General features: G+C 57.9%; 58 protein-coding genes and 1 pseudogene (1 of these 59 cut by a window edge). 25 read left to right on the top strand and 34 right to left on the bottom strand.

Annotated features, from left to right (window positions below):
- Together AC13CY_RS09670 and AC13CY_RS09665 are read left to right on the top strand one after the other, a co-directional pair.
- Positions 1-83 carry the final stretch of a nucleotidyltransferase family protein gene (locus tag AC13CY_RS09670; RefSeq protein WP_137093984.1) on the top strand. It extends 580 nt beyond the left edge of the window, so the window shows 83 of its 663 coding nt (coding positions 581-663); its start codon lies off the left edge, out of view; its stop codon occupies positions 81-83.
- A 41-nt stretch (positions 84-124) separates the two neighbouring features.
- Positions 125-535, top strand: a pseudogene (locus tag AC13CY_RS09665) (EAL domain-containing protein); the annotation flags it as partial.
- Here the strand turns inward: AC13CY_RS09665 and AC13CY_RS09660 are convergent.
- Positions 522-962 (bottom strand): DUF411 domain-containing protein, encoded by a 441-nt coding sequence (locus AC13CY_RS09660; RefSeq protein ID WP_044629873.1) that lies wholly within the window; start codon positions 960-962, stop codon positions 522-524. The pseudogene AC13CY_RS09665 and the gene AC13CY_RS09660 overlap by 14 nt on opposite strands.
- Positions 963-1,127: 165 nt before the next feature.
- Between AC13CY_RS09660 and AC13CY_RS09655 the strand changes: the two genes are divergently transcribed.
- The gene (locus tag AC13CY_RS09655; protein ID WP_074211279.1) at positions 1,128-1,883 is read left to right on the top strand and encodes a glutaredoxin; all 756 of its coding nucleotides are present in this window, start codon (positions 1,128-1,130) and stop codon (positions 1,881-1,883) included.
- 6 nt (positions 1,884-1,889) lie between these two features.
- Here the strand turns inward: AC13CY_RS09655 and AC13CY_RS09650 are convergent, their stop codons facing one another.
- Positions 1,890-2,270: a DUF423 domain-containing protein gene (locus AC13CY_RS09650; protein ID WP_054640754.1), complete on the bottom strand. Its 381-nt coding sequence runs from the start codon at positions 2,268-2,270 to the stop codon at positions 1,890-1,892.
- Positions 2,271-2,411: 141 nt separating this feature from the next.
- Here AC13CY_RS09650 and thiS point away from each other — a divergent pair, with 141 nt between their 5' ends.
- The 3 genes from thiS to trmB are packed head-to-tail and all read left to right on the top strand — an operon-like array spanning position 2,412 to position 4,217.
- Positions 2,412-2,633 carry a sulfur carrier protein ThiS gene (gene thiS / locus AC13CY_RS09645; RefSeq protein WP_044629870.1) on the top strand — a complete coding sequence of 74 codons (222 nt, stop codon included), beginning with the start codon at positions 2,412-2,414 and terminating at the stop codon, positions 2,631-2,633.
- A gap of 27 nt (positions 2,634-2,660) precedes the next feature.
- Positions 2,661-3,455 (top strand): thiazole synthase, encoded by a 795-nt coding sequence (locus tag AC13CY_RS09640; RefSeq protein WP_062359228.1) that lies wholly within the window; start codon positions 2,661-2,663, stop codon positions 3,453-3,455.
- 12 nt (positions 3,456-3,467) lie between these two features.
- A complete protein-coding gene (gene trmB / locus AC13CY_RS09635) occupies positions 3,468-4,217 on the top strand; it encodes a tRNA (guanosine(46)-N7)-methyltransferase TrmB (RefSeq protein WP_054640753.1) in 750 nt (249 codons plus the stop codon).
- Positions 4,218-4,220: 3 nt separating this feature from the next.
- On the opposite strand, the gene AC13CY_RS09630 is transcribed toward trmB, so the two are convergent.
- Both AC13CY_RS09630 and AC13CY_RS09625 read right to left on the bottom strand, forming a co-directional pair.
- Positions 4,221-4,823, bottom strand: coding sequence for a glutathione S-transferase family protein (locus AC13CY_RS09630; protein ID WP_054640752.1), 603 nt, complete (start codon positions 4,821-4,823; stop codon positions 4,221-4,223).
- Positions 4,824-5,189: 366 nt separating this feature from the next.
- Positions 5,190-6,104, bottom strand: a complete 915-nt coding sequence (locus AC13CY_RS09625; protein WP_172515095.1) for an AEC family transporter — start codon at positions 6,102-6,104, stop codon at positions 5,190-5,192.
- A 122-nt stretch (positions 6,105-6,226) separates the two neighbouring features.
- Between AC13CY_RS09625 and AC13CY_RS09620 the strand changes: the two genes are divergently transcribed.
- Both AC13CY_RS09620 and AC13CY_RS09615 read left to right on the top strand, forming a co-directional pair.
- Complete coding sequence (locus tag AC13CY_RS09620) at positions 6,227-6,730, top strand: hypothetical protein (RefSeq protein WP_062373046.1); 504 nt, start codon at positions 6,227-6,229, stop codon at positions 6,728-6,730.
- A 4-nt stretch (positions 6,731-6,734) separates the two neighbouring features.
- Entirely contained in the window at positions 6,735-7,340 is a 606-nt protein-coding gene (locus AC13CY_RS09615) for an SCO family protein (RefSeq protein WP_172515096.1), read from the top strand.
- A gap of 39 nt (positions 7,341-7,379) precedes the next feature.
- On the opposite strand, the gene AC13CY_RS09610 is transcribed toward AC13CY_RS09615, so the two are convergent.
- From AC13CY_RS09610 to AC13CY_RS09580, 7 genes are all read right to left on the bottom strand, one after another.
- On the bottom strand, positions 7,380-8,447 hold the full coding sequence (locus AC13CY_RS09610) for an alpha/beta hydrolase family protein (RefSeq protein ID WP_172515097.1): 1,068 nt from the start codon (positions 8,445-8,447) through the stop codon (positions 7,380-7,382).
- Between the two features lie 3 nt (positions 8,448-8,450).
- A complete protein-coding gene (gene bamJ, locus AC13CY_RS09605; protein WP_054640749.1) occupies positions 8,451-9,131 on the bottom strand; it encodes a BamJ family beta-barrel-assembly machinery protein in 681 nt (226 codons plus the stop codon).
- Positions 9,132-9,282: 151 nt separating this feature from the next.
- The gene (locus AC13CY_RS09600; RefSeq protein WP_054640748.1) at positions 9,283-9,726 is read right to left on the bottom strand and encodes a universal stress protein; all 444 of its coding nucleotides are present in this window, start codon (positions 9,724-9,726) and stop codon (positions 9,283-9,285) included.
- A gap of 21 nt (positions 9,727-9,747) precedes the next feature.
- A complete protein-coding gene (locus AC13CY_RS09595) occupies positions 9,748-11,031 on the bottom strand; it encodes a TRAP transporter large permease (protein WP_044629862.1) in 1,284 nt (427 codons plus the stop codon).
- Positions 11,032-11,059: 28 nt separating this feature from the next.
- Positions 11,060-11,638, bottom strand: a complete 579-nt coding sequence (locus AC13CY_RS09590; protein ID WP_044629861.1) for a TRAP transporter small permease — start codon at positions 11,636-11,638, stop codon at positions 11,060-11,062.
- Between the two features lie 309 nt (positions 11,639-11,947).
- On the bottom strand, positions 11,948-12,997 hold the full coding sequence (locus AC13CY_RS09585) for a TRAP transporter substrate-binding protein (protein WP_474791259.1): 1,050 nt from the start codon (positions 12,995-12,997) through the stop codon (positions 11,948-11,950).
- A gap of 199 nt (positions 12,998-13,196) precedes the next feature.
- Entirely contained in the window at positions 13,197-13,769 is a 573-nt protein-coding gene (locus tag AC13CY_RS09580; RefSeq protein WP_044629859.1) for a TIGR02444 family protein, read from the bottom strand.
- Positions 13,770-13,798: 29 nt separating this feature from the next.
- Between AC13CY_RS09580 and AC13CY_RS09575 the strand changes: the two genes are divergently transcribed.
- Positions 13,799-15,745, top strand: a complete 1,947-nt coding sequence (locus AC13CY_RS09575) for an ABC-F family ATP-binding cassette domain-containing protein (protein WP_058577705.1) — start codon at positions 13,799-13,801, stop codon at positions 15,743-15,745.
- A gap of 6 nt (positions 15,746-15,751) precedes the next feature.
- On the opposite strand, the gene dtd is transcribed toward AC13CY_RS09575, so the two are convergent.
- From dtd to AC13CY_RS09530, 9 genes are all read right to left on the bottom strand, one after another.
- On the bottom strand, positions 15,752-16,189 hold the full coding sequence (dtd, locus tag AC13CY_RS09570; RefSeq protein WP_137093783.1) for a D-aminoacyl-tRNA deacylase: 438 nt from the start codon (positions 16,187-16,189) through the stop codon (positions 15,752-15,754).
- A 349-nt stretch (positions 16,190-16,538) separates the two neighbouring features.
- Positions 16,539-17,384 carry a universal stress protein gene (locus tag AC13CY_RS09565; protein ID WP_474354296.1) on the bottom strand — a complete coding sequence of 282 codons (846 nt, stop codon included), beginning with the start codon at positions 17,382-17,384 and terminating at the stop codon, positions 16,539-16,541.
- 120 nt (positions 17,385-17,504) lie between these two features.
- Positions 17,505-18,335: a bifunctional hydroxymethylpyrimidine kinase/phosphomethylpyrimidine kinase gene (gene thiD / locus AC13CY_RS09560; protein ID WP_089675430.1), complete on the bottom strand. Its 831-nt coding sequence runs from the start codon at positions 18,333-18,335 to the stop codon at positions 17,505-17,507.
- Positions 18,336-18,477: 142 nt separating this feature from the next.
- Entirely contained in the window at positions 18,478-19,587 is a 1,110-nt protein-coding gene (locus AC13CY_RS09555; RefSeq protein WP_044629854.1) for a TRAP transporter substrate-binding protein, read from the bottom strand.
- A 171-nt stretch (positions 19,588-19,758) separates the two neighbouring features.
- Positions 19,759-21,162 (bottom strand): TRAP transporter large permease, encoded by a 1,404-nt coding sequence (locus AC13CY_RS09550; RefSeq protein WP_044629853.1) that lies wholly within the window; start codon positions 21,160-21,162, stop codon positions 19,759-19,761.
- Positions 21,162-21,722 carry a TRAP transporter small permease subunit gene (locus AC13CY_RS09545; protein WP_044629852.1) on the bottom strand — a complete coding sequence of 187 codons (561 nt, stop codon included), beginning with the start codon at positions 21,720-21,722 and terminating at the stop codon, positions 21,162-21,164. The genes AC13CY_RS09550 and AC13CY_RS09545 overlap by 1 nt, the downstream gene beginning before the upstream one ends.
- A 103-nt stretch (positions 21,723-21,825) precedes the next feature.
- On the bottom strand, positions 21,826-22,668 hold the full coding sequence (locus AC13CY_RS09540) for an endonuclease/exonuclease/phosphatase family protein (RefSeq protein WP_044629851.1): 843 nt from the start codon (positions 22,666-22,668) through the stop codon (positions 21,826-21,828).
- 2 nt (positions 22,669-22,670) lie between these two features.
- The gene (locus AC13CY_RS09535; protein ID WP_044629850.1) at positions 22,671-23,303 is read right to left on the bottom strand and encodes a thiol:disulfide interchange protein DsbA/DsbL; all 633 of its coding nucleotides are present in this window, start codon (positions 23,301-23,303) and stop codon (positions 22,671-22,673) included.
- Positions 23,304-23,419: 116 nt separating this feature from the next.
- A complete protein-coding gene (locus AC13CY_RS09530; protein WP_172515104.1) occupies positions 23,420-24,049 on the bottom strand; it encodes a c-type cytochrome in 630 nt (209 codons plus the stop codon).
- Between the two features lie 310 nt (positions 24,050-24,359).
- On the opposite strand from AC13CY_RS09530, the gene yihA reads away from it, so the two are divergent.
- Positions 24,360-25,004, top strand: a complete 645-nt coding sequence (gene yihA, locus AC13CY_RS09525) for a ribosome biogenesis GTP-binding protein YihA/YsxC (RefSeq protein ID WP_044629848.1) — start codon at positions 24,360-24,362, stop codon at positions 25,002-25,004.
- Between the two features lie 10 nt (positions 25,005-25,014).
- Here the strand turns inward: yihA and AC13CY_RS09520 are convergent, their stop codons facing one another.
- The 8 genes from AC13CY_RS09520 to AC13CY_RS09485 all read right to left on the bottom strand — a co-directional run bounded on the left by AC13CY_RS09520 (position 25,015) and on the right by AC13CY_RS09485 (position 33,566).
- Positions 25,015-25,752 carry an HAD family hydrolase gene (locus tag AC13CY_RS09520; protein WP_054644908.1) on the bottom strand — a complete coding sequence of 246 codons (738 nt, stop codon included), beginning with the start codon at positions 25,750-25,752 and terminating at the stop codon, positions 25,015-25,017.
- Positions 25,753-25,754: 2 nt separating this feature from the next.
- Positions 25,755-26,663, bottom strand: a complete 909-nt coding sequence (locus AC13CY_RS09515; protein WP_483052487.1) for a tyrosine recombinase XerC — start codon at positions 26,661-26,663, stop codon at positions 25,755-25,757.
- Entirely contained in the window at positions 26,650-27,372 is a 723-nt protein-coding gene (locus AC13CY_RS09510) for a DUF484 family protein (protein WP_044629845.1), read from the bottom strand. The genes AC13CY_RS09515 and AC13CY_RS09510 overlap by 14 nt, the downstream gene beginning before the upstream one ends.
- A 16-nt stretch (positions 27,373-27,388) precedes the next feature.
- Entirely contained in the window at positions 27,389-28,222 is an 834-nt protein-coding gene (dapF, locus tag AC13CY_RS09505; RefSeq protein WP_044629844.1) for a diaminopimelate epimerase, read from the bottom strand.
- Positions 28,222-29,493, bottom strand: a complete 1,272-nt coding sequence (gene lysA, locus AC13CY_RS09500) for a diaminopimelate decarboxylase (RefSeq protein WP_288102301.1) — start codon at positions 29,491-29,493, stop codon at positions 28,222-28,224. The genes dapF and lysA overlap by 1 nt, the downstream gene beginning before the upstream one ends.
- The gene (gene lptM / locus AC13CY_RS09495) at positions 29,493-29,621 is read right to left on the bottom strand and encodes an LPS translocon maturation chaperone LptM (protein ID WP_082051459.1); all 129 of its coding nucleotides are present in this window, start codon (positions 29,619-29,621) and stop codon (positions 29,493-29,495) included. The genes lysA and lptM overlap by 1 nt, the downstream gene beginning before the upstream one ends.
- On the bottom strand, positions 29,618-31,021 hold the full coding sequence (argH, locus tag AC13CY_RS09490) for an argininosuccinate lyase (RefSeq protein WP_273423693.1): 1,404 nt from the start codon (positions 31,019-31,021) through the stop codon (positions 29,618-29,620). Before argH ends, lptM begins: the two co-directional genes overlap by 4 nt.
- Positions 31,022-31,115: 94 nt before the next feature.
- Positions 31,116-33,566 carry a sensor domain-containing protein gene (locus AC13CY_RS09485; protein ID WP_483052486.1) on the bottom strand — a complete coding sequence of 817 codons (2,451 nt, stop codon included), beginning with the start codon at positions 33,564-33,566 and terminating at the stop codon, positions 31,116-31,118.
- Positions 33,567-33,703: 137 nt separating this feature from the next.
- On the opposite strand from AC13CY_RS09485, the gene hemC reads away from it, so the two are divergent.
- From hemC to AC13CY_RS09465, 4 genes are read left to right on the top strand one after another with little or no spacing between them, the layout of a single operon-like run.
- Entirely contained in the window at positions 33,704-34,648 is a 945-nt protein-coding gene (gene hemC / locus AC13CY_RS09480) for a hydroxymethylbilane synthase (RefSeq protein WP_172515109.1), read from the top strand.
- Positions 34,645-35,397, top strand: coding sequence for a uroporphyrinogen-III synthase (locus AC13CY_RS09475; protein ID WP_137093802.1), 753 nt, complete (start codon positions 34,645-34,647; stop codon positions 35,395-35,397). Before hemC ends, AC13CY_RS09475 begins: the two co-directional genes overlap by 4 nt.
- A gap of 43 nt (positions 35,398-35,440) precedes the next feature.
- Complete coding sequence (locus AC13CY_RS09470) at positions 35,441-36,880, top strand: uroporphyrinogen-III C-methyltransferase (protein WP_170968103.1); 1,440 nt, start codon at positions 35,441-35,443, stop codon at positions 36,878-36,880.
- On the top strand, positions 36,877-38,139 hold the full coding sequence (locus AC13CY_RS09465; RefSeq protein WP_062359244.1) for a heme biosynthesis HemY N-terminal domain-containing protein: 1,263 nt from the start codon (positions 36,877-36,879) through the stop codon (positions 38,137-38,139). The genes AC13CY_RS09470 and AC13CY_RS09465 overlap by 4 nt, the downstream gene beginning before the upstream one ends.
- A gap of 57 nt (positions 38,140-38,196) precedes the next feature.
- Here AC13CY_RS09465 and mscL read toward each other — a convergent pair whose 3' ends face one another.
- The 3 genes from mscL to hglS all read right to left on the bottom strand — a co-directional run bounded on the left by mscL (position 38,197) and on the right by hglS (position 40,618).
- Positions 38,197-38,688: a large conductance mechanosensitive channel protein MscL gene (mscL, locus tag AC13CY_RS09460; RefSeq protein WP_062359245.1), complete on the bottom strand. Its 492-nt coding sequence runs from the start codon at positions 38,686-38,688 to the stop codon at positions 38,197-38,199.
- A 61-nt stretch (positions 38,689-38,749) separates the two neighbouring features.
- Positions 38,750-39,196 carry a type II 3-dehydroquinate dehydratase gene (gene aroQ / locus AC13CY_RS09455; RefSeq protein WP_054644913.1) on the bottom strand — a complete coding sequence of 149 codons (447 nt, stop codon included), beginning with the start codon at positions 39,194-39,196 and terminating at the stop codon, positions 38,750-38,752.
- Between the two features lie 51 nt (positions 39,197-39,247).
- Positions 39,248-40,618, bottom strand: a complete 1,371-nt coding sequence (gene hglS / locus AC13CY_RS09450) for a 2-oxoadipate dioxygenase/decarboxylase HglS (RefSeq protein ID WP_074211270.1) — start codon at positions 40,616-40,618, stop codon at positions 39,248-39,250.
- Between the two features lie 195 nt (positions 40,619-40,813).
- On the opposite strand from hglS, the gene AC13CY_RS09445 reads away from it, so the two are divergent.
- Together AC13CY_RS09445 and AC13CY_RS09440 are read left to right on the top strand one after the other, a co-directional pair.
- Positions 40,814-41,683 carry a DUF72 domain-containing protein gene (locus AC13CY_RS09445; RefSeq protein WP_483052485.1) on the top strand — a complete coding sequence of 290 codons (870 nt, stop codon included), beginning with the start codon at positions 40,814-40,816 and terminating at the stop codon, positions 41,681-41,683.
- Between the two features lie 155 nt (positions 41,684-41,838).
- Positions 41,839-43,182 carry a sodium-dependent transporter gene (locus tag AC13CY_RS09440; RefSeq protein ID WP_062359251.1) on the top strand — a complete coding sequence of 448 codons (1,344 nt, stop codon included), beginning with the start codon at positions 41,839-41,841 and terminating at the stop codon, positions 43,180-43,182.
- A gap of 49 nt (positions 43,183-43,231) precedes the next feature.
- Here AC13CY_RS09440 and AC13CY_RS09435 read toward each other — a convergent pair whose 3' ends face one another.
- Positions 43,232-43,450, bottom strand: coding sequence for a PA3496 family putative envelope integrity protein (locus AC13CY_RS09435; RefSeq protein WP_044629316.1), 219 nt, complete (start codon positions 43,448-43,450; stop codon positions 43,232-43,234).
- A 254-nt stretch (positions 43,451-43,704) separates the two neighbouring features.
- Here AC13CY_RS09435 and hexR point away from each other — a divergent pair, with 254 nt between their 5' ends.
- From hexR to AC13CY_RS09420, 3 genes are all read left to right on the top strand, one after another.
- Positions 43,705-44,559, top strand: a complete 855-nt coding sequence (gene hexR / locus AC13CY_RS09430) for a transcriptional regulator HexR (protein WP_483052484.1) — start codon at positions 43,705-43,707, stop codon at positions 44,557-44,559.
- Between the two features lie 91 nt (positions 44,560-44,650).
- Positions 44,651-46,849, top strand: coding sequence for a DNA helicase II (gene uvrD / locus AC13CY_RS09425; protein WP_483052483.1), 2,199 nt, complete (start codon positions 44,651-44,653; stop codon positions 46,847-46,849).
- 144 nt (positions 46,850-46,993) lie between these two features.
- Positions 46,994-48,082, top strand: a complete 1,089-nt coding sequence (locus tag AC13CY_RS09420; RefSeq protein ID WP_062374504.1) for a TRAP transporter substrate-binding protein — start codon at positions 46,994-46,996, stop codon at positions 48,080-48,082.
- A gap of 91 nt (positions 48,083-48,173) precedes the next feature.
- Here the strand turns inward: AC13CY_RS09420 and AC13CY_RS09415 are convergent, their stop codons facing one another.
- On the bottom strand, positions 48,174-48,587 hold the full coding sequence (locus tag AC13CY_RS09415) for an acyl-CoA thioesterase (protein WP_058577681.1): 414 nt from the start codon (positions 48,585-48,587) through the stop codon (positions 48,174-48,176).
- Positions 48,588-48,729: 142 nt separating this feature from the next.
- Here AC13CY_RS09415 and AC13CY_RS09410 point away from each other — a divergent pair, with 142 nt between their 5' ends.
- The 6 genes from AC13CY_RS09410 (at position 48,730) to cysZ (ending at position 54,654) form a co-directional block, all read left to right on the top strand.
- Positions 48,730-49,662 carry a PstS family phosphate ABC transporter substrate-binding protein gene (locus AC13CY_RS09410; protein ID WP_390624432.1) on the top strand — a complete coding sequence of 311 codons (933 nt, stop codon included), beginning with the start codon at positions 48,730-48,732 and terminating at the stop codon, positions 49,660-49,662.
- Between the two features lie 95 nt (positions 49,663-49,757).
- On the top strand, positions 49,758-50,876 hold the full coding sequence (locus tag AC13CY_RS09405; protein WP_044629311.1) for an ABC transporter permease subunit: 1,119 nt from the start codon (positions 49,758-49,760) through the stop codon (positions 50,874-50,876).
- On the top strand, positions 50,876-52,288 hold the full coding sequence (pstA, locus tag AC13CY_RS09400; RefSeq protein ID WP_062374500.1) for a phosphate ABC transporter permease PstA: 1,413 nt from the start codon (positions 50,876-50,878) through the stop codon (positions 52,286-52,288). Before AC13CY_RS09405 ends, pstA begins: the two co-directional genes overlap by 1 nt.
- Positions 52,282-53,094 (top strand): phosphate ABC transporter ATP-binding protein PstB, encoded by an 813-nt coding sequence (gene pstB / locus AC13CY_RS09395; protein ID WP_172515111.1) that lies wholly within the window; start codon positions 52,282-52,284, stop codon positions 53,092-53,094. Before pstA ends, pstB begins: the two co-directional genes overlap by 7 nt.
- 30 nt (positions 53,095-53,124) lie before the next feature.
- Positions 53,125-53,850 carry a phosphate signaling complex protein PhoU gene (gene phoU, locus AC13CY_RS09390; protein WP_044629308.1) on the top strand — a complete coding sequence of 242 codons (726 nt, stop codon included), beginning with the start codon at positions 53,125-53,127 and terminating at the stop codon, positions 53,848-53,850.
- Between the two features lie 69 nt (positions 53,851-53,919).
- Complete coding sequence (cysZ, locus tag AC13CY_RS09385) at positions 53,920-54,654, top strand: sulfate transporter CysZ (RefSeq protein ID WP_062374498.1); 735 nt, start codon at positions 53,920-53,922, stop codon at positions 54,652-54,654.
- Positions 54,655-54,718: 64 nt separating this feature from the next.
- Here the strand turns inward: cysZ and AC13CY_RS09380 are convergent, their stop codons facing one another.
- Positions 54,719-55,045: a hypothetical protein gene (locus tag AC13CY_RS09380; protein ID WP_044629306.1), complete on the bottom strand. Its 327-nt coding sequence runs from the start codon at positions 55,043-55,045 to the stop codon at positions 54,719-54,721.
- Between the last annotated feature and the right edge of the window lie 471 nt (positions 55,046-55,516).

Raw genomic sequence — 55,516 nt, 5'->3', positions numbered from 1 at the left:
GTACCCATGACGTGGACGATGCCGGGGTGGTATTCGATGTTGATACGCCAGACACACTCTCCAACCTCAAGGACGCCCTGTAGGATGGCGTGGTGCTATTTGATGATGGAGCGCGCATCAGCGCTTAACCTTGGAGCTCACTGAATCGCTGCTAATGAGCGACCCAGAAGGCACCATCGATAAGATGCTGCGCCTGCGGCAACTGGACATCCGCTTTGCGCTGGATGATTTTGGCACCGGCTACTCATCGCTGGCGTATCTCAAATCACTGCCGCTGGACACGCTCAAAATCGACATTGCCTTCGTCAAGGATTTAACCTTGGATATGCAGGCAACGCCGATAGCCGCCACCATTATCGCCCTAGCAGAGAGCCTGGGATTAGACGTGATTGCTGAAGGCACGGAAACTGCCGACCAGTGCACGGTGCTGGCTCGCTTAGGATGCCATGTGTATCAAGGCTACTATTTTGGCAAGCCAGCACCCGCAGCAGAGTTTGCGCGACGCAACGGCGCTTCTTCGCCTACAGCGTCATAAACGGCTGGGCGTCTTGATCGCTGAATAGGTAAACGTTGTAAGGCTCGCTTTGGGGCCCTGGCATGCCCGGTGTGCCAATCGGCATACCGGCTAAGCCGATGCCATCGACATCCGGTTGCTGTTCAAACAGTGCCTCAACCGCTTCCATCGGCACGTGCCCTTCAATCCAATAGTTGCCTATCTCAATGGTGTGGCAAGAGCCCATGCCGTAAGGCACGCCCGCCTGCTGTTTGATATCACCCAGCTCGACGTCATCAATAATGGTGACGTCTACGCCCAGCGCTTCAAGATGACGCGCGTACTCATCGCAGCAGCCGCATTGCGGGTTTTTATACAGCGTCGCCTCATCGGGCAGCGCCGCTTGGGCTGTTGCGGCACCAAACATCAGTGCACCGGATACCAAGAGCGCCGTGGCGTTACGTTTCATATGTATCTCCTGTTAAATGGTCTCTGTTATAAAGCTTACAACCTAGGGGTTACCCATAGGTCAAGCCCGCTGCAGCAGCATCAGCCCGGTTATTTGACCTATGGGCGGCACCAGGTTCTACGCTAAAGGTTGGACGTTGATCGCAAGACGACAAGGAGGCTAACCATGGCAGCAACGACCCACCACACTGCCCAGGTGTATCGGATGAAAACCGCCGAGCACATGTGCCCGTTCGGCTTGAAGGCCGTCGACCTGCTCAAACGCAAAGGCTACGCGGTGGATGACCACACCCTCACCTCTCGTGAGGAGATCGACGCGTTCAAGGCGCGAGAAGATGTCGATACCACGCCGCAGGTGTATATCGATGGGGAGCGTATCGGCGGCTACGAAGAGCTGCGTGAGCATCTAGGGATGAGCGTTCCCAATGCCAAAGAGACTACCTACCGCCCGGTGCTGGCCATTTTTGCCATCGCGCTATTGATAGGCCTGGCGATGAGCTGGACGACCCAGGGCACGCTGCTCACGGCGCGCATGCCAGAGTTTGCCGTAGCGACCGCGATGGTGCTGCTGGGCCTGCAGAAGCTGCAGGATATCGAAAGCTTCAGCACCATGTTTCTCAACTACGACCTGCTCGCCCAGCGCTACGTGCCCTATAGCTACGTTTACCCCTACGCCGAAACCGCCGCCGGGCTGTTGATGCTGGCTGGTACACTGATTTGGGTAGCCGCGCCGCTGGCGCTATTCGTCGGCACCGTGGGCGCGGTATCAGTCTTCAAAGCGGTTTACATCGATAAGCGCGAACTCAAGTGCGCCTGCGTGGGTGGCAACAGCAACGTACCGCTCGGCTTTGTGTCGCTCACCGAAAACCTGGTGATGATCGGCATGGGCCTGTGGATGCCGCTGCGCATGCTACTGGGCTAGCATCGATTAAGAGCGGCTTAGCAGCGCCGTGACGCCCAGGGCCAGCCAACCGGCCATCAGCAGCAGCCCGCCGATCGGCGTCACGATACCTACGCTCAACCCGGCCAGCGCCATCAGGTAGAGCGAACCAGCAAAGGCCAGCACACCTAACGCCCATAAGGCGAGTACGACCTGCTGACCGGGGAGCGGACGTTGGCTGCGCCAAGCAAGCACCGCCAGCATGGCCAGCGTGTGCCACGCTTGGTAGCGCACGCCGGTTTCTACGATATCTACCATGGCAGCGCTGGTGCGTGCCGAGAGCCCATGGGCCGCGTAAGCCCCCAGCATCACCATGGTTGCCCCTAAAAGCGCCACCACACACCACCACAGCTTGTCGATTCGCTGCACGCCTGACTCCTTTTCACCTATGTTGGCGGCGCATCGCCACCCCGTTAATCATGAGATATTCACCCCGCTGCATACCTTGCACGGGTCGAAACCGCTACAATAGAGGCCGTTTTGCCTCATCCACCAGGGTGCTTACTGTTTATGCCTACCCCCAATGAGTCGATACAGCTTACGCTCAACGGCGAACCCTACGCCATGACCGCAGGCCTCACCGCTGCCGACTTGGTCGAGCAGCTTGGCCTGGGCGGGCGTCGTATCGCTGTCGAAATCAACGAACAGATTGTGCCTAAGAGCCAACTGGCCGCGACCCCGCTGGCCGCAGGCGACCAGATCGAAGTGGTCCACGCCATTGGCGGCGGCTAGCTGCCGGTGCTTTTTCAAGGAATCGCTATGACGCAACTGACTGATACACCGTTCACCATTGCCGGACGTGATTTTAGCTCCCGCCTGTTAGTGGGTACCGGCAAGTACAAAGACTTTACCGAAACCGGTGCTGCCATTGCCCAGAGCGGTGCCGAAATCGTCACCTTTGCCGTGCGCCGTACCAACCTTGGCCAGGATGCCGATGCGCCGAACCTGCTCGACGTCATCTCGCCCAAGCAGTACACCCTGCTGCCCAATACCGCTGGCTGCTACAACGCCAAAGATGCCGTGCGCACCTGCCGCTTGGCCCGCGAACTGCTGGACGGCCACAACCTCGTCAAGCTGGAAGTGCTCGGCGACGATCACACGCTCTACCCCAACGTGGTCGAGACGCTCAAAGCGGCCGAGACCCTGCTGGCCGACGGTTTCGACGTGATGGTATACACCAGCGATGACCCGATTGTGGCACGCGAGCTGGAAGCCATGGGCTGCTGCGCCATCATGCCGCTGGGCTCGCTGATTGGCTCGGGCCACGGCATTCAAAACCCGCATAATGTCCGCCTGATCGTGGAGCAGAGCAGCGTGCCGGTCCTGGTGGATGCAGGCATTGGTACGGCCTCCGATGCCGCTATGGCCATGGAGCTTGGCTGCGACGGCGTGCTGCTCAACAGCGCCATTGCCCACGCCCGCGATCCGCTGCGCATGGCCAACGCCATGAAGCTCGCCGTCGAGGCTGGCCGCGATGCGTTCTTGGCAGGCCGCATGCCGCGCCGCCAAAATGCCGATCCCTCTTCGCCTTTTGCAGGCCGAATCAACGGCTGATACAGAGACACCATGACCGATACGAACGACACCGCGCCCGAGAGCAACACCACTGGCCCCGAAAGTGCCGATGCGCCGCTGCACCGCCGCGGCATTAAAAGCTATGTGATTCGCGCCGGGCGCATGACCCAAGCCCAACAACGCGGCCTGGAAGACGTATGGCCGCGCCTGGGGCTGACCATTGCCGATGGCCGCCAGGATTTAGACGCCCTGTTCGGTCGCCAAGCCCCCCGCGTGGTGGAAATTGGCTTTGGTATGGGCAACTCGCTGATCGAGCAGGCCGAAACTCATCCCGATACCGACTTTATCGGCATCGAAGTGCACGCCCCCGGCGTTGGCAAACTGCTCGATGAAGTGGATAAACGCGGCCTGACCAACCTGCGCGTTTACCGGGAAGACGCCCTGGCAGTACTGGAGCAGTGTCTGCCCGAAGGCTCGCTGACTACGCTGCAGCTATTCTTCCCCGACCCGTGGCCGAAAAAGAAGCACCATAAGCGGCGCATCGTGCAGCCTGCGTTCGTGGAGCTGATTCGCACACGCCTCAAGCCCGGCGGCACGTTCCACATGGCCACCGACTGGGAAGCCTACGCCGAGTGGATGGCGGAAGTGATGGACGCCGCCCCCGGCTACGCTAACACCGCCACCGCCGAGACGTCGCCCTACGTGCCCCGCCCGGCCTTCCGCCCGCTCACCAAGTTTGAGGCCCGCGGCGAAAAGCTCGGCCACGGCGTCTGGGATCTGATTTACCGGCGGGAAGCGTAACGCTTACTCAAACGCCGTTAGCGCAAAGCTGTCGCACTCGGTCACCTTGGCAAACCACGCCTGCAGCCGTGGAAAGCGGTTCGGCCAATCAAAGGCCGGTAAGCGAAAGCTGAGGTAAGCCAGGGCAACAGCGACCACAATCGCCCCTAGCGTGCACTGGGTATGGCCAGCCAGCACGCTAGGGTGCGCTTCCAGCGTCACCAGTGTGCGCTCAATCGCTTTTAACCGCCGGTTTCCTAACAGCGTCTCATCCACGTCTGGCCCACCATGCTTGCGGCCAATCACCACGTTAAACGCCGCCTCCATCAAGCCCTGCCCCAGCCCCGCCAACGCCAGGGTTTCCGCTAAACCATCCGCTGGTAGCAGCTTCGCGCCTTCGCCCACGGCATCCAGATAGTGGGCAATCAGTAGCGACTCTGTCAGCACCTCGCCGCCTTCCGTCACCAGCGTCGGAATACGACTCAGCGGGGTAATCTTTAAAAGCTCGCTATCCGCCGCCCAGGGGTCGCACCAGCAGAGCTCTGTGCGCTCCATTAGCTCTTTTTCATACAGGCATACCCGCACGACACGGGCGTAAGGTGAAGAAGTATTGAGATAAAGCTGCATGGTGGACTCCCCTCAGGTGACGAAAACGTATCGTAAACCACTCGATGCGGCCTGCCGCTACCACTTTTGAGGTAGGCCACCGACGTCAACGCACAACCCATGGGAAAAAGTTTGCCCTGCAGCCCATCAACAGGGCATGAAGGGCTGAGTGGTATTTATAGGAAGGCATAAAAAAAGAAAGCCGCTCCAAAGGAGCGGCAAAAGACCGTGACTAGCAATGAGAGGGAGAAACCATGACAGGGTACCGGCGCTGAACTGCCTAGTCGCTGTCGTGGTTGCCAGCGGCTCATCAAACGCTGACAAACACAATATAATCATTCTCATTTACCCCGTCAACACAAATGCGAATACTTTTTATTTATTTTTTCACCCGACCAGCTTGAGCCAAAACGGCAGCGTCAGCATGGCAAGCAGTGTTTGCCCGGTGATAATGGCCGCCATTAATTCCGCATCGCCGCCCAGCTGGCGGGCAAGGATGTATGCCGAGGTGGCCGTGGGTAGCGCAGCAAACAGCAGCGCGACGTCCCGGCTGACGGGGTCGAGCCCCAGTAGCCACACTAACAGCAGTACACATGCTGGCATGCACAGTAGCTTAATGGCGTTAGTAGCAATCACCCCTCGGTCAATACGCAGCAGCGCCATAGGCTTAAGCGCGACCCCCACGGCCACCAGTCCCAGCGGTAGTGCTGCGCGTCCCAGTAACGTGACGGTATCTTCGCTCCAGCCGGGCAGGCCAACGCCGCTAAGATTCAGCCCAATCCCTGCCAAGCAAGCCAAAATCAGCGGATTTTTCGCCAGCGCTAGCGCGCTTTTACCTAGGCTTGCGCGACCCAGCGTGCCCGCCGCCACAAAGCTGGCCACGCACATAACGTTCACCACGGGCACCATCAGCGCCACGGCGACCGCAGCCGTTGTGGCCCCCAACGGGCCGTGCAGCGCGGCGGCCCCCGCTACGCCCACATAGGTATTAAAGCGCACGGCACCTTGAAACACCGAGGTGAATGCCGCCGGGCTGAGCTGTAACCAGGCTCGAAAATGCCACAGCACAAGGCCAAACAGCGCCATTGCCCCCAGCAATGCCAGCGCCAACCGGCCAACGGGCACTTGGCTCACATCGGCTGTCGCCAGCGTGCCCACCAGCATGGCAGGGAACAGCACAAAATAGATAAACCGCTCCATTTGCGCCCAAAAATCGAGATGAGGCCAGCGCCCATACCCCATGGCGGCACCCAATAAAATCAATAAAAACAGCGGTCCTAGTGCTCCGGTAATGCTCTCCATTGTTCTTCCTTATTAAGTGCGACATCCCAGCACAGCGACATCTGCGGGATAGCTGTTACCATGAAACGCATACCATGTAATAAATTTCCCCGCCTTATGGCCTGCGTAGCGACTATTCTGCCATGAAGAATTTGCCTAAACCTGTCGATGTTACGGGTTTTCCAGCGCTAAAAGTGCTTATCCTGGTGACTGGCCTCGCGCTGGCCGCGTGCACATGGTACGTGTTCGCTAACTGGCTTCGTGCCGATAGCGATATCGTGTGGTTCTCTCCTAGCGGCGAATGCAACTTGCATATGACCCCCTGTTCGACAACGCTGGGGGACAGAGGCCGTCTTACGTTAGCCATTGATGCCGATGGCCGTATCGAGGCGCTTGAAGTGCTGCCCTTGGATGTCGAGGTGGAGGGCATCACCCCCAGCCAAGTGACGGTGGATTTTGTTGGCCGCGATATGGATATGGGGTTAAACCGCTTTGCGCTTACCACCACTGCGCCCGGACACTTTCATGGCCAGGGCCAAGTGGGCGTTTGCACGCAAGAGGTGATGCCGTGGCGCGCTAGGGTTATTCTGGAGACGCCTGACGGTAAGCTGGGTAGCTGGTTCGATTTCGATGTTAAAAGGAGTTAAGCGCATGGCAGCCTCCATAAAATGCAAGCCGCTTTGGCTTGGCCTAGCCCTGTTAGGCGTGCTAGTGGTGGCGGCCACCCTGGGCCTTTACCAGCTAGGCGTCGGCCAGGAGAGCGACGAACCACAGGGCGGCCCTATCGCAATGCCCTCTACCCAGGGTGACTTCTCCCTTACCCAGCTAGGCGATAATGAAATTGCCATTATCTCCTTTGGCTACACTTACTGCCCCGATGTCTGCCCCATGAATCAGGCGGTCAAACGCCAAGCCCTGGCTCAATTGAGCGATGCTCAACGTGAGCGGGTTGTGCCTGTCATGATTACGGTCGACCCCGAGCGCGATACGCTCGACCGGATGAGCGAATATATGCAATTCTTCGGCAGTGAGTTTATCGGCTTAGCGGGAAGCCAAGAGCAGCTTACCGATGTGGCTGAGCGTTACGGGGTGATTTGGCGGCGGGTAGAAGCGCCGGAATCGGCCATGGCGTATACCATCGACCACAGCGCTTCGCTGTTTTTGGTCAACCGTGAAGGGGAAATATTGCAGCGGGTGCTCTACTCTCCAACGCCCCACGGGTTAGTATCGGCGCTGGAAAGCGAACTTGGCAGCTAACGCTAAAAGGGGAACCTCAATAAGTTAGCTGCCATGTAGTTACTCAGCCGTTGCGGCTTGGTTAGCAGTTGCCGATTGTAGATGATCCAACATCGCCATCAGCGCCTGTGTCTGGGTGCCATCGCGGGTATCGTGCAGCGGATTGATCTGCCACGTACTCTCGGCAAAGCCCCACCAGTCCCAGCACGCTTGCGGGTTGGCCATGCTGCTCTCTGCCTGTGGGTAAAGTACCACCTGACCATGCTCCGCCGCCCAGCGGTTTAAGCCGCTGTAGCGAACAAAGGTGTCGTCGATGGCCTCCGCGTTCATCTGGCAGCCGTGCAGCGCCACCGTTACCGGGCAGCCGCCCGCCTCACATGCCTCTGGTACGAACACATAACCGGTATCGGCAAAGCCCTTCGCTGCAAAGTCGGACTGGTCAAAAGCTAACAGCTCGCCTTCGCTGGCGTTCGTCTCACGCTCGGGATAGAGCCAAGCCATCATCTCACCGGCCACGTCTTCTCCACACGCCAGCACATGACTGCCGCCGCCGTTGCGACAATCGCCCAAAGACTGCGGGTCAATAGGGGCGTCTTTTGGCATCGCTACCGGCCAGCCGTGCCCGGTGTTTGCCCGTTGAACGTAGCGCAGTTGCTGCTCAGGGCTTTCCAGCCAGCCTTGCCACTGCTGAGCCAGCAGATCTCCTAACGCAGGCGACACCGTCTCGTCCGCATCGCCATGCCACACAAAAGCGCGTAGCTGGCTTAGCGCGTCTTGGCTGCCTACTTGGTCTAATGAAAGATAGCGCTCACGCCGCTGTTCCAGTTCATCCAGCGATGGGAGCCCGCGGCGTGTCATCATGCACTGGTTCAGGGCTAGGCTTAATGCCCCTTGAGCGCACCCCCATGGGCCTGCGGCTAGCATGCCCACACCGCTAAAGCGCTCAGGCCAAGCAACTGCCAACTGAGAGGCCATATAGCCGCCAGAAGAGACTCCTACCACGCTGGCTTGGTCGTTAGCAGCACCCAGCACAGGTAGGCCGGGTGCCTCTTCCTCGGCGTGGGCAACGGCGCTGCCCAACAGAATAAGCGCAGCCATGAGACGGCGCTGACGAACGGCTATGCCCATGGCTTATTCAATGCCTAGCAGTTCAACGCGGAACGTGAGCATTTCATTCGGGCCAATGGGGCCTTGGCCGCGTTCGCCATACGCAAGATCAGCAGGAATATAGAGCATCCAGCTATCGCCAACGCTCATCAGTTGCAGGGCTTCTTGCCAGCCTTCGATCACTTGGTTGACCTGGAAGCTAACCGACTCACCGCGCTCGAAGGAACTATCAAATACGGTACCGTCGAGCAGCATGCCTTCGTAGTTCACCTCTACGGTGTCTTCTGCGCCGGGCGTTGCGCCGTCGCCAGACTCAAGCACTTCGTACTGCAAGCCAGACTCGGTTACTTCGACTTCATCCCGCTCAGCGTTTTCTGCCAGGAAGTCTTGTCCTTCTTCAAGATTCGTCTGCGCCAGCTCGGCGGCTTGCTGTTCACGCGCCTCCATTGAACTCTCTTGGAAAGCCATTAGCGCTTCCATCATCTCTTCTTCGTTCATCGCCAGCTCGTTGCCATCGAAGACATCGCGCATACCGTCGGTGAACGCATCAATATCGAGGTCTTCAATATCTGCCTGCATGCTTTCGCCCAGCGTAACACCCAGGCTGTAAGCCAAGCGCTGCTCGTCGGTTTCCGGGGCGGCGGCGGCAAACGGCGCTACCAGCAGAAGGCCAGTCAGCGCGGTAGAAGAGAGTAGTGCTTTCATGGAAAAAACCTTATCCAGCGGCGCAGTGCGCCATATGTTTTTGGGTGCCTCAAAGACTAACACCCGCCGCTTCAGGCTGCATTACCTGAAACGGCGGGTGTTAGTCAGACCACAATGATGCGTAGAGGTTTAGCCAGTGCTACCGCGTACGTTACACCACCAGCGTTGGGCAGTGGGCGGCACCGGCAACACGCTGGGACACACTGCCCAGCAGCAGATTTTTCTCACCGTTCGTACCTTGAGCGCCAATCACAATCAGGTCGCACTCCCGTTTACGGGCAAAGCGTACAATTGTGCGGGAGGGTCGTCCTCCTTTCACAAAGGCACGTACTCGCATGCTATCCGCCCCTAACTCAATGGCGTGGGACTTAGCGTGCACAGCAATTTCCGTGGCGTACTCTTTGAGCGCATCATCGGGGATATCCAGCCTATTGGGGCGCACCATAGAGAGCGACGCTTCCAATAGGCTGTGGTGCTTAAATACGCACAGCAGGTACAGCTCTGCACCAGTGAGCATATGCAGGCCAACGGCTTTCTCTAGCGCTTTGATGGCCCCCTTGGAGCCATCGACTGGAACCAAAATGCGATTAAACATCCGCGTTCTCCTTGTGACTGCTTAACGGAAGGCAACATCACGCAGGAACAGCGCAATTTGCGGGAACATAATCAGCAGCGCCGCCGCCAAAATCAGCATAAAGATAAACGGTGGCGTGCCTTTGATCACCTCCCAGTAGGGACGCTTAAAGATTGCAATAGCGGTAAAGATATCGCAGCCAAACGGTGGCGTTGCCGAACCTATCGCCACCTGCAAGGTAATCAGAATACCCACCAACACGGGGTCTAGCCCGGTGGCCGCAATCGCCGGTGCAAAGATAGGCGTCAGCACCAGAATAACCACGATAGGGTCAACGAACATACAGGCCACAAAGAACGAAATACAGATAGCGATCAGTACGCCCGTTGGCCCGGCGTCATTCACGCCCACGGCCTCCAGGATAGCCTGGGGTATCTGCGCAAAAGAGATAATCCAGGAGAACCCATTGCCTACGGCCACCAGGATAAATACCACGGCGGTAATCAGGCCAGTGGATTTGGCGATGGCGTAGATATCGCGCATTTTCAGCGAGCGGAACACCACAAACTCTAACAGCACCGCGTACAGCACACAGGCTGCCGCCGCTTCGGTGGGGCTAAAGATACCGCCGTAAATACCACCCACGATAATCACCGGGAAACCCAGCGGCCAGAGCGCTTTTTGCACGGCGGTGGCCCGCTCTTTCCAACTGGCACGCTCTTCGGTAGGAACATCTTTTACGATGGCATAAACGATGCAGTAGGCAGAGAACATAAACAGTATTAACAGGCCCGGCCCAATCCCAGCGATAAACAGCTCGCCAATCGAGGTACCGGAAATCACCCCATAAATAATCATGCCGATGCTGGGTGGGATCAAAAAGGCAATGTCACTGGCATTAATAATCAGCGCCAGCGTAAAGGGATCAGAGTAGCCCGCTTTTAACATCTTCGGACGCAGCGGAGACCCCACAGCCACCACGGTGGCCTGGGTCGAACCCGATACCGCCCCAAACAGCGTACAAGAAGCGGCAGTACTCACCGCCAGCCCACCTTTAATATGGCCAATAAACGACATCACCATATCAATCAGGCGGTTCGCGGATTGCCCACGAGTCATAATATCGGCGGCCAGAATAAACATCGGTACGGCGATCAGCGAGGCAGGGCGAATGCCCGCCATCATCTGCTGAATCAGCGTATCCATTTGGCCAAAGCCGTTAAACATCATATAGAAGCCAATCACCGCGGCGGTTATCAGCGGGATCATCATTGGAAAGCCCAGCAGCAGCAGGGCAATCATGGTGACTACCATTATCGTCGTCATAGCGTTCCCCTAGGGTGCAATCCCTGCTTTACACTTCTGTTTCGGTATCTTTGTAGCCGTCCACAACCCCAGTCGAGAGATACACGTCTCGGGTGGTCAGGTTTTTAATCGCGGTCAGCATGTACTGAATCCCGGTAATCAAAAAGCCCATGGGCACCCAGATATAAATAATCCATACCGGCAAACCTAGCGACGGCAGCACGCGCCCTTTGCTATACAGGTCGAGGATGTACACCACCGAGTAATAAAGTAGGAAAAACATCACCAGCGAGGTGAGGAACGCAATGCCGATCATCAATACTTTACGGCCACCCACCGGCAGCGCATCGTAAATCGCCGACATCCGAATATGACGACCGTGGCGGGCAGCGTAACCAATGCCCGCAAAGGTAATCATGATAATCAAGATACGGTTCAGCTCACCTGAGAACATAATGCTATTGCCGAATACAAAGCGGGCAATCACGTTGGTGACCGTATTCAGCGCCATTAGCAAAACCCCCATCGCCAGTATCACTGACTCGATTTTGCTAATTGCAGTGTCGATCACTCCCAAAAACCCGGGCAAACCGGACCGGTAGCTCTTTTCGGACTCTTCTTCCGTCATGGCCGTTCTCCTTTAAACGCAGCGTGGTCGCTTGCTATCTCAGCGTAGCGACTCTCCCGTCACTGACCACCGAACGGAGTATGTTCGGCCTTGCTTCATTTTGTAGCGTAACGGGTAATGACTCTTTTCGCTTCAACGCTGGATGTACGTAGATTTTTCTGTGTTACGCCGCCGAGGTACACATTTTTTCGTGGTGGGGCGAGCTGCGCCGATGAACCCACTCACCTGCAGGGCGCTTTGGCAACAAAAAAGGGGCAGCGCTGGCTGCCCCTTATGACGTTACTTGATTAACGTAAAAGCGCTAACCCATTAGGAGTCGCTGTTAACGGCTTCAAGGTCCGCCTTGAACTGCTGCAACAGCTCTTCACCGCGATCGCCCGTCATTTCGAGGAACGCTTCCTCAACCTGCGGCGCACGCTCACGGAACGCTTGGATCTGCTCTTCGTTCAGGCGCGTGACGGTGACTTCATCAGATGCTTCCTGAATCTTGGCGAGTGCATCGTCGGCCAGACCTTTGATGTGCTCAATGGTGTGGTCGTAAGCCGCGTTGGAGGCTTCCTGTACCAGCTCTTTATCTTCGTCAGACAGGCCTTCGTAGAAGTCCTGGTTGGCCATCATGGCAGTGGTAAACCAGCCATGGCCGGTAAAGGTCAGGTGCGGAGATACTTCATACAGACCGCCGGATTCGATCCAGAAAATCGGGTTTTCCTGACCATCGATAATGCCGGTCTGCAAGCCACCGTAAACTTCACCCCACGGCAGCGGTGTCGGCGTCGCGCCAAAGGCGTCGTAGGTTTCCGACAGCAGCGGGTTGGTCATGGTGCGGATTTTCTTGTTATTCATGTCTTCCGGCGAGCTAATCGGCTCGTCGGTGGTGACCACCATTTCACCCTCGGGGTACATTTTTAGAAGCTCGAGACCCTGCTCGGCGTAAAGCTCCGGGAACATTTCATTGATGGCTTTACTCTCGTCGAAGAACGTTAGAACGGTCTCTTCGTCGGTCGGCAGCAGATACGGAATGAAGAAGATTTGCGCTTCTGGAATCAGCGCACCGGTAAAGCCAGGTGACTGATTGACGAACTGGAGGATGCCATTTTGCGTCTGCTCCATGATGTCGTCGGATTCGCCAAGCTCACCAAAGCGATAAACTTGGACGGTGTGATCGGAGTTCTCTTCGACGTACTCCTTGAATGCGTAAGCGAAGACATCCTGCACGTCGCCTTCGTACTCTTCGTGTGCGTAACGCCAGTTATCTGCCTGAGCGGTCGCGCTCAAACCCAGCAGCAGTGCACCCACGCTTGCCGTGGTGAGCAACTTGGTGGTGACGGAACGAGTCGAAACTAATTTGCTTGCCTTCATGCAGAGTTCCCCTAGCAGTGGTAAGCGCGCCGTACGAGAGCGCCAGAATCTAATTTTTGTCTATCCCTAGCAGCGTTGCGTTTATGCTCAGCCGCTAACACGCAGAAACGTCATTCGTAACTTTGTATGCATTGCTGTGGGTTAGCGGGCGAAATAAGCGCTGCCAACGCGGGTTGATCAAAAACAGCTTAAATTCAGGCTAGCGTGGTGGATCACAGCGGTCAAGCTGGCTTGTCAGGGCCATTAGTGCCGTTTGTGTGTTTTCGCGTACGCGTGACGCTTGCGGCGAACGGTTGTCAAGCGGTGCCGAAAACAGCGTATCTTGCAGCCACTGTGCAACATTGTGCTGGCTTATGTCGCTTTTTGTTAACCGGACTTCCTCCACCGAAGAGCGCAGTGCCCACTGCTGCCAACGTTGAAGGTTTTCACGCTCAGACTGCAGTTCCGCCTTTTGTAAGGTGGCACGCAGCGCCTTAATGTCATCGTTATGAGCAGCTTGAGGCTTTAATGTTCGGCGCAATTCGCGCAACGTTGCGGTGACCTGCTGCTGCCAACGGTAGCGCTCTTCCCGTATGGCCTTTAGCGGGCCAGATTCGGCGGCTAATCCGTGCTGATACAGCCAGCAGTGAAACAGTAACTCACACACATCCACGCCAGCCTCATCTTGCAAGGTGAGACAGGCTTGCTCTACGCCAGGCTTTGCATAAAGCGCTAAGGCAAAATCCCATAGCGGCCTCTGCTGCAAGCGCTGCAATCGGTTAGAATCGCGCATTGGTTTACCCACTTTTTTCGGGAGAAAACATGATCGCACTGCGCCAAGTCGCCCTGCAACGGGGCACGCAAACGCTCCTAGAAAGCGCCGACCTTACGCTACATAACGGCGTGAAGGCCGGCATTATTGGGGCCAACGGTGCCGGTAAGTCGAGCCTGTTTAAACTCCTATTGGGCGAGCTGGGGCCCGATCAGGGGGATGTAGAGATGAGCGGCGGCCAGCGAATTGCCCACATGGCCCAGGAAGTGGAGGCGCTGGATCGCCCCATTGTGGAGTATGTATTAGACGGCGATTACGCCTTGCGCCAAGCCGAAGCCGACCTGCTTGCCGCCCGCGAAGCCGATAACGCGCATCGAGAAGCCGAACTCCACGGGCTAATCGAAACCCTAGATGGTTACACGGCAGAATCACGGGCATCACAGCTGCTGGTCGGGCTCGGCTTTGTGCAAGCGGATCTTAAGCGACCTCTATCGGACTTTTCCGGCGGTTGGCGAATGCGGGTAAATCTTGCCCGGACGCTGTTTATGCCTTCCGACTTGTTGCTGCTGGATGAGCCGACCAACCACCTGGACCTAGACGCCCTGCTTTGGCTGGAGCAGTGGCTCACTCGCTACCCCGGCACGCTGCTGCTGATTTCTCACGACCGCGACTTTCTTGATGCTGTGTGCGATCACATTGTGCATATGCATCACCAAACGCTAGAGCTTTACCGGGGCAACTACTCTCGCTTTGAGCGCACGCGGGCCGAAAAGCTCGCGCTGCAACAGGCTGAAGCGGCCAAGCAGCAGGCCCGCCGTGAAGAGATTGAACGTTTTATTGCCCGCTTTCGCGCTCAGGCAACAAAAGCCAAGCAGGCGCAAAGCCGGGTAAAAATGCTAGAACGCATGGGGGATATCGCCGTCGCCCACACGGACTCCCCTTTCCACTTCACCTTGCCTGCCGCTGATAAAACGTCGCACCCGCTGCTGGTGCTGGACCAAGCCACCCTTGGCTATCGCGGCGAAGCGGGCGATATCGCTCAGTTAGAGAAGGTCAACATTACGCTACTCCCCGGGAGCCGTATCGGCTTATTAGGTCCGAACGGTGCGGGTAAATCGACCCTGATCAAGTCACTCACGGGCGAGCTTGAGCTGTTAGAAGGCAAACGCGTACCCGGTGAACATTTAGCCATTGGTTATTTTGCTCAGCATCAGTTAGAAAGCCTGGACGTGACCACCACGCCCTTTGTGCATGTACAACGCCTCTCTCCCACAGCAAGTGATCAAGAAATTCGCAACTTCCTAGGTGGCTTTGGCTTCAAAGGCGATGACGCCTTTGGCGAGGTGGCCACTTACTCTGGCGGTGAGAAAGCACGCCTGGCACTTGCACTCGTGGCCTGGCAAAAGCCCAACCTGCTGCTGCTCGATGAGCCCACTAACCACTTGGATCTGGAAATGCGCGAAGCGCTGACCGAGGCACTGGCAAGCTTTGAGGGCACAGTCATCCTGGTCTCGCACGACCGACACCTATTGCGTGCCACGGTGGATGAGTTTTGGCGGGTGGCCGACCACCGGGTTGAGCCCTTCGACGGCGACTTGGAGGATTACCGGGCTTGGCTTAAGGCGCGGTTGGAAGAGAACCGCCGCGACGCCCGTAGCGAAAAGAGCGAACGCCAGAGCCAACAGCCCAGCGGCGACCGTAAAGCCGCCCGCAAAGCAGCAGCGGAGCTGCGCGAAAAGCTGCGCCCTCTGAAAAAAGAGCGCGACCAGGCGGAAAAGAGCATGGAAAAAGCGCAGCAGGCACTTGAGGAAGTAGAAGCGGTACTCGCCGACCCCGAGCTCTACACCGACAGCACCCGCAAGGCAGAGCTGACCCAAGCACTCGCCAAGCAGGCGGAGATTAAAGCGCGCCTGGATGCCGCCGAGCAGACATGGTTCGCTGCAGAAGAGGCGTTAGAGGCCATGGAAGCCGAGCTGCTGGCCAGCGAAAACGCCTGATCAGCCCTAGCTTTCTAGCAAAAAGGTGACCGGCCCATCGTTGACCAGAGCAACCTGCATGTCCGCGCCGAACTGCCCTTCCGCAATATGGGGCCAAGCGGCGCGGGCCTGACTTACCAGATAGTTAAACAGCCGCTCCCCCTCGTCGGGCGGGGCGGCACTGGAGAAGCTAGGGCGTAGGCCCTTGCGGGTATCGGCAACGAGCGTGAACTGTGATACCAGCAACAGCCCACCCTGGGCCTGCTGCAGGTTATGGTTCATCTTGCCCGCCTCGTCACTAAACACGCGGTAGTGAAGCAGCTTATGCAGTAACTTATCGGCATCCGCCTCACTGTCACCTTTCTCCACCCCCACCAGTGCCAGCAGCCCATGGCCGATGGCACCGACGCTGTTGCCTTCCACCGTGACACTGGCGCTCTTAACCCGTTGAATCAGTGCTTTCACGCTTGCCCCTTCGTCCGTTCATTAGGCGCTGTTGAAAGGGCAGAGTGTAAACGCAGGTGAGTGCTGACCCAAGCGAGTTCAATTTCAGCCTGGCAAACTCGGCGCTGCTATCTTCATAGAGCGTTTCGCCATTGAGCGCGAGACGCAGCTGCTAGCGGCGGCACTGGTCGTGACGAGCGTAGCGCCCAGTAACGCGGCTAGCCATAGCGTACTCTTTGTTGGTCGTTGCACGGTGACCATCTCCTTTGTTGGTTTGGGTAACACTATGCATAGCTATACACACACAACCAACTCATAAAGGTTCCATACAACCACTCGATTGAGGAGTCATTGAGCCGCCACAAAGCCTTTACCAAGGCCGACAGAGGATCACATCGCAGTGGGGCTCACTGAGCAGCATTTCGGTTAGCGGATTAGGTTGGTGTGGTCGACTGCGGCTGCCTAACATGACCAAATCTGGCGAGTGCCGTTTAACATAGTCATGCAGCACATCGCAGGGCTGGCCCGGCTCTAGCGCAAGCTCAATGTCCGGCACGCCATCTAACTCCCGCAGCAGGCTTTCGACTTCGTTATCCAGCGCCTCCCGCAGGCGACTGACCTCGTGGTCACGCCACTGGGCGTAGAACGCTTGACTCCCCAGCTCCAATTCGCCGGGCAGGCTCCAGGCGTGTAGAAGCGTTAGCTTGGCCTCAGGAAAGCGAATCAGCGCTTCTTTCAGGGTCTGCCGAGCCGTCAGCGAGAAGTCGATAGGCACCACAATATGTTGCCACGGCTGAGTAGGCAGGTAAGACGCCACCACCACGGGGCACGGCGCGCTACGCAAAATACGCATCATGGTGGTGCCGTAAAGCAGGTCTTTTTGACCACGTTTGCGGTGCATACCCAGCACGATGAGCGACGCCTGACGCTCGTGGGCTTCCCTCACGATTTCTACATGAGGCTCCCCAACCACCGTTTGAATCATCAGCGATGGCAGTTCCAAGGCGTAATCTTCGCGCAGGTCGGTGAGCATCGCGCTAATATCGTCGTTTACCGCGAGTTCCAGGTCATGGAGCATGCGATGCGGAAGGTAAGGGTCAAGCACGTGAAGGGTATCAAGCTGCGCGCCCTGCTGGTGGGCTAAGCGCAGCGCGCGGGCAAAGGCCGCGCGGTTTTCCTGGGAGAGGTCGGTGGCAAACAGCAGCGTGCGGGACATGGGCAGCTCCTTGGCCGAACAGCTCAGCCTAGTAGGCAAACAAACGGACACCCTTCAGCATGGTGCCCGTTGGCCTATCCCGCAAGGAGACTCTGCACCCTCAACACGTCAGCGATGGATTTACCACCAGGCATGAAAGTGATGCACCGGGCCACGCCCTTTGCCAACACTTAAGCGATGGCTAGCGGCCAGAGCATGATGAAGCCACTGCTTTGCCTCCGTAATAGCCTGCTCTGGGGCCTCTGCGCTAGCATCTTCCGGCAACTTGGCTAGGCAAGCCGTAATGGCTGATGAGAGCGCGCAGCCCGTGCCATGAAGGTTCTCAGTGGCAATGCGTGAGGCGGGCAGCCACTGATGACCGTTAGGGGTCGCCAGCAGATCCGGGCAGGTATCACCCCGTAAGTGGCCGCCTTTCAGCACCACATAGGGCGCGCCTAGCCCCACCAGCTTGGGCAGCAGTGCTTCCATCTCGTCCAGGCTGGCGGGCGATGGGGAATCGAGCAGCACGGCGGCTTCCGGCAGGTTAGGAGTAATCACATCCGCTAACGGCACTAAAATCTCTTTTACGGCGCGAATACCCGCGTCATCCACCAGGATGTCACCGCTCTTCGCCACCATCACCGGGTCGAGCACGATCCAACGCGGCCGCTGCTGGCGCAGTACATCGGCAATCACTTCGGCCACATCGCGGCTGGCTACCATGCCTATTTTCACGGCATCAATGGCCACATCGCTCAACAGATGTTCAAGCTGCTCACGAATTGCCTGAGGGGAAACCGGATACACCGAGGCCACGCCACAGGTGTTCTGGGCAATCACCGCAGTGATGACATTTGTGCCATACACACCCAGGGCAGAAAACGTCTTTAAATCGCCCTGCAGCCCAGCACCACCGGAAGGGTCGGAGCCTGCAATGGTGAGCACATTACGAAGGCGGGATTCGGTAGACATAGCGCTCCTTACGAGACAGAACAGTATCTGCCTTAGGATACCCAAGCGGTGGCGCTTACGCTGCTTTAATCGCAACCCTAGCCTGCCTATAACAAAATGGCCGCCCGAAGGCGGCCATGGTAAGGGTACTGCGCTACACCTGTTACTGCGAGGTGTCACCTTCCGGGTTACGGGCGTTGTAGTACGCCTGCTCGGAAATCGCGTGGTAATCTTCTACTTTATCCTGGAAGGCGCGGTAAGAGTCGTAGATCCGGGTCGCTAGCTCGCTGGAGGCGGCCAGTTCACCCACTACCTCAGCTGAGTGTTCGCGGGCTTGGGCTAACACGTCGTCAGGAATGCGACGCAGCTCAACGTTATGCTCATTCACCAAGGTTTCCAGCGCATCGTTGTTGCGAGCGGTATACTCATCCAAGACACTTTGGTTCACATCACTGATCGCAGTACGCAGAATTGCCTGTAAGTCAGCGGGTAGCTCTGCCCAGGCCTCTTCATTGATGATGGCCTCAAACATCACCGTCGGCTCATGCCAGCCAGGGTAATAGTAATAATCGGCTGCCTGGTGCAGACCAAAGGCTAAGTCGTTGTAGGGGCCGATCCACTCAGTAGCATCAATCGCCCCCGACTGCAGCGATGTAAAGATCTCGCCGCCCGGCATGTTCACAATCGCCACGCCCATACGGCTCATGACTTCACCACCAAGGCCCGGCATACGCATCTTCAAGCCGTCAAGGTCAGCGACCGAGTTGATCTCTTTGTTGTACCAGCCGCCCATCTGTACACCGGAAGAACCAGCTGCCAGTACATCGACCCCGAACTCATCGTATAGCTCGTTCCACAGCTCCATACCACCGCCGTAGCTGAGCCATGCGTTCATTTCCTGGGCGTTCATACCGAACGGTACGGCGGCAAAGAACTGGGCCGCTGGCGCTTTACCCTTCCAGTAATAGGAGGCGGAGTGGCCCAGCTCAGCGGTGCCGTCTGCCACCGCATCGAACACTTCAAACCCAGGCACTAGCTGGCCTGCACCAAATACTTCGATGGTTAAACGACCGTCTGACATCTCTTCGACCAGCTGGGAAAGCCGCTCAGGGCCTTGGCCCACACCGGGGAAGTTTTTCGGCCAGGAAGTGACCATTTTCCAGCGGAAAGTCTCTTGCGCCTGAGCTTGGTTATCGAAGCTTGAAACCACCAGCAGGCTGGCAGAAAGAGCAGTCGTCATGGCAATGGCGACAGGCAGTGCTTTGGCTTTCATGCGTGAACCCTCTTGCTTATTTTATTGCTGTTATGGGTAGGGAATACCCACCTGACGCTTGCCGCCAGGCGGGTTGTTGCAAGCCATTATGTGTCTGCAGCTTGGCTGCTTTTGGTTAAGGTTGCCACTCCCTTGCGTTGATAGCAGGGTTATTTTTCAACTCAGAACACATTAGAACTGGGTCGGGAGCCATGTTGCCAGCTGCGGGAAAAACGTTAGCAGCAACAGCATGCCTAACTGCATCAAGATAAATGGCACCACACCGCGATAAATCGCCGAGGTAGGCACCGATGGCGGTGCCACGCCGCGCAGATAAAACAGTGCGAAGCCGAACGGCGGGGTTAGGAACGAAGTCTGCAGGTTAATGGCGATCATGATACCCAGCCAGATCGGATCTAACCCCATGGCCAGCAGAATCGGCCCGACGATCGGCACCACCACAAAGGTGATTTCGATAAAGTCGAGGATAAAGCCCAGCAGGAAGATTACCAGCATGACAATGATCGTCGCCCCGACCACGCCCCCCGGCATGCCTTCAAACAGCTCGGTGACCATGTGTTCACCGCCGTAGGCACGGAACACTAACGAAAATAGCGCCGCACCGATCAGAATCAGAAACACCATGGTGGTTACATGGGTGGTAGAGCGCAGCACCTCTTTCAGGGTGGCCCAGTCCAACTGGCGATAGGCCAACGCCAGCACCAGCGCACCAAAGGCACCCACGGCCGAGGCTTCGGAGGGTGTCGCAAAGCCACTCAGGATAGAACCCAGTACCGCCACAATCAGCACCACCGGCGGCACCAAGCCTTTGAGCAACAGGATGCCTAACCCCGAGGTGTGGCCAAGCTCTGCCATCAGCTCTTCGCGGTCAGCCGCGGGCGCCATGCTGGGGCGGAAAAACGCCACCAAACCCACGTAGATCATGTACATGACGACGAGAATCAGGCCTGGCACCAGCGCGCCCATAAACAGATCGCCAACCGAGACCGTTTTCGGGCTGAAGATCCCCATATCCAGCTGTGCTTGCTGATATGCAGAAGAGAGCACGTCGCCCAGCAGTACCAGGGCAATGGAAGGCGGAATAATCTGCCCAAGCGTGCCGGTGGCGCAGATGGTACCGGTGGCAAGAGAGGTGCTGTAGCCACGCTTAAGCATGGTGGGCAGTGACATCAGGCCCATGGTCACCACGGTGGCACCCACGATGCCCGTGGAGGCGGCCATCAACATACCCACCAGCGTGACCGAAATACCTAAGCCACCGCGCATGGAGCCAAACAGCAGCGCCATGGCATCCAGCAGCGTTTCGGCCACTTTTGACTTCTCTAGCAGCACGCCCATTAACACAAACAGCGGCACCGCCAGGAGTGTCTGGTTGGTCATAATGCCGTAGAGCCGGTTCGGCAGGGCGGCAAGGTAGCCACTATCAAAATTGGCATCAATACCAACGGCTTCCAGGCCTAGCCCAATGCCAGCAAACAGCAACGCGGTTCCCGCTAGCGAAAGCGCCACAGGAAAGCCGAACATCAACACGATACAGATGGCGGCAAACAGAATAAGCGGCATAAATTCGAGCATCAAACACGCTCCTCAAGGTGATTTTCATCGGCGGCTGGCGGCGTTATCCGCCCGGTGAAGATATAGCCATTGCGCACTAGTTCAATCAGGCCTTGAATAATCATCAATAAGGCAAAAACTGGAATGAGCGTTTTCAGTGCGTATACAGCGGGGATGCCACCGTAATCTGAGGAGGTTTCCATGATGCGCCAGGAGTTAGCGACGTAGCCATAGCTTGACGCGATGACAAACACCATCACCGGAATCATGAGCAGGAGGATGCCCAGGATATTTACGAGTGCTTGTCGGCGGGGTGTCATGCCTCGATAAAAAATATCGACGCGCACGTGGCCATCGTGGCGAAAGGTGTAAGCAGCAGCGAGCATGAAGACGCTGGCGTGCATGTACATCACCAGCTCTTGCATAAAAATGCTATTCACACTGAACATATAACGAAGCAGTACAATCGCGAACTGAATCAGCATCATAATGATGATCAGCCACGCAAGGGTACGCCCGAACCACTCCGAAGCGCGGTCCAGCGCACCGATAAACGCAGGTAGTTGTGTTGTGTCCGACATGGAAGTGTCTCGCGTAAAACGACTAAGGGGGGGTCAGCGCCCCAGACAATAGCGCATATACGCAGACAATGCAGCGCCCGACAAGCGTTCTGCGAGCTTATTGTTAAACGCTTGGTTGAATCGCCGCGAGACACGCCGCTGGCAGCGGCAAATCAACCGCAATCGGCAGGTGGTCAGAGAACAGGTGATCCAGCACGCGCACATCGGCCGCTTCAAGGGTTTGCGAGAGTAGAATATGGTCCAACGCGCGACGCGGCTGCCACGACGGATAGCTAAGCAGCGGCTTGACCGGGTATAGCGGCAATGACGTACTAAACCGCTCGTGAGCATGGAGCTGCTCAGGCGTACAATTTAAATCACCCATCACCACCACATGGCGCAACGGCTCAATAATATCGCTTAAATAATTGAGCTGGCGCACACGGCCACGGTGGCTAAGTGCCAAATGCGCCACAAAAATATGCAGGGCATCAGGGCCTTCGCCGTAGCGCACGTGAATAGCGCCGCGTCCAGGCAACATTCCAGGTAGCCGGTGCTCTTCAATATGGCTAGGGGTTAAACGTGAAAGTAGACCATTACTATGCTGTGCAAAATGGCCTAGGTTACGATTAAGTTGCTGGAAGTAGTGAGGAAACTTGGCCTGGGCGGCTAAGTACTCCACCTGATTCACACGGCTGGAGCGAAAGCTTCCACCATCCACCTCCTGCAGCCCCACCACGTCAAACTGCTCTAATACGCTACCTACCAGCGCTAAACGCTTAAGCCGCTGAGGATTAGGCAGCACGTGCTGCCAGCTCCGCGTGAGATAGTGGTGGTAGGCTGAGGTTTGAATGCCCACCTGCAAATTAAACGTTAGCAGCCGGATATGACCACGCTCAACCAGCGCGGAGGTGGACGGGGACGCAGGCGAACGTGTCTGTCCGCCTGTGTGGCCGTGCTCAAGCACCGTTATTGTGTGCGCTCGCTGCGAACTTTTTCGATCAACGCGTCAGCGATTTGCGGCATGTTTTCCAAGCTGCCTGCCGACTGCGGTGACACTACATAGCGGCCATCCACAATCAGCGCAGGAACCCCCATCAGGCGCATTTCACGCATACGGCTGTTGGCCTTATTGACCTCACTACGTACGCTAAAGGCGGTGAGCGCCTGTTTGGCTTCCTCTTCGCTAACGCCGTAATCAGAGAAGAATTCCGCAATCTTGTCAGCGTCGGTCAGTGAACGGCCATCCTGGTGAATCGCATCGAAGAAATCCGCATGCAGCTCCTCTTCAATACCCAGCGATTTGGCCGCATAGAAGGCCGTGGCATGGGTGTTCCAGTCACCGCCCATGGTCGCTGGCATTTTGACAATGCTGACATCGTCATCCAGGGTTTCGTACCACTCGTTTACTGGCGTTTGCAGCCGGTAGCAGTGCGGGCAGCCAAACCAGAACGCTTCGGTCACTTCAATCTGATCTTCGTCTACCTGGGTAGCTACCGGCGACTCAAGCAACGTGTAGTGCTGACCTTCTACCAGCTCCTGGGCACTTACCGCAGCAGACAGGCCAAGACCAGCAAGCGCGACCATCAACGTTTTCAACATAACGAGCATTCTCCAAATAAGCGGCCAACAAAAGTGAGCCTGTGACCGTTAGTGTGTCAGACAGGTTCCCCATTCTGCGGATGTTTCACAGAATGGGGAGGCCAACAGCAGGGAAATTAGTTCAAGCCCAGCACGTAGTTGGCCACGGCTTCCATGTCCCGGTCGCTCATTTTGGAAGCGATATCGCCCATCAGATTGTTCGGGCTATTGGTGCGGTCACCCGAGGCAAATGCTTGCAGCGTGGAGATGGTATATTCCGCATGCTGACCAGAAAGAGCCGGATACACAGCGCTACCAATACCTACCCCGGTGGGAGTGTGGCAAGCGCTACAGGCGGGAATGCCTTTAGACATATCGCCTGCGCGATACAGCTCTTCACCGCGGGCCAGCAACTCAGCGTCTTCATCACTGGTTTGACCGAGGTTAGCCTCTTGGCCTGCAAAGTGGGCAGCGACGTCCCAAGCATCTTGGTCTGAGTAGTCAGCGACCAAACCGGCCATCTGTGGGACGACACGGTTGCCGTCACGAATGTCCATGATCTGTTTGGCCAGATAGGACATCTGCTGCCCTGCCAGGTTGGGGAAGGTACCCACTGCGCTAATGCCCTGCTGGCCATGACAGGCAGCACAGGTTTGCGCAAGTTCGCGACCCGCCGCTGCGTCAGCGTCGGCTTGAAGGTCCGCTTGGGCGTGGGCGGTGCCAACGGCACCCATGGTAATTGCCAGGCTTGCCAGTAACTTTCTCATTGCTAATCCACTATGCCGTTTGATTATTGACTGGTACGCACCCTGGGCGCTGCCCAGGTTCAGCACATTACCAGGGTCAGCTCCGCCAAAACGAACAACAATGTCGTGTTGGTCGCTGCTGGCTAAAGCGCGATGGTACACTAGCGCCCCAGGTCGCAGTTATAAACCGCTTGCATTATAACGAATCACCCTAGCGGCGGGAATGCAAGTCCAGGTCTGCTTTTGGGGTAATTCGTCGCGGTACCGCTCTCTCTCACACTAGGGTTGGCCAGCGGGCCGTGTTATACGTTTGTTTTTCAGGATTAATTCCATGTCTACCCCCCATGATAGCCCAGTCCCTCGGCTGAACTACCCCACGGCGCGTTTTATGATCAGCGCGCCAACCCTGGCACTGTGTCCTGACGATACCGGTGCAGAAGTAGCGTTTGCCGGACGCTCAAATGCCGGTAAATCCAGCGCCATTAACGCGCTAACCCAGCAAAATGCGCTGGCGCGCACCTCGCGCACTCCGGGCCGCACCCAGCTCATCAACTTCTTCACTGTGATGAACGACGAGTCGCGCCGCTTGGTGGATCTACCCGGCTATGGCTACGCCAAAGTGCCGGAAGCGGTCAAAATTGAGTGGCAAAAGCATCTTTCCGACTACCTGCGCGGCCGTTTTAGCCTGCGTGGTCTAGTGCTGCTTATGGACGTGCGCCACCCGCTGACCGAGTTCGACCAAATGATGCTCGACTATGCTGACCAGCGCGGGATGCCGGTGCATATTCTGCTGACCAAAGCCGACAAACTGAAGCGTGGTCCAGCCAGCGCCGCCCTGCAGAAAGTGCGCTCCCGCTTAAAAGAGTGGGAAGACCTCGTATCGGTACAGCTGTTTTCATCGCTGAAACGCGACGGGGTCGATACCCTTTCCCAAAAACTAGACCAGTGGCTGCACACTCCAGAAGACGCCCGTTAATAGGCGTGGTCTAGGCGCGTTTTTCCAGCCACTCAATCAGCTCCGGTAGCTCTTTGACATGAGCAACACGGTGAACCCGCTCGGGCAGCGTTTGGTCGCCGCATTCAGCCACCCAGGCGGCATGCATACCCAGTTGCTGGGCGGGAAGCACATCCTCATTCCAGGAGTCGCCCACGTGCATGGCGCGCTGCGGTACGGTATTCAGTCGCTCCAGCGCGGTGAGAAAAGGCTTGGGGTCAGGCTTGGGAGCCAGCAGCTCTCCAGCGGCAATCGCTACCGGAAAGTGGGCCGCCAATGGCTGGCGCTTAAGGTGAATATTGCCGTTGGTAATCGCCGCTAGCCGATAGCGCTCGGCAAGCGCCGATAGCAGCCCAGCTGCCTCTGGGTGCGGCGTGACCTGCACCCGCAGGCGGTGGAACTCATTCATTGCCGCGGCGGCCCATAACAGTGCAGCGCTGCGAGGCAAACCGCTGGTTTCCAACTGGGCCTCTAACGCTCGTAGCCTTAGCCAGGTAAAGTCACCTCGCCGTTCAGGCACTTGGCTTGCCCACTGCTGGCGGCGCTTCAGGTAATCCGCCACGCCCTCATCATACGTTAACGGTAGCGGCGCCTCTTGACGGGCAGCACGCCATGCTGCCAGCGCTTCCAGCAGCCAGCGGTAATGGCCCTCTTCGGTTTTCAGCATGACGCCCTGGTTGTCCCATAGGGTGTCGTCCAAATCAAAGGTGATGGCGTCTAACGTGACCATGATTAACTCTCACTGGGGCGGCGTTTGGCGCGCGGGTGGGCGGCATCGTAACTGTCTGCCAAGTGCTGCCAATCCAGCCGCGTATACACTTGAGTAGTGGATAGATTGGCATGACCCAGCAGCTCCTGCACGGCCCGCAGATCCTGGCTAGATTCCAGCAGGTGGCTGGCAAAAGAGTGGCGCAGGCGGTGGGGGTGAAGATGTTCGGGCAGGCCGCGCACCACCGAGAGCTGTGCTAAGCGTTTCTGGATCGCTCGATGCCCCAACCGCTGCCCCCGCTGACCAACGAACAGCGCCGTTTCAGCGCTGGCCGCCAAACTGGCCCGGCAGGTGAGCCATGCTTCCAGCGCCTGCTGGGCGCGTCGTCCCACCGGCACTTGGCGGGGCTTGCTGCCCTTACCCATCACCCGCACATGATTGGCCGTTAAGTGGCTCATATCCAGCGCCGCCAGCTCGGCTAAGCGCAGGCCGCTGGAGTAGAAAAGCTCCAGCATGGCTTGGTCGCGAAGCGCCAGCGGCGAGCCGTCGTGGGGCGTGTCCAGAAAGCGCGCCAGCGCATCCACATCCAGCGGTCTGGGCAGATGACTGGGCTGCTTAGGGGTGCGCAGTAGGCTGACCGGGTTATCTGCCAACACACGATGCTGCACTAACGCATCGGCAAAGCGAGATAGCGCCGCACGTCGGCGGGCTAGGCTTCTCGGCGCCAGCCCCCGGCTACGTTCGGCGCCTAGAAAGGCTCTCACCAGCGCCGTGTCCAGCGCGCTGGCCTGAGTGATGCCACGCTGTTCGGCAAACTGGCAAAAGGCGGATAAATCCTGACGATAGGCCGCCACCGTGGCCGGGCTGGCATGGGTGGCTAGCTGCGCTAAGTAGTTAGTGACCGTGTCTGCCAGCAAGCTATCGCTGTCCATGCGGCTCCGGCCCCAACCGCAGCAGTAGGCGCGCGACAATATCGCCCAGGTACTCGGTAAACAGCGTATCCATACTGGCGCGGTAACATTCAGGGTCGGGGCTAGCGAGCAGCAAATAACCCAGCTGCTCCCCCGCCGAGAGGCGTGTAATCGCACAGGAACCCGCTTTACGGGGTGCTTTGGTATGGGGCAGTAGGCACTTCCAATCACTGACGCTCAGCTTGGCGCAGCGACTGGTGCGGCCATCCAGCAGCGCCGCCAAGCGAGCGCTGGCGTGCTGGTCGAGAATATGGCGTGGCGGCTGGGGTGGCGTGGACTCTGCATCGCTTAACGACGCGGGACACCATAGGGCCATCGCCGGGGTTTGAAAGCGCTCGTTAAGCTGAGTCGCCAGCGCTTGGGCCAGGGCATCACGGTCTTCCGCTTCAACTAAGCTGAGCAGCGTTTCCCGCAGGCGACGGTACTGAGCCTCGTTATGACGAGCGGTTTCCAGCAAATGCTCAAGCCGCCCTTCCGCCGTTTCAGCTCGCTGGCGCAGGTCGATCACCAGCCGCTCCAGCAGCGACACAGCACCATCGATATTCGGGTGGGGCACTTTGAGCTGCTGCAGCAGCCCTTCACGGCCAATAAAAAAATCGGGGTGACGGGCCAGCCAAAACGCTACTTGGTCAGGGTCGAGCGTTTTGCGCGGCTCAGGAGCTTGAGACATCGCCGTTCTCCTCGCATTAGTTGAGTGATACCCGACCATCAAACACCCGGGTAGCAGGGCCCACCATGACGAGTGACGCTTCGGGGTCAGGCCACTCGATACTGAGCTGCCCGCCGGGCAAGTGCACTTTCACTGGGCTCTTCAGAAGCCCCTGACGAATCCCACTGGCCACCGCCGCACAGGCACCGGTGCCGCAGGCCAGGGTTTCACCGCTGCCACGCTCGAACACCCGCAGACGAATCTCGCTGGGCGAGACCACCTGCATAAAGCCGACGTTGACCCGCTTGGGAAACCGAGGATGCGACTCCAACAGCGGCCCCAAGCGCTCCACCGGGGCGCTATCCACGCTCTCTACCTGGAGGACAGCATGGGGATTGCCCATGGAGACCACGCCAAGCTGCAGCGTTTCACCGCCTACATCTATCTCATGCAGCGGTTGATCACCCGGCGCTTCAAACGGCAGCGTCGCCGGGTTGAAGCGCGGCCTACCCATATCGACCCGTACCATGCCATCGTGCTGAACATTGAGCACCAGCGGGCCACCGGCGGTTTCCACATGGATTTCATGCTTGTGGGTTAAACGCTGGTCGCGCACAAAGCGGGCAAAGCAGCGCGCGCCGTTGCCACAGTTCTCCACTTCGCTGCCGTCGGCGTTATAGATACGGTAGCGAAAGTCCATGTCCGGGTCGCGGGGCGGCTCGACGATCAGCAGTTGGTCAAAGCCAATGCCAAAGCGCCGGTCCGCCAGTTGGCGGATCTGCTCGTCCCGCAGGCGCGCCCGCTGAGTGACCAGGTCCACCACCATGAAGTCGTTGCCCAGGCCGTGCATTTTGGTGAAGTGCAGCAGCATCAGCGCGCCCCTTCCGGCAGCAGCGCCTCACCGGCCCACAGGCTTTCCAGCGTTTCCCGAGCGCGCACCACGTGGTACGTGTCGCCATCCACCATCACCTCTGGCGGGCGCGGGCGGCTGTTGTAGTTCGACGCCATCACAAAACCGTAAGCTCCGGCGGAGCGTACCGCCAACAGATCGCCTTCGGCGATAGCAAGCTCACGCTCTTTACCCAGGAAGTCACCGGTTTCACACACAGGGCCGACCACGTCGTAGGTGGCGCTCTCACGTGGCTGGCGGGTATCCACCGGCACAATCGCCTGCCACGCCTGATACAGCGCCGGACGAATCAGGTCGTTCATGGCCGCATCGACAATGGCAAAGTTCTTGGTCTCGCCGGGTTTCAAGAACTCTACCCGGGTGAGCATCAGCCCGGCGTTGGCCGCAATAGAGCGACCCGGCTCAAACAGCAGCGTGAGCTTTTCGCCGCCTTCCCAGCGGGAGAGGCGCGCCAGCAGTTGGCTAGCGTAATCGAACGGCTGGGGTGGCTTCTCGTCACGGTAGGGCACGCCTAAGCCGCCGCCTAAATCCAGATGGTCGATCTCGATGCCGCGCTCGCGAAGGCGCTCCATCAGCACCAACAGGCGCTCCAGGGCATCTAGAAACGGCGCGGTTTCGGTGAGCTGCGAGCCGATATGGCAATCCAGGCCCGTCACGCGCAGGTTTGGCAGGCTGGCCGCCAGTTGGTACACCTCCAGCGCGTCATCCACCGGAATGCCAAACTTGTTATCTTTTAAGCCGGTAGAGATATAAGGGTGAGTGCCCGCATCCACATCAGGATTGACGCGCAGCGAGACCGGAGCGATTTTCCCCAGCTCACCTGCCACGGCATTCAGGCGCTCCAGCTCTGGGCGCGACTCGACGTTAAAGCATTTGATGCCGACTTCTAGCGCCCGCGCCATTTCATGGGGCTGCTTAGCCACGCCAGAAAACACCACTTTGGCGGGGGCGCCGCCCGCTTTTAGCACCCGCTCAAGCTCACCCACGGAGACAATATCAAACCCGGCCCCCATGCGGGCCAAAAGGCCCAGCACGGCAAGGTTAGAGTTGGCTTTCACCGCGTAGCAGATTAAGTGCGAGTGGCCACCCAAGGCTTCGGTGTAGGCGCGAAAATGGCGCTCAAAGGTCGCTTTTGAGTAGACATAGCAGGGCGTGCCCATCTCGGCGGCCAGCTGCGTTAGCGGCACATCTTCGGCGTAGAGCACGCCATCGCGGTAGTTAAAGTGATCCATTACCCCTCCTGCTCGGCGGCCGAATCATTGGTATCGTCAGGCAGATAAAGTGGCCCCTTTTGACCACAGCCAACAAGCAGCAGTGCGGCCATCAGCAGCGCGCTAAGTATGATTGCACTGCGTTTCATGACGCACCTTTCAGGGCTGCCAGCGCTTCTCGCGCACGGTTTGCAGCGGCGCGCACTTGGTCAGGCGCCGTGCCGCCAATGTGGTTACGGGCAGCGACCGAGCCTTCCAGCGTCAGCACTTCAAATACGTCCTGCTCAATGATATCGGAGAACTGCTGCAGCTCTTCGAGGGTCATTTCAGAGAGGTCTTTCTTGGTTTTCAGGCCGTAGGCCACGGAGAGACCCACGATCTCGTGAGCATCACGGAAGGCCACGCCTTTACGCACCAGGTAATCCGCCAGGTCTGTGGCGGTGGAGAAGCCGCGCCGCGCCGCTTCGTACATGCTCTCTTTCTTCGGCTCGATGGCAGGCACCATGTCCGCAAAGGCTTTCAGACAGTCGCGCACGGTGTCGACGGCGTCGAACAGCGGCTCTTTGTCTTCCTGGTTATCCTTGTTGTAGGCCAGCGGCTGCGACTTCATCAGCGTCAGCAGCGCCATCAGATGGCCATACACACGGCCGGTTTTACCGCGCACCAGCTCAGGCACGTCGGGGTTTTTTTTCTGCGGCATAATGGAGGAGCCGGTGCAGAAGCGGTCGGGCAGGTCGATGAAGTTGAACTGCGCACTGGTCCACAGCACGAGCTCTTCGCTCATCCGCGACAGGTGCATAAGCAGGATGCTGGCGAAACTGGTGAATTCAATTGCAAAATCACGATCTGACACGGCGTCCAGCGAGTTTTCTGCCGGGCGATCAAAGCCGAGCAGCTCAGCGGTCACGTGGCGGTCAATGGGGTAGGTCGTGCCCGCCAGCGCCGCGGAGCCCAGCGGCATCACGTTCACCCGCTTACGGCAATCCAGCAGGCGCTCGTGGTCGCGGGCCAGCATCTCTTGCCACGCCAGCAGGTGGTGGCCGAAGGTGACTGGCTGAGCCGTTTGCAGGTGAGTAAAACCGGGCATGATGGTGTCGGCTTCGCGCTCGGCAAGCTCAATCATGCCGTCACGCAGACGGGTCAGCTCCGCTTCGATCACGTCGATCTCATCGCGCATGAACAGGCGAATGTCGGTGGCCACTTGGTCGTTGCGCGAGCGGCCGGTGTGTAGCTTCTTGCCAGTAATGCCGATTTTATCGGTCAGGCGTGCTTCGATGTTCATGTGCACGTCTTCCAGCGGCACCGACCACTGGAACTCACCGCGCTCAATCTCGCCCTGAATGTCGGTCAGGCCGTTAATAATGGCGTCGCGCTCTTCTTCGGTGAGCACGCCCACCCGCGCCAGCATGGTGGCATGGGCAATCGAGCCCTGAATATCCTGGCGCGCTAGGCGTTGGTCGAAGTTCACAGACGCGGTAAAGCGTGCAACAAAAGCATCGGTGGGCTCGCTGAAGCGACCGCCCCAAGACTGGTTCGTAGCTTGGCTCATCGGAGACATATCCTGCTGACAAAACTAATGGAGTCGTTACCGGAAAGTGTACCAGAGTCACTGCGTAGAGCGGCATGCCGTTTTATGGCAGTGTTTATAACGAGGTAGGAGATTCTTGGCTAGCAACGACTACTAGCGGCGTTTTCAAATATGCCTTCAGCGCACTCAAGGCCATGGGACGAGCAAAGTAGTAGCCTTGGAAATGGTCGCACTGCAGGGTACGCAGGAAGTGAAACTGCTCGGCGGTTTCAACGCCTTCAATTAACACCTCGAGTCCCAGCTTATCTGCCATGGTGACAACGCCCTCTACAATAGCGGCGTCACGGGAATCAACGGCCACATCGCCCACAAACGAGCGGTCAACCTTCAGCTTATTGATGGGTAGGCGTTTTAGATAGCTAAGGCTTGAGAAACCGGTGCCAAAGTCATCCAGCGCAATGTGCACGCCCAGTTGGCGCAGGGCCTGTAAAGCCTGAATGGTGTGTTCGGCGCTATCCATTAATACACCTTCGGTCAGCTCCAGCTCTAATAGCGCGGGGGGCAAGCCACTACGCGCCAGCACCTGCTTTACGGAGTCTAAAAATCCTGGGCGCTGAAACTGCATGGGTGATACGTTAATCGCCATGGTTATGGGGGTCGCGCTTTCGGCATTGAGCACCACCGCATCGCGGCAGGCGGTTTCCATCACCCACTCACTGATGGGAATAATCTGCCCGGTATCCTCGGCCAAAGGAATAAACTGCCCTGGCGGGATGTTGCCACGCTCTGGGTGGTACCAACGGACCAACGCTTCAACTCCAGCGACCCGCCCGCTATGGTGAATTTGCGGCTGGTAATGGAGCTCAAACTGCTCCTGCTCAATGGCCTGCTGCAGGGCATGGCGCAAATTCACCCGCTCGGTGACCTTGCGGTTAAGTTCGTCGGTATACCACTGAAAGGTGTTGCGCCCCCTGCGTTTGGCCTTGTGCATGGCAAGGTCGGCCTGCTGAATGAGCTGACGCGGCGTTTGAATAGTGCCATCGTTGGTGGCAATCCCAATACTGGCAGTAATTCTTAGCTCGTTGCTGCGATACCAGTAAGGTGCCGAAACTCGTGCCAGCAGCCGCTCGACCACCTGTAAGACATCGTCTTCGTGGGCTAAATCCGGCAACAGCACGATAAACTCATCGCCGCCAAATCGGGCCACGGTGTCCCAGGGGCGCAGCTCCTCCTCCAAGCGCTTGGCGACCTCTAGCAAAATATAGTCGCCCACTTCATGGCCGAGGGTGTCATTGATTGGCTTAAAGTCGTCTAAATCAATGAACAGCACTGCTAAATAACGCTGGTAGCGCCTGGCTAACAAACAACCTTGGGCAAGGCGCTGGTCCAGCAACAGCCGGTTGGGCAGCCCGGTCAGCGCATCGTGATTGGCGTTATGGCTCAGCTGGGCCTGATACTCTCGCTGGGCGGTAATATCGTTTTGCGCGCCGATAAAATGTGTGACTACGCCAGCTTCATCGCGCACCGGGGAGATATAAAGATCGTTCCAGAAAGGCGCGCCGTTACGGCGATAGTTGCGAATCACCACGTGCACATCGCGCTGCTCTTTGATGCCTTTGCGCAATTGCACCTGGGTCGCAGGGTCCGTGTCGATTCCTTGTAGAAAACGGCAGTTGCGGCCCAGCGCGGCCTCTCGCGAGTAGCCGGTGATGCGCTCAAAGGCAGCGTTCACATACACTATCGGCAGATCAGGGCGCTGAGCATCCACAATGACCACGCCATTGGTGCTAGACTCCACGCTGCGCTCCAGCAGCGCCAACTGCCGTTCAGTGTCTTTGCGCTCGGTAATATCCTGAGTAGAGCCCTGAGCTTGAATAATTTTTCCTAGCTCATCGCGCACCGCTCGGCCAATCACTCGCACCCAACGCCGTCGCCCCTGCTGGGTAATAATCTCCAGCTCTTCGTCAAAACTTATCCCCTTCTCACAGCAGTTGGTAAACACGGCTTGAATACGCGACCGAGAGCTTGGCGTGTAAAAAGCAATCGCCTCCTCCAGCGTGGGCTGGTGGCCAACAGGCATATCGTGAAGGCGGCACACCTCCTCCGACCAGATCGGCAGCCCCACCGCTAAATCCATATACCAGCCGCCTATATGCGCTGTCTCACCGGCAATACGGAACAGCCGCTGATTGCGCCGTAGCTGCTTTTCCACCGCTTTGCGACGAGAAATATCTCGGGCAATCACATAAATCACCTGCTCACCGGCAGAAGCGGACACTTCCAACCAAACGCGCCTACCATCTACCGCTAACGCACAAATATCGAAGGCATTAATTTTTTCACCCCGGCATACCCTTGCCAACGCTGCTTCGATAACGGGATGATCACGCGGCTCTACCACGACACCACAGGGCCTACCCAGCAGCGCTTCTGCTTGGTAACCCAGTAACGACTCAAAGGTTGGGTTGATGCTGAGCAGCGTGCCCGCAAAGTCGATGCAGCAGAACAAATCCTGCGAAAGCAGAAAGAATTGGTCTAGCTTACCTTGCGGTTCAACAGGGGGCATGGCATTTCCTAACAGGCGTTAAACGCGTTCAGCGCTGGCCCTAAATTCGGCCGGTTATTTTTACTGTGTGGCTGGGTGCTTTATGATGAGAATTATCACAGTTCGACGCGCCGTGTCAGCGGCAAAGGGAGAATCAGGTGTCATCCATCACTAAATTGCGCATTGCCACGCGTAAAAGTCAGTTGGCCATGTGGCAGGCCGAGTACGTCCGCGACCGCTTGATGGCGGCACATAGCGGTCTGGAAGTTGAGCTTGTCCCCCTCTCCACCAAAGGCGACAAAATTCTCGATACGCCTCTCTCCAAAATTGGTGGCAAAGGGCTATTCGTCAAGGAGCTTGAAGACGCCATGCTGGATGGACGCGCCGATATTGCCGTTCACTCCATGAAAGACGTACCCATGCACTTCCCCGAAGGCTTGGGGCTATCGGTGATTTTAGATGGGGCAGACCCCACCGATGCATTCGTGTCCAACCACTATAACAGCATCGACGAGCTGCCCGAAGGTGCGCGCATCGGTACCGCCAGCCTACGTCGTGGCCTACAAATACGTGAAGCCCGTCCGGACCTGCAAATCCTCAACCTGCGCGGCAACGTCCAGACTCGCCTTGGGAAGCTCGACGATGGCGAGTTCGACGCTATCATTCTGGCCACCTCTGGCCTGCAGCGCCTGGGGCTCGATGCGCGAATCGCCCAAGCACTGCCCCCTGAAATCTGCTTGCCCGCCTGCGGCCAGGGCGCACTAGGCATCGAATGTCGCTTGCACGACCCCGAATTGATTGCGCTACTGGCCCCCTTGGACGATCAGGATACCGCCACCCGCGTGCGCGCCGAGCGCGCCATGAACACGCGCCTGGAAGGTGGCTGCCAAGTACCGATTGCCGGGCACGCCGTACTGGATAAAGCCAACGATACCCTGTGGCTGCGCGGGCTAGTGGGCAACCCAGAGGGCACCGAGGTACTGCGTGCCGAGGGCCGTGGCTCTATCCATGAGCCGGAAGCGCTCGGCATTCGTATTGCCGAAGAGCTGCTGGATCAAGGCGCCGGCGATATCTTGGCAGAGGTTTACGGCCGCAACGTATGAGCCAGCCGGTACTGATTTGCCGCCCAGGGGAGCGGGGCGAAACGCTGGCTGATGCCCTGCGGGCAAGCAAAGGCTGGGTGGAGTCGCTTGACGTGATGCATCTGGAAGCGCTGCCTGAAGATGCTACGCAGCGCCAAGTCTGGTTGGATATTGATCAGTACCATAAGATAGTGGTGGTCAGCCCCTTTGCCGCTTACTGTTTAAGCGAGGCGCTGGATCGCTACTGGCCACAGCGACCTATCGGTATTGATTACTATAGCGTTGGACGGGGCACTGCCAGCATACTGTTCGATCAGCTTGGGGTTCGGGTACGTATTCCTCCGCCCCAGCAGGGTGAAGACACCAGCGAAGCGCTGCTTTCGCTAGCGTCGCTTCGCCACCTAGCACATCAACGAGTGCTGCTGGTGGCAGGAGAAGGCGGCCGCACGCTGATCGCCGACACTCTAGCGGCACGCGGGGCCACTATTACCCGGCTGGCGGTCTATCGGCGGGTTTATCAGCCGCCTTCGCCAGCGATGCAAAAGCGCCTCGCCACAGGTGCCTACCGGGCGCTCATCGTCACCAGCGGCGAACTGCTTGAATATCTGGCAAAATGGTGTGGTCCAGCAGCGTTGAACCAACCGCTAATCGTTTCCAGTCACCGTTTAGCTACACTGGCCGGTAAACTGGGTTTTTGTGACCTCAAGGTGGCGTCGGGAGCAACGCCGGCTGCGCTGGTGGCCGCGTTGGATCGGTCCTGCAACCCATAGGGTGCCGATGTCGATCAAGGAACTTAATAAGGGCTAGCGACAGATGAGCAAACAACCAAACGAGCAGGAAGGCGTTAACAACACGTCTGCCGATGCATCCCAAGATAACGCGCAACCGAGCGATACTACGGCATCATCGGCGAAAAGCGAGTCGACTGCTGGCAGCGCCTCCTCCTCTTACGCGGCTAAGAACAGCCGCTCGCGCCGCCGCAACAAAGGTGGCTCAAGCGCTTCGACTACCAGCGCTTCAAATGCCAGTGCACCCACGTCTGGCACGGCAAGCACTGCGCAGGCCAACGCCCCAAAAGATACCAAAGCGACGGCAGCAGACACCAAGCCGACCGCCACAGCAACACCTGCAGCGTCCACCTCCTCGAAAAGCGGCAGTACATCCGCTACTAGAGGCCCAGGCAAGCCGACTCCGCCCTCCTCTACCGGTGGCGGCAGCAGCAAAGGTGGCGGCGTAGCCATTGCCCTGGTGATTATCCTGGCACTCGCCCTGGGCCTGATCACTTGGCAAGGCTGGCAGCGCTTGGATAGTCAGCAGCAGCGCCTGGACGAATTGGCCCAGCAAGCGCAAAACAGCGCTTCCCAGCAAGCGGTCAGCGAGCTTGAGTCACGGATCGAAGAGGGCGAAGCCGAACGAAGCCAAGCGCTGGAGAGTACCGTGAGCGAACTGCGCAGCGAGCTGGATAGCTATCGCAGCGACATCAACAGCACGCTGGACGAGGTGCTGACGCAGCTCTCACAAGAGCAGGACACCGACGAGCGCGATTGGCTTCACGCCGAAGCGGCCTACTTGCTGCGTTTGGCGAATCAGCGCCTGCAGCTGGAGGGTGATGTGGAAGGTGCCGCCGCTCTGCTGCGCACCGCCGATGCCCGTCTGGCCGATGCCGATAACCCGGCGCTAACGCCCGTGCGTCGTGAAATTGCCAACGAGCTCGCCGCGCTGGACGCCGTTCCTCAAGTGGACCGCACAGGCATTTACTTAGCTCTGAATGCCCAGCAAGAGCGCGTAGCGGGTCTGCGCCTATCTCAAGAGATCGAAGAACGCGCCGTGACGTCGAGCATTGAGCAGCCGCCTACCGGCACTTTCCAGCGCCAGCTCGCCCGCTTCGGTGAAGAGCTAAAAGATCTCGTGGTCATTCGTCAGCACGATGAAGCACTGGAAGCGTTGATCACGCCGGAGCAGGAGTCCTACCTGCGCCAGAGCCTGCGCCTGATTCTCGAGCAGTCTCAGCTAGCGCTGCTCAAAGAGGAGCCCGAGCTGTACGAAGCGAGCATCGACAAAGCCCTGGAGCTGCTGAACGGCTACTACGACACCGAGCGTGAAGAGACCCAGAGCGTCATAGCCCGCCTTCAAGAGCTGAAGCAGGCCGAAGTAAAGCCCGAGCTGCCGGATATCAGCGCCTCACAGCAAGCGCTGGCCAGCTTCATCGACAACCGTTTCGAGTCGCGTCGTCAGGATGGAGGTGATGCATGAGAAAACTCATCCTGCTGATCATCGCGGGCCTTGCGGTTGGCGCGCTCTTTGGGCACCTGATGATGTCAGTGCCCGGTTACTGGCTGATTCGAGTGGGCGACACCTCGGTTCAAACCTCGTTCTGGTTTGGTCTGGTGCTGCTACTGGGTGCCTTTATTGTGCTGCACTTCGCGCTACGCCTGCTTACCGGCATTATTCGCCCGGTTGGTCGCTTCCGTACCTGGAACAGCCGCGCCCGTAACCGTCGCGCCATGAAACGCACCGTGCGTGGTTTGGTGGCACTCACCGAAGGCCGCTGGAAAAAAGCCGAGAAAACCTTGGTGCGCGCCGCCGACGACTCCAGCACACCGCTGGTGAACTACCTATCGGCCGCGCTGGCAGCCCACTATCAGGGCGACCACGAGAAGTCCCAGGAGCATCTGAACCAGGCCCAGCTGACCACCGACGGCGCGGATACCGCCGTTGGCCTGATGCAGGCGCAGCTGATGATTGACCGTCAGCAGCCGGAAGAGGCTCTGGCAATTCTCACTCGCCTGGATAAGCAGCTCACCAATCACCCTCAGGTACTGAAGCTTTTGAAGCAGGTACACCTGAGCGTCAACGACTGGGAAGGCCTGCGCCGCCTAATTCCACGTCTGGCCGCGCAGAAGCTGATTACCCAGCAAGAGCGCGAACAGCTGGAATTCAAAGCGTATCGCGAGCTGATCATCTTCGAAGCGAAGAACCCTACCAATATCGAACGGGTTCGCGGGCTGTGGGCGGATATGCCCGACTACCTGCGCGGCAATACCGAGCTGATCGTGCTCTATACCGAGGCACTGCTACATGCCAACGAAGAGCCGATTGCCGAGCGTCTGCTGAACCACTCGCTGGATAACCACTGGGACGCCCGCTTGGTCAAGCGCTACGGCCTGCTCAATGTCGATGCCGCTCGCCAGCTCGCCAAGGCCGAAAAGTGGCTACAAGAGCGCCCCAACGACCCCGAGCTGCTGCTCGCCTGTGGACGCCTGTCACTACGTGTTGGCCAGTGGGAAAAAGCGCTGGAATACTTTGAAGCCAGCCAGCGCCAGCGCCCCAATGGCGAAGTGTGTGCCGAGCTTGCTCGCCTCTACGCAAGCCTAGGCGAGCACAACAAGAGCCAGCTCTACTATCGTCACAGTGTTGATATGCTAGCCAAATCTCTGCCATCGTTGCCCCAACCCAGCGATGCCAGTGACAGCACGCAAAGCGATAAGAAAGCAGCGAAAAAGACGGCGTAACTGCCTTCTGTAATGCAAAAAGGGTGCCCACGGGCACCCTTTTTTAATGACGCTTCGCTACACGCTCTCGGTAGGCTTCTCTGGGGCCGCCGCCTGTAGCTCAGACGTACAGTGACCACAGCGAACGGCCTTGATTGGCACCACCATAAAACAGTAAGGGCAGGGCTTTTCGGTCGGGTCTGCCGGTGCCACCGCCTCTTCGCGCTTTAAGCGGTTGATGGTACGCACCAGCAAAAACACCACGAACGCGACGATGGAGAAGCTCACCACCGCGTTGATAAACAGCCCCACGTTCAGCGTCACTGCCCCTGCCGCTTGAGCTTCCGCCAAGGTGGCATAGGGCGCTCCCGCCACGCCTTCCCGCAATACGACGAACAGATTCGAAAAATCGATTCCACCCACCAGCAAGCCAATCAGCGGGTTCATTACGTCCTTGACGAGACTTTGCACAATCAGCGTAAATGCCCCGCCAATGATGATACCTACCGCCATATCAATCACATTGCCCTTAACGGCAAACTCGCGGAATTCCCGGAAAAATTTAGCCATACGCCTTTTAACCTCACCAAGCCAATGAAACGCCAAGGGCTAACGATACAAAGGAGTTATATTATTGATGGGAGGCAGCCATCACCGCCTCTAGCGCCGCTTTATATCCCTGCACGCCTAGGCCAGCAATCACGCCATCGGCCCGTAGCGAGACATAGGAGTGGTGGCGAAACGACTCGCGCTTATGCACGTTGGAGAGATGGACTTCGATGACCTGGCCATCAAAGGCGTTCAATGCATCGAGGATCGCTACCGAGGTATGAGTATAGGCCGCCGGATTGATAATGATGGCCTGCGTGCCATCTACCCTCGCTGCGTGAATGGCGTCGATGAGCGCACCTTCATGGTTACTTTGCAGGCAGGTGATCTCCCAGCCTGCCATTACCGCTTTTTCGCGCAGCAGGTTATTCACATCGTCGAGTGTGTCATAGCCATAAATCTCTGGCTGACGCGTGCCTAATAAGTTGAGATTAGGCCCATGTAACACCAATACTTTGCCCTGCTGCATAGCGCACTCCTTCGGTGATGTGGTTAGCCGTGTTGCATTTGTCGCCTCGTTCTAACACCTTCCCGCAAGCACCGCCAGCGCCTTGTCCAGTGATGCCTGCTGGCGCTGTGCATACAGCGCAATTTCATCAATCACGGAGGCCCCCAGGTCACGCTCGAATTGGGCTTGGTTGGCTTGGCTTGCGTATTCATCGCGCTGCTCGCCGCCCAGGTTCGACTGGAAGATGCCCGCCGCGCTAACCGGCAGAAAGTCCTCATAAATCATGGGCTGGCAAGTCAGCGCGCCTTGCTCGATGAGTGCGTCAAGGGTATCCGGGTTAATCTGCGCGGGTAGTGATGCAGTGGTACCCGGCACGGCGTGATAGTGGAAGAACGCCAGCCCTTCACGACGTAGCGTGGCGTGGTCGTCTGGGAATGCTTGGAACACTTCCGCCAGCTGCGCCTGATGAGCGCTGTTATCTTTAGCGGGAGGCAACTGCTGCGACTTGGCCAGCAGGCGGTCGTATAGCGCGCGTCCTTTTTGAGTGAGAGCAACCCCGCGCTGCTCGATTTCACCGAAGCGGGCGGTATGGTGTCCCGCCACGCTGTCGGCAAAGGTAATGGTCTCTTCCAGCGCTTTGAAACTGGTTTGGCGCAGTAGAATCGGGCAGCGGCGACGGGGCGGACCTTCGATCACCGCCTTAGGGTCGATGCCCACACTCGGCATCTGCTGCTGTACTGCATCGATATCCAAGGTGCGCGGGGTTAAATGGTTGATATGCGGGCCTCTAAAGCTCACCACGTCGGCAATCAACCGATGCTCTTGATGCAAACGGTCGTAGGTGGCGCGGTCGGCGGTGGCATCGTGGTGCCAGCGGAACGTATTGAGCGCGGCCTGCACGAATGCCTTGGCATCGGTCGCGTTTAGGCCACCCTGCTCTTCGCAGCGGGCGATTAGCGCCTGGGCCTCGGGGGTGACGATTTCACGGTGGGAGAGAATTTCCCGCGCCTGCTCGCGAAGCGCTGCGTTTTCGATGAGCTCTAGCCGCAGCAGCGAGGTAAAGACACGAAAGGGATTGCGCTTCAAGGCGTCATCATCCACCGGGCGAAACGCCGTGGAGTGCACCGGTACACCGGCAGCAGCCAGGTCGTAATACCCCACGGGATGCATGCCCATCACCGCAAACATACGCCGTAGCAGTGACAGCTCTTCAGGCAAACCAACGCGGATCGCTCCATGGCGCTCAACGCTAAGGCGCGCCAGTTCGTCTGACGCTTCGAGCGTATGTGCTAAGGCGGCATCCTCTGCCAGCACATCATGATTCACGCTCTCTACCAGCGAGAGCAACGTGCCATATTGCGGCACTTCCTGTTGATACATCGCCGACATCGCTTTGGAAAATTGATCGCGAATATCGTCGGCGCTTACATAAGCAGCATCCATGGGGCTTCCTGTTGGCCATCTTGTGAGTGTTATAACGATTACCATAGTAGCGCTGCAGCGACGGGGGAAATTGCATAAATTTGGCCGTTATCTTCATTAACACGCCTTGAGCCCCCGCCACAGCCCATGGTGTTACGGTTACACTAAGCCTTTCTGTTTCGACAATTCTACGTTTCGACAAAGGCCACCGCTTAGATGACTGCCCCACGCGCACCGCTACCGCTCTATCTCGGCTTGCCCATGTGGGCCAATCAGGATTGGCAGGGCAGCCTCTACCCGCGCCAAGCCAAAACCGACCTGCTCAGTGATTACGCGGCAGTGTTTTCCAGCGTGGAGGGCAATACGACGTTTTACAGCGGCGCACCTAAGCCCGACACCATCGCTGCCTGGGCGCGCCAAGCTCCCGCTCATTTTCGCTTTTGTTTTAAACTGCCCGCCAGCGTGACGCACGACCAGCGTCTCGGCAGTTTAGCCTCCGCCTGGGAGTTTATAGAGGCACTGACGCCGCTCCATGACCGGCTGGGTCCAACCATGGTCCAGCTACCGCGTGATTTCGGCCCTGCAGAGCTACCTAAACTCGAAGCATTGCTCGCTCACTGGCCAGCGCATCTGCCCTGCGCCGTGGAGGTGCGCCACCCTGTTTTTTTCCACAAGGGTGAGGAGGAGAAAGCCTTCAACCAATTGTTGATAACTTATGGCGCCAACCGTGTGATGCTCGATGTGCGCCCCGTGTTCTCGACCCCTGCCAATGGCCATGCAGGTCTCGCTCACGCTCAGCAGGAAAAGCCGAAACTCCCGCTACACGTGCTTTCCACGGCAGAGCAACCGATCATTCGCTTCATTGGCCATATTGACAAAGCCATCAATACTCGCTACTTCGAGCCGTGGGTAGACCGCCTCATCCTGTGGATAAGTCAGGGGAAAAGCCCTTTCTTATTTGTGCATACAGCCGATAACCGAGCGTCGCCAGAGATGGCTCGACACCTGTACCACGCCCTCCAACGGCGCATTTCACTACCGGCCCTCGAGCCTTTTGCTGACGAAAAGCAGAGCCAGCTATTCTAAGGCCTCTTTTTAGACGAGCTGACTGGCAAGCCCCCCTATGATCGGATAAATTGCGCGTTCTTTCGGAAAAGCACGCTGGCAATCTTTCTATTTCCGAAAATCGGTGCAGTGCGCCGACAACGACTCATTACAATCGAACTTCACATAGGTGATTTATGGCAAAACTTGCGCATGCACAGTGGTCATCTCGCATGGGCTTTGTGCTGGCCGCGGCGGGCTCCGCCGTTGGCCTGGGCAATATCTGGCGTTTCTCGTACATGGTGGGCGACAGCGGTGGTGCCGCCTTCGTTCTGGTCTATTTGGCCTGTGTAGCACTGGTCGGCCTGCCCATTCTGGTCGCCGAGTGGATGATTGGCCGTCGCGGCCAGAAAAATCCCATCAACACCATGTCCGATTTGGCCGCTAGCCACGGCAAGACGCGCGCTTGGGCAACGATCGGGGTGAGCGGTGTTCTCGCCGCCTTCTTGATCTTGTCGTTTTATAGCGTGATCGGCGGCTGGTCGTTGAACTATACGCTGAGCTCGGTGATTGGCACCTTCAACGGCCAAGATGCGGACAGCATTGGTGCGCTGTTCAGCGGCATGCTGGGCAGCCCGACGACACTGCTGCTATGGCACACCGCCTTCATGGTGCTGGTGATCGGCATCGTGGCCCGCGGCGTCACCAAAGGCCTGGAAAGCGCAGCGCGCACCATGATGCCTGCGCTGGTGGTACTGATGCTGATCCTGGTCGGCTACGGCATGACCAGCGGCTACTTCGGTGAAACCCTGAGCTTCATGTTCAGCCCAGACTGGTCTGCGCTAAATGGCGGCGTGGTACTAGCAGCCATGGGCCAAGCGTTCTTCACCCTCTCGCTGGGCATGGGCATCATGATGGCCTACGGCTCTTACCTGGGCGAAGACGTCAACCTGATCAGCACCGCGCGCACCGTGATCATACTGGATACCGCCATTGCCCTGCTGGCCGGCTTGGCGATCTTCCCGATCGTGTTTGCCAACGGCTTGAGCGCAGGCGAAGGCCCCGGCCTGATCTTCGTGACGCTACCGCTGGCGTTCGGCAACATGACGGGCGGTACGATTCTCGGCCTGATGTTCTTCCTGCTGCTTACGTTTGCAGCGCTGACCTCTGCCATCTCGCTGCTGGAGCCGGTGGTGGAAACCTTGGAAGAGCGTACCTCGATGTCGCGTTTGGTAGCGACGTTTGCGAGCGGTATTGCAGTGTGGGCGCTAGGCGTTGCCGCCCTGCTCTCGTTCAACGTATGGGCGGAGGTGCTGTTCTTTGGCTTGAATATCTTCGACCTGCTCGACACCTTTACCAGCAAGATTCTCCTGCCGCTGACCGGCCTGGGAGCGATCCTATTCGCCGCTTGGTGTTTAGAGCGCAAGAGTGTCGAGACTGAGCTTGGGTTGTCAGCCGCTGGTGTGGGCGTATGGAACATACTCGCACGCTTCGTCGCGCCCGCAGGTGTCATCGCCGTGTTCGTGGCCGGCTTGATCTAAGCCGTCACCGCCCCGCTAATCGGCGGGGCAGTCTCTTCGCACGCGGTTGTTAGTGCAGTTCGCTCTCTTGCGGTTCGTCATCGTCCGGCATGGGAGCGATATCCCGCGATAGTTTCTGAAACTCCCGATGCAGCTCAATCCCTCTGCGTGCCCTTAGGCTACGCTGGGCGGCGCTGCGCCGACGTTGGGCATGCTCATCGACCTCCATACTCATGAATATGTCGAGCAATTCGCTTTTTACCGAGGTCATTCGTTCGACGTTTCTCATGATCGACGCTCCTCCAGGTGAAGTTGCCTACGTCCACCTGCATCCGTGACGACTGATTTTTAAATGATGCAGTGCGGCACGTCACTTCTTACTATAACCTACTTGACAAAATGATGACGAATCTTGAAGAAATGGGTTAACGCCCTTTAAACGGCAGCCATTACGGGTGATTCCCGCTGCCCTCTTCGCGTCACTCAGGCATACTGTGGCCACCTAGGCTGCATAAGCACGATCAAGAATTTAAGGAGCTGAACGTGAGCCGCGCCCTGTTCGATGAAATGAGACGCCGCATGGAGCATTTCCGTCGCTCCGAACAAAAGGTCGCGCGGTTCGTGCTGCGCAACCCCGATGAAGTGATTCATATGCGGATCGTGGATCTTGCCACCGAGGCAAAGGTGAGCGAACCCACCGTGGTGCGCTTCTGCCGCGCCCTTGGCTGCAACGGTTTCCAGGACTTCAAGCTTCAGCTAGCCCAGATGCTGGCCAGTGGTAGTCAGTTCGCCCAGTTCTCCATGAACGATAGCGACTCAGTGGCGGAGTTCTCCCACAGCATTTTTGACTCCACCGTCGGCACGCTGCTGTCGGTACGCGACCGGCTCGATAACGAAGCGCTGGGCAAGGCCGTCAATGCACTGGCCATGGCCAATCGCGTCGAGTTCTACGGCTTTGGCGCCTCCGGCGCGGTGGCCTTCGATGCCCAGCACAAGTTTTTCCGCCTGCAGATCTCGACCTCTGCCTACGCCGACCCGCACATGCAGAACATGTCGGCGGTGACCCTGCAGGAGGGCGACGTGGTGGTCGCCATCTCGCAGACAGGCCGAACCCGGGCGCTGGTGGCCAGCGTTCGCCTGGCCCGCGAAGCGGGGGCTACGGTGATTGGCCTATGCCCCAGCGAGTCTCCGCTGGCCCACGAAGTGAGCTTGCCGCTGTTCATCGATGTGCATGAAGATACCGAGATTTACACGCCGCTCAGCTCGCGCATCGCGCATCTAGTGCTGATCGACGTGCTGGCCGTTGGCGTGGCCAAAACTCGCGGCCCCAAGCTTGCCGAACAGCTCAAAGCGGTGAAAAAGAGCCTGACCACGCTGCGTTACCCAGACGATCAATAAACGCAGCCCAACGCGACGTACGCTGTATACCCAGCCAGTGGGCGGGCTGTGCTAAACTGGCCGCCCATTTTTCGAACCGGCAGCGGCTTATATGGACGACGTCACGGCGATACTCGATCAGCTCAACCCCGCCCAGCGAGAGGCCGTCAGTGCCCCCCAGGGCAACCTACTGGTATTGGCGGGCGCGGGCTCCGGTAAAACCCGCGTGCTGGTTCACCGCATTGCCTGGCTGATGCAGGCCGAGGGGCTGTCTCCTTATGCGCTGCTGGCGGTCACGTTTACCAACAAAGCGGCACGGGAAATGCGCACGCGCTTAGAAGCGCTGCTGGGTATTTCCATGCGCCACGTGTGGGTCGGTACGTTCCACTCCATTGCCCACCGGCTGCTACGCACCCACTGGCAAGACGCCCGCTTGCCCCAACACTTTCAAATCATTGACTCCGACGACCAGCTCCGGCTGATCAAACGGCTGCTCAAAGATTACTCGATCGACGACGAGCGCTTCCCGCCCCGCCAGGTGCAGGGGTTCATTTCTGGTTGCAAGGAAGAGGGCCTGCGACCCCATCAAGTGAACGTCAATGGCGATGCGTACCTCGCCCAGATGGTCGAGCTCTACGAGCGCTACCAGTTCACCTGCGAGCGAGGCGGGCTGGTGGATTTCGGCGAGCTGCTGCTGCGCAGCCTAGAGCTTCTGCGCGACAACCCGCCGCTGCTGAACCACTATCGCGAGCGCTTTGGCCATGTGCTGGTGGACGAGTTTCAGGATACCAACACCCTGCAGTACGCCTGGCTGAAACTGCTCACCGGCCAGCAAACGCCGATGACGGCGGTCGGCGATGATGACCAGTCCATTTACGGCTGGCGGGGCGCCAAGGTCGAGAACATTCGCCGCTTCGAAGAAGAGTTTCCCAACACCCATACCGTGCGCCTGGAGCAGAACTATCGCTCTACCAGCGCGATTCTGGAAGCGGCCAATACGCTGATCAGCCATAATAGCGAGCGGTTGGGCAAAAACCTCTGGACCGATGGTATCAAGGGCGAACCGATCTCGGTGTATGCCGGGTTCAACGACCTGGAAGAAGCCCGCTACATCGTCGACACCATCAAAGAGAAAATCGAGGAGGGCTTCAACCGTCGTGATGTCGCCATCCTATACCGCTCCAACGCCCAGTCGCGACTGCTGGAAGAGACGCTGATTCGCCAGGGGATACCCTACCGCATCTACGGCGGCCACCGCTTTTATGAGCGGCTGGAGATCAAAAACGCCCTGGCCTACCTTCGCCTGCTGCTCAACCGGGACGACGACGCCTCCCTTGAACGCGTCATCAACGTGCCCACCCGAGGCATTGGCACCCGCACGGTGGAAATCGTCCGCCACCGCGCCCGTGAACAGGGCGTTTCGCTCTGGCAGGCGCTCCACGACGCGATTCAGGATGGCACCTTAAGAGGCCGGGCGGGCAACGCCGTGCAGGCCTTTACCAACTTGATCGAACAGCTGGACAACGACACGTCCGGGCTGCCGCTCCACGAGATCATCGACCACGTCACGGCGCGCACCGGGCTGATTGAACACCACCAAAGCGAGCGCGGTGAAAAAGGCCAGGCTCGGGTCGAGAACCTGGAAGAGCTGGTCAACGCCGCGCGCGCCTTCACCCATGGAGACGCCTTTGAAACCCCGGAAGCCGGAGAAGGCATGGCCGCGCTGGAAGCCTTCCTTTCGGAAGCCGCCCTCAACGCAGGCGACCATGAAGCCGAGGAGTTCGAGGACAGCGTGCAGCTGATGACGCTGCACTCAGCGAAAGGGCTAGAGTTTCCCGTTGTGTTTATCGCCGGTGTGGAGGAGGGGCTGTTCCCGCATAAGATGTCGGTGGAGGAGCCGGGGCGGCTCGAGGAGGAGCGTAGGCTTTGCTATGTAGGCGTTACCCGCGCCATGCAGAAGCTCTACCTGACCCACGCAGAAACCCGACGCCTGCACGGCAAAGAGGTGTTTCCACGCCCTTCGCGCTTTCTGCGCGAACTGCCGCCCCACCTGCTGGAAGAAGTGCGCCTAAGGGGCCATATCTCCCGCCCGGTAACCGCATCGCGGCAAAGCTTCGCCCAAACCAGTATCGAGAGCGACGGCGAGCTACCTGCGCTGCATGTCGGCCAGCGGGTCGAGCACCCGGTATTTGGTGAGGGGATTATTCTCAACGCCGAGGGCGAAGGTGCCCGTGCTCGCGTGCAGGTAAGCTTCGACGGTAACGGCGTGAAGTGGCTCGTGCTCGGGTTTGCCAAGCTTACGCCGCTTTAAAACCTATCGCCGTTTTAAAGCCTAAAAAGGGCAAGGGAAGACAGACACTTGTCCTATAAAAGCTGCTTAGCGCATACTGACGGGCGGACACTGCGCTCACTGCGCTTATAAAAAACAGCCTATAATTTCGGAGTCATGCCCGCCATGCAACGCCGCCAATTTTTGAAAACCGCCGGCCTGGGTGCCGCCGGTGTCGCTGCTGCCCCCTTTGTTTCTACCGCCAGCGCTAACGAAACCTACACCTGGGATATGGTCACCTCCTGGCCGAAAAACTTCCCCGCCCTGGGTACCGGTGCTAACGACTTTGCTCGTCGTGTGGAACAGCTCTCTAACGGCCGCATGCGCATTCGCGTTCACGGTGCAGGCGAGCTGGTACCGGCACTGGAAGTCTTTGATGCCGTCGCCGCTGGCACGGCTGAAATGGGTCACTCCGCGTCTTACTACTGGCGCGGTAAAGTCGCGGCTTCCCAGTTCTTCACCGCCGTGCCATTTGGCATGACCACCACTGAAATGAACGCCTGGCTGTACCACGGCGGTGGTCAAGAACTGTGGGATGAGATCTACTCCAACCACAACCTGAAGCCGTTTGCCGTGGGTAACACCGGCACACAGATGGCGGGCTGGTTCAAAAAAGAGATCAACTCCCTCGACGATATGCAGGGCCTGAAGCTGCGCCTGCCGGGTCTCGCCGGTGAAGCCATGAACGGCATCGGTGTGAGCACCGTGAACATGGCCGGTTCAGAAATCTTCACCTCGCTACAAACCGGTGCGCTAGACGCCGCTGACTGGGTGGGTCCGTATAACGACCTGGCCTTTGGCCTGCACCAAGTGGCAGACTACTACTACACGTCAGTGTGGAACGAGCCCTCTGCCGTCCTTGAAGGCACCATCAACCTGGATGCGTGGAATGCGCTGCCGGAAGACCTGCAGGACGTGATCCGCGAAGCGGCACGCGCTTCTAACCTAGCGATGATCAGCGAGCTTGCCTACCGCAACGCCCAGGCCCTGGAAACCCTGGTGGAAGAGCACGGTGTGCAGCTGCGCACCTTCCCGGAAGACGTGATGGCCGCGCTGTACGAGTCGTCTAAAGAGGCCATTCAGCGTCAGGTAGATAGCGACGAAGAGTCTCGCCGCGTTTACGAATCCTACTCGGCATTCCAGAAAGTGGTGCGCCCGTTTAGCGATGCGGGTGAGTACGCTTACCTGAAGAGCCGCGACAACGTAGGTGCATAACCTGTTCTCGGCTAATGACACTCGGCTAATGACAAAAGGGCGCCTCGGCGCCCTTTTTGCTGCTTTGTAGATAGAACAAGTGACAGAAAGCTTAGCCGTGTACGGCGCGAATACGCCCATTGTCGTCCAGCGCCACCATCACAAAGCGTGCTTCGGTGACTTTCTGGCGCTCTTCAATATGGCGGCCGTGGGGCGGGCGCACCCATACCTCTACATCAATTTTGATGGAGCTGTGGCCAATGTCTTGCACTTGAGTATACACGCTCACCATAGAGCCCACTCGCACAGGGCTGAGGAAATCCATCGCTTCAATGGCCACTGTGGCAGTACGCCCACCAGCTTCGCGCCCGGCGGCCAATTCCGCCGCTTGATCCATTTGATTGACTAGCCAGCCGCCAGGAATATCGCCATAGAGATTGGTATCTTGTCGAGAAGCCAGTAACTTTAAGGTGAGCTGCCCTTTTGGGGCGGGTACATCGTCCAAATCGGTGTCCAGCGGTGTCATAAGGTGGTCGCTTTGTAAGGTTATTGTTGTGATGTTACTCGGTGATACGGATGAGTGTCGTGTTGCTGCATCGCAACAGGCTGGCGATAGTTAATCATAAGAGGGGTGACGTTTGAAGGGCAATGGTTTGAAGCGCTATCGCTTGAGGTTTAACCAACACTACCGCCTCTGGTTGGCAGGCGGGCTGCTATTTTTTTGCGCCTGTGCTTGGGGGCAGCCAAGCCCTGTTGGGGGCACTTTAGGGGCGGTTGGCTCCGACACCATGGCGGGGCTAATGCTACGCTGGGGGGAAGCGTTACATCACCGCTACCCTGATATTACGCTGCAGTTCCAGGCGAGTGGTTCCGCCAGCGCACCGACCGCCTTGGTGGCGGGCACAACGCGCTTTGGGCCGATGTCGCGCCCGATGACCGAGAGCGAGCGCCAGCAGTTTATCGAACGTTACGGCTACCCCCCTCACGAGCTGAGCGTCGCTCGGGATGCCTTGTTGCTGGTGGTTCACCGTCATAACCCGCTGGCATCGCTAACCCGCAAGCAGGCCGATGCCATCTTTTCCACATCGCTGGACTGCGGAGGACCCCAACCCATTCGCCGCTGGGAAGACCTGCTGCCCGCAGATCAGTGGCCCTATGGAAAAATTGCCCTGCACGGCCGAAATTTAGCCTCGGGCACCCATAGGCTATTTCAGGAACAGGCGCTATGTAACGGCCAGTTTCGCCGCGATATTAGCGAACACCCCGGCTCTTCAGCGGTGATTGCCGCCGTAGGCGAATCTCCCAACGCCATGGGCTATGCGGGCTATAACCACTTAAATCCCATGGTACGCGCGCTACCGCTGATCAACGATAAAGGCACTGCCATTACCCCCAGCGTGGCGACAATTCAGGACGATACCTACCCGCTCTCGCGGGATCTCTACCTTTACGTTAACCTGCCGCCCGGTGAGAGACTGCCGCCCGCCGAGCAGGCGTTTCTTGAACTGATTTTCTCGGATGAAGGGCAACAAATTGTACAAGCCGCTGGCTTTGTGCCTCTGCCTCAGACCCAGCGCTCACCTCTACTGCTTGGCGACTAAACTGTCACTTAACTGTCATAAACATGACGTAGGGTATAAAGCTTCGGCCATGTACGTACTTTTTGCTACGGCACTCGTTTCTTTATGATGTCGACATGACTCCTCCACGGCTTCCTTTTTTGCGTCAGCCGCTGCGCCTTATCCACGACCGTATTGCGACCGGGCTAATCACCGCCGGTGGTATTGGTGTTCTGTTGGCTATCCTCGCCATTGGCGTGTTCCTTATTTGGGAAACACTGCCGCTGCTGGCGTTTGGTGACGCGTTTTCGCTCAGCACCTTATCACCGCTTGCCTGGGGTACTCTTAAAGCAGCCCTCGCCGCGATGCTGTTTGCCACGCCTATTGCGCTGGGTGCGGCCATGTATTCGGCGCTGTTTATGTCGACACGACTGCGCAGCCGGGTAAAACCTATTCTTGAGCTGATGGAAGCCATCCCCGGCGTGGTGGTGGGCTTTATTGCCGGGCTACTGCTAGCGCCGTGGGTAGAGCGTCACTTAGCCAGCACTTTGCTAGTGATCGTTTGGCTACCGCTTAGCGCCGCATTGGCAGGCGGGCTCTGGTATCTCGCCAACGCCCGCCTGCGCCAGTGGCTGCCGCTCTCTTGGGCAGGCGTCTGGCTGATGCCGTGGCTGGCCATCATGGTCACGCTGGCCTTATGGCTATCTCCGCTGATGGAGCAAGCGTGGTTCGGCGGCGATCTTCGCCGCCTGCTCGACCAACAGTACGGGCTGGACTACGCCACTCGCAACGCGCTAATTGTGGGGATTGCCATGGGGTTTGCGGTGATTCCCAGCATCTACTCGCTGGCAGAAGACGCCCTTGCCGATGTGCCCGCAAGTTTAATGGAGGGTGCCCAAGCACTGGGGGCCAGCCGCTGGCAGGCGCTGTGGAAGGTGGCGCTCCCCACAGCAGGGCCAGGGGTCTTTTCAGCGGTCATGATTGGTGCCGGGCGCGCCGTGGGCGAAACCATGATTGTGTTAATGGCCAGCGGCAACACCGCTCTCTTTAGCGCCAGCCCCTTTGAAGGGCTACGCTCGCTTTCTGCGTCTATTGCGATTGAGCTGCCGGAAGCTTCTCCCGGAGGCCTTACGTACCATCTACTAATTTTTGCCGCGCTATCCTTGTTTATCTTCACCTTTTTAGTCAATACGTTAGCGGAAGTGGTGCGTCAACGTCTGCGGCGGCGCTATCAGCGTTTAGGAGGTAAACTCTAATGCGCTGGTCATTTCGCCCATCTCGTATCAGCGCTATGGGTAGTCTGCTGTGGCCCTGGTTGTGCGCCGCTAGCGTTGCCTTGTCGCTGCTGATGCTCGCCACGCTGCTCACCCTGCTCGCCACGCGCGGACTTGGCCACTTTTGGCCCGCCGCGCTGGAAGAGGCCACCCTTCACTCAGGCGAAACGGTCATCGGCCAGCCGGTGCGAGAAACCCCTCTGCCTAACACAGCGGGCATAGAGCGGCTCTACTTTACCGGCAACCGAGATATCGACGGCGCAAGCTGGCGCTGGGTGGCCCTGGACGATATCGACACCGTCGCCGTGCCCGACGACCTCATCCGGTTAGAGCGCTCCCCCTGGGGCGACTTTATTGGCCGCCTGGAGGCCGTAGAGAGCGAAGGTCAGCATTTTGAGGATGACGCCGCCTGGGCGTTTGTCGCTCGAGCCCTGACACTGCCCGACAGCCAGCGCCCTAACGCACAACTCCAACTGACCGCCGCCAATGGGCACACCATTACCCAGCCGCTGTCGGGCGTCACGCTTTTTCAAGCGCCCAACGCCATGTCCTGGGGGCAGAAAGTCGTCGTCTGGAGTGAGCGCATTTGGCAATTCCTCAGCGAAGGCCCGCGTGCAGCCAATACCGGTGGCGGCGTTTGGCCCGCTATTTTCGGGACGGTGCTGATGGTGATCCTGATGTCGGTCATCGTGACACCGTTTGGCGTGCTGGCCGCCATTTATCTGAATGAAATCGCGCACCAGAACCGCCTAACCCGCTTAGTGCGCATCGGCGTGCGCAATCTCGCAGGGGTACCCTCAATTGTATACGGGGTATTTGGCTTAGGAGTGTTTGTTTACGGCATCGGTGGCTCCATCGACAGCTGGTTTTTTGAGGATGCGCTGCCCTCGCCCACCTTTGGAACCGGCGGCCTGCTCTGGGCATCGTTGACTCTGGCGCTGCTAACGCTGCCGGTCGTCATCGTAGCCACCGAAGAGGGGCTAGCGCGTATTCCCGACGCCCAGCGGGAAGGTGCAGTGGCGCTGGGTGCCACCCGTTTGGAGATGCTGACCCGCGTGGTACTGCCCATGGCCACCCCCGCGATGCTCACCGGTGTGATTTTGGCGGTAGCTCGAGCCGCAGGGGAAGTCGCCCCGCTGATGCTGGTGGGCGTGGCAAAACTGGCCCCGCAAATGCCCGTCGATGGCGAATTTCCCTATCTGCATCTAGAGCGCAAGTTTATGCACCTCGGCTATCATTTATTTGATACCGCTTTTCACGGTGAAGATGTCCAAGCCGCTATCCCACTGGTGTTTGCCACCGCTCTGCTGTTAGTGCTGATTGTGCTGGTGCTTAATCTAACTGCCATATTTCTGCGTCATTATTTAAGGCGTCAACGAGGGAACGAATGCTAGCGTTATCGTCCGCCAACCCAACTCAAGCACCGGTAACTCGATTTTCAGCCGAGACCTGCTGTTTGAGCATCAACCAGTTTCACCTCGCTTATGCGGGGAAAACGGCGTTGCGCGACCTAACGCTTGACGTGCCTCGCCATCGAGTCACCGCTTTCATCGGCCCGTCGGGCTGTGGCAAATCTACTTTGCTGCGTGCGATTAATCGGCTGCATGACCTGAATGAGTCGGTGACGCACCATGGGCAAATCCAGTTAGAAGATCAGGACATCCACGCCCCGCAGATGAACGTTACCGAGCTGCGACGCCGTGTGGGCATGGTGTTTCAAACGCCCAACCCGTTTCCGATGTCGATCTATGAAAACGTGGCGTTTGGGCTGCGCCTGCAGAGGCGCCTGCCTAAGCGCAAACGCGACGATATTATCGAGTGGGCGCTCACCTCAGCCGCCCTGTGGGATGAGGTGAAAGATCGCCTGCACCGTTCCGCGTGGCAGTTATCCGGTGGGCAGCAGCAGCGCTTAGTGATTGCCCGCACGCTGGCCGTACAGCCCGATGTATTGCTATTGGATGAGCCGGCCTCGGCGCTCGACCCTATTTCTACGCTTAAAATTGAAGAGCTAATTCGTAACCTGAAATCCCAGCTCACGCTGGTACTGGTTACCCACAATATGCAGCAAGCCGCACGGGTATCCGACTACACGGCTTTTTTGCAGCAAGGTGAACTCGTTGAATACGGGCCAACGGATCAAGTGTTCACCAACCCGCGTTTACAACGCACTGAAAACTACATTACCGGCCGCATGACCTAGGCCCAACCGACGTTACGTCAGGAGTGCTCAATGGATATTACGAGCGATAGCCACAGCCAGCATATCTCTCGCCAGTTCAACCAGGAGCTGGAAGAGCTGAAAACCCACCTGATGGCCATGGGCGGTCTGGTGGAAAAACAGGTACAAGACGCCGTTCACGCCCTGTTGGAAGGCGACAGCCGTCTGGCCGAAAAAGTGCGTGACAACGACCGCCAAGTGAACGACCTGCAACTGCAGATTGATGATGAGTGTACTCGCGTCCTGGCCCGTCGCCAGCCGGCTGCCTCGGACCTTCGTCTGGTGCTGGCCGTTATTCGTGCCACCTCAGACCTTGAGCGGATTGGCGATGAGGCGAGCAAAATTGCCCGCAACGCCCTACTGCTGAGTGAAAACAGCGGCGGCATTCGTGGCCTGGTCGAAGTGCGTCACATCAGTGAACACGTGCGTAAAATGCTGCGCGATGCACTGACGGCTTTTGCCCGCTTCGATACCGAACTTGCCATGCAGGTTGTGCGTGAAGATGAGTCGGTGGATGACGAATACGGCAGCGCCATGCGCTCTCTAATGACCTTTATGATGGAAGACTCCCGCTCTATTAGCTCCGTCCTCAGCATCATGTGGGTACTGCGGGCACTAGAGCGTGTGGGCGACCACGCCAATAACCTGGCAGAGTACGTGGTCTACCTGGTGAAGGGCCTGGATATTCGCCACAGCGACCCCGACACCTTAGAGCAGAAGGTGCTTAAAAAGTCTTGACCTAGCAGGTAATTCCTCCTGCAATACGCCCAGATGACACATCTGGGCGTTTTTATTTAAGGAGCAAGCATGGTGGATGCAATAACGGCGCTGAGCCAAGGCACACGTTTGGTGTACCAAAAAGGGCTGCGGCGCTACATTTTCCTGCCGATCCTGGTCAACCTCATCGTGTATGCCAGCATGCTAAGCTTGGTGCTCAACCGCTTTGATAGCTGGCTCGACAGTGCCATGACCATGGTCCCCAGCTGGTTGGAGTGGCTCTCTTGGCTTATCTGGCCGCTCTTCTTCGTTAGCCTCTTGGTGGTGATCTTTTTTACCTTCACCCTGGTGACACATCTGATTGCCGCGCCGTTTTACGGCTTTTTAGCCGCTAAAGTCGAGCGTCAGGCTACAGGACGGGAACCGTTGGATGATCGCGGGCTAGCTAAAACGGCCATCGATGCACTGGGTCGCGAACTGGTCAAGCTGGGCTATATTCTGCCGCGCATGGCGGCGCTGTTTATTCTCAGCTGGATACCAGGCCTCAATCTGTTGGCACCGATCTTGTGGGCACTGTTTTCCGCCTGGGTGATGGCCATCACTTACCTTGATTACCCGATGGATAACAACAAGGTCACGTTTCGCGATATGCGCAGCCGTCTTTCGCGCCGCTGGTGGCCCAGCCTCACCTTCGGCGGGCTGATCATGCTGGTCACCTGGATCCCGCTTGCCAATCTGTTTTTAATTCCTGGCGCCGTAGCGGGGGCGGTGCTGATGTGGGATGGTCACTACCGTGACACCCAAGATGTTGTCGCACGTCATTAGAACACACAGCCATACGCAAAAAACCCCGCCGGAGCGGGGTTTTTTGTGGAATTAATATCAACGCTTACCAACGAAGATCATCACCTTCATCACGGTTCAGCTCGCTAGCATCATAGCCAGCTTTACTGGTAGCCACGCTGTTGGAATCGCTGACGCTGCTTGAAGTGGAGTAGTCCAGCGTATCGCCTTCATTACGGGTCAAGTCACTAGCAGAGTACTGAGCCGGGCCTGACGTATTGTGCGAGTTAGGCTGCATCACATCGTGTCCTGCAGAGCGGTCTTTGTTGAGTTCAATGGATGTTTGGGCAAATGCCATCGGACTTGCTACCAAACCAAAAGCAACACCTAACACTGCAGCTTTTTTAGCTAACTCTTTGTCTTTGAAAAACATAAATTACTACTCCTTTAACATTGAGCCAGTCGACGTAGGGTGGAAACCAATTAAGCGACTACGACTAATGGCTAACTTTACATCTTGTCAAGGCATCCAGAATGCCAAAAATACCACATAAATTAAATATCTGTTAAAAAACATAAACTTATTCACTTTCAATTGCGCGCAATATAAAGCTGCAAAATCATTACCCATACAAATATACTGTATAATAATGGCACATGCGTCGGATAAGTGACGCAAATTGACTCACTTGCCTTGCTGCCCAACCGCTTCATTATCCCCGCCAAGAGGGCAGCCATGCCATTCGCTGGGGTTTATGTGTTAGGATCGAGTAGGAGGGGGAGTCGCCTCCCCCGTCCTCTCACACCACCGGGCAAACGGATCCGTACCACGGCGGTTCCTGTCCCCCATTATCGGGCTGAGCTTCGTTCCGCTGAATTCGCTCGCCTGTGTGCTCTGAGCGCT

The organism is Vreelandella sp. L-15 (assembly GCF_056857635.1).
Note: the sequence above shows the minus strand (reverse complement) of the source record. Positions and strands in the feature narration are given on the sequence as shown.

Coding starts and splice junctions, on each gene's coding strand:
- AC13CY_RS09515 (WP_483052487.1), bottom strand. CDS start 26,663: ATGGACAGCGATAGCTTGCTGGCAGACACGGTCACTAACTACTTAGCG.
- AC13CY_RS09610 (WP_172515097.1), bottom strand. CDS start 8,447: ATGGGCATAGCCGTTCGTCAGCGCCGTCTCATGGCTGCGCTTATTCTG.
- AC13CY_RS09625 (WP_172515095.1), bottom strand. CDS start 6,104: ATGGAGAGCATTACCGGAGCACTAGGACCGCTGTTTTTATTGATTTTA.
- hglS (WP_074211270.1), bottom strand. CDS start 40,618: ATGGATGCTGCTTATGTAAGCGCCGACGATATTCGCGATCAATTTTCC.
- AC13CY_RS09415 (WP_058577681.1), bottom strand. CDS start 48,587: ATGACACCGCTGGACACCGATTTGGACGATGTACCCGCCCCAAAAGGG.
- mscL (WP_062359245.1), bottom strand. CDS start 38,688: ATGGCTAAATTTTTCCGGGAATTCCGCGAGTTTGCCGTTAAGGGCAAT.
- AC13CY_RS09555 (WP_044629854.1), bottom strand. CDS start 19,587: ATGAAAGCCAAAGCACTGCCTGTCGCCATTGCCATGACGACTGCTCTT.
- AC13CY_RS09565 (WP_474354296.1), bottom strand. CDS start 17,384: ATGTCCCGCACGCTGCTGTTTGCCACCGACCTCTCCCAGGAAAACCGC.
- AC13CY_RS09465 (WP_062359244.1), top strand. CDS start 36,877: ATGAGAAAACTCATCCTGCTGATCATCGCGGGCCTTGCGGTTGGCGCG.
- AC13CY_RS09655 (WP_074211279.1), top strand. CDS start 1,128: ATGGCAGCAACGACCCACCACACTGCCCAGGTGTATCGGATGAAAACC.
- AC13CY_RS09530 (WP_172515104.1), bottom strand. CDS start 24,049: ATGAGAAAGTTACTGGCAAGCCTGGCAATTACCATGGGTGCCGTTGGC.
- AC13CY_RS09470 (WP_170968103.1), top strand. CDS start 35,441: ATGAGCAAACAACCAAACGAGCAGGAAGGCGTTAACAACACGTCTGCC.
- AC13CY_RS09520 (WP_054644908.1), bottom strand. CDS start 25,752: ATGGTCACGTTAGACGCCATCACCTTTGATTTGGACGACACCCTATGG.
- phoU (WP_044629308.1), top strand. CDS start 53,125: ATGGATATTACGAGCGATAGCCACAGCCAGCATATCTCTCGCCAGTTC.
- AC13CY_RS09475 (WP_137093802.1), top strand. CDS start 34,645: ATGAGCCAGCCGGTACTGATTTGCCGCCCAGGGGAGCGGGGCGAAACG.
- AC13CY_RS09420 (WP_062374504.1), top strand. CDS start 46,994: ATGCAACGCCGCCAATTTTTGAAAACCGCCGGCCTGGGTGCCGCCGGT.
- yihA (WP_044629848.1), top strand. CDS start 24,360: ATGTCTACCCCCCATGATAGCCCAGTCCCTCGGCTGAACTACCCCACG.
- AC13CY_RS09550 (WP_044629853.1), bottom strand. CDS start 21,162: ATGCTCGAATTTATGCCGCTTATTCTGTTTGCCGCCATCTGTATCGTG.
- uvrD (WP_483052483.1), top strand. CDS start 44,651: ATGGACGACGTCACGGCGATACTCGATCAGCTCAACCCCGCCCAGCGA.
- AC13CY_RS09575 (WP_058577705.1), top strand. CDS start 13,799: ATGATCGCACTGCGCCAAGTCGCCCTGCAACGGGGCACGCAAACGCTC.
- AC13CY_RS09590 (WP_044629861.1), bottom strand. CDS start 11,638: ATGACGGAAGAAGAGTCCGAAAAGAGCTACCGGTCCGGTTTGCCCGGG.
- AC13CY_RS09485 (WP_483052486.1), bottom strand. CDS start 33,566: ATGCCCCCTGTTGAACCGCAAGGTAAGCTAGACCAATTCTTTCTGCTT.
- AC13CY_RS09380 (WP_044629306.1), bottom strand. CDS start 55,045: ATGTTTTTCAAAGACAAAGAGTTAGCTAAAAAAGCTGCAGTGTTAGGT.
- AC13CY_RS09580 (WP_044629859.1), bottom strand. CDS start 13,769: ATGCGCGATTCTAACCGATTGCAGCGCTTGCAGCAGAGGCCGCTATGG.
- pstA (WP_062374500.1), top strand. CDS start 50,876: ATGCGCTGGTCATTTCGCCCATCTCGTATCAGCGCTATGGGTAGTCTG.
- AC13CY_RS09630 (WP_054640752.1), bottom strand. CDS start 4,823: ATGCAGCTTTATCTCAATACTTCTTCACCTTACGCCCGTGTCGTGCGG.
- AC13CY_RS09640 (WP_062359228.1), top strand. CDS start 2,661: ATGACGCAACTGACTGATACACCGTTCACCATTGCCGGACGTGATTTT.
- AC13CY_RS09535 (WP_044629850.1), bottom strand. CDS start 23,303: ATGTTGAAAACGTTGATGGTCGCGCTTGCTGGTCTTGGCCTGTCTGCT.
- AC13CY_RS09435 (WP_044629316.1), bottom strand. CDS start 43,450: ATGAGAAACGTCGAACGAATGACCTCGGTAAAAAGCGAATTGCTCGAC.
- aroQ (WP_054644913.1), bottom strand. CDS start 39,196: ATGCAGCAGGGCAAAGTATTGGTGTTACATGGGCCTAATCTCAACTTA.
- AC13CY_RS09545 (WP_044629852.1), bottom strand. CDS start 21,722: ATGTCGGACACAACACAACTACCTGCGTTTATCGGTGCGCTGGACCGC.
- thiD (WP_089675430.1), bottom strand. CDS start 18,335: ATGTCTACCGAATCCCGCCTTCGTAATGTGCTCACCATTGCAGGCTCC.
- AC13CY_RS09595 (WP_044629862.1), bottom strand. CDS start 11,031: ATGACGACGATAATGGTAGTCACCATGATTGCCCTGCTGCTGCTGGGC.
- AC13CY_RS09445 (WP_483052485.1), top strand. CDS start 40,814: ATGACTGCCCCACGCGCACCGCTACCGCTCTATCTCGGCTTGCCCATG.
- AC13CY_RS09660 (WP_044629873.1), bottom strand. CDS start 962: ATGAAACGTAACGCCACGGCGCTCTTGGTATCCGGTGCACTGATGTTT.
- pstB (WP_172515111.1), top strand. CDS start 52,282: ATGCTAGCGTTATCGTCCGCCAACCCAACTCAAGCACCGGTAACTCGA.
- argH (WP_273423693.1), bottom strand. CDS start 31,021: ATGAGCCAAGCTACGAACCAGTCTTGGGGCGGTCGCTTCAGCGAGCCC.
- AC13CY_RS09405 (WP_044629311.1), top strand. CDS start 49,758: ATGACTCCTCCACGGCTTCCTTTTTTGCGTCAGCCGCTGCGCCTTATC.
- AC13CY_RS09615 (WP_172515096.1), top strand. CDS start 6,735: ATGGCAGCCTCCATAAAATGCAAGCCGCTTTGGCTTGGCCTAGCCCTG.
- dapF (WP_044629844.1), bottom strand. CDS start 28,222: ATGCTGCTGCACTTCACCAAAATGCACGGCCTGGGCAACGACTTCATG.
- AC13CY_RS09620 (WP_062373046.1), top strand. CDS start 6,227: ATGAAGAATTTGCCTAAACCTGTCGATGTTACGGGTTTTCCAGCGCTA.
- cysZ (WP_062374498.1), top strand. CDS start 53,920: ATGGTGGATGCAATAACGGCGCTGAGCCAAGGCACACGTTTGGTGTAC.
- AC13CY_RS09585 (WP_474791259.1), bottom strand. CDS start 12,997: ATGAAGGCAAGCAAATTAGTTTCGACTCGTTCCGTCACCACCAAGTTG.
- AC13CY_RS09440 (WP_062359251.1), top strand. CDS start 41,839: ATGGCAAAACTTGCGCATGCACAGTGGTCATCTCGCATGGGCTTTGTG.
- bamJ (WP_054640749.1), bottom strand. CDS start 9,131: ATGAAAGCACTACTCTCTTCTACCGCGCTGACTGGCCTTCTGCTGGTA.
- trmB (WP_054640753.1), top strand. CDS start 3,468: ATGACCGATACGAACGACACCGCGCCCGAGAGCAACACCACTGGCCCC.
- AC13CY_RS09600 (WP_054640748.1), bottom strand. CDS start 9,726: ATGTTTAATCGCATTTTGGTTCCAGTCGATGGCTCCAAGGGGGCCATC.
- thiS (WP_044629870.1), top strand. CDS start 2,412: ATGCCTACCCCCAATGAGTCGATACAGCTTACGCTCAACGGCGAACCC.
- lptM (WP_082051459.1), bottom strand. CDS start 29,621: ATGAAACGCAGTGCAATCATACTTAGCGCGCTGCTGATGGCCGCACTG.
- lysA (WP_288102301.1), bottom strand. CDS start 29,493: ATGGATCACTTTAACTACCGCGATGGCGTGCTCTACGCCGAAGATGTG.
- AC13CY_RS09510 (WP_044629845.1), bottom strand. CDS start 27,372: ATGTCTCAAGCTCCTGAGCCGCGCAAAACGCTCGACCCTGACCAAGTA.